At 61.1% G+C, this 55,557-nt stretch carries 57 protein-coding genes, 1 tRNA gene and 1 pseudogene (1 of these 59 cut by a window edge); 34 read left to right on the top strand and 25 right to left on the bottom strand.

Translation table 11 applies throughout. The features are described from left to right. The 5 genes in view from nudB to coaBC are tightly spaced (at most 39 nt apart) and all read right to left on the bottom strand, a layout consistent with a single transcriptional unit that may run on beyond the window. On the bottom strand, nt 1–412 hold the 5' portion of the coding sequence (gene nudB / locus VVD49_RS15795) for a dihydroneopterin triphosphate diphosphatase (RefSeq protein WP_327600169.1). The gene continues 68 nt to the left of window position 1, outside the view; 412 of the gene's 480 nt are visible here — the first part of the coding sequence; its start codon is at nt 410–412; its stop codon lies off the left edge, out of view. A gap of 1 nt (nt 413) precedes the next feature. Then, entirely contained in the window at nt 414–851 is a 438-nt protein-coding gene (locus VVD49_RS15790; RefSeq protein WP_327600168.1) for a barstar family protein, read from the bottom strand. Further along, nucleotides 848–1,207, bottom strand: a complete 360-nt coding sequence (locus VVD49_RS15785; protein WP_327600167.1) for a guanyl-specific ribonuclease — start codon at nt 1,205–1,207, stop codon at nt 848–850. The genes VVD49_RS15790 and VVD49_RS15785 overlap by 4 nt, the downstream gene beginning before the upstream one ends. A 14-nt stretch (nt 1,208–1,221) precedes the next feature. Continuing rightward, complete coding sequence (gene dut / locus VVD49_RS15780; RefSeq protein WP_327600166.1) at nt 1,222–1,671, bottom strand: dUTP diphosphatase; 450 nt, start codon at nt 1,669–1,671, stop codon at nt 1,222–1,224. 39 nt (nt 1,672–1,710) lie between these two features. Continuing rightward, nucleotides 1,711–2,895, bottom strand: a complete 1,185-nt coding sequence (gene coaBC, locus VVD49_RS15775) for a bifunctional phosphopantothenoylcysteine decarboxylase/phosphopantothenate--cysteine ligase CoaBC (protein ID WP_327600165.1) — start codon at nt 2,893–2,895, stop codon at nt 1,711–1,713. Between the two features lie 66 nt (nt 2,896–2,961). Here coaBC and radC point away from each other — a divergent pair, with 66 nt between their 5' ends. From radC to bamC, 8 genes are all read left to right on the top strand, one after another. Continuing rightward, a complete protein-coding gene (radC, locus tag VVD49_RS15770; protein ID WP_327600164.1) occupies nt 2,962–3,639 on the top strand; it encodes a RadC family protein in 678 nt (225 codons plus the stop codon). 249 nt (nt 3,640–3,888) lie between these two features. Beyond that, the gene (rpmB, locus tag VVD49_RS15765) at nt 3,889–4,125 is read left to right on the top strand and encodes a 50S ribosomal protein L28 (protein WP_327600163.1); all 237 of its coding nucleotides are present in this window, start codon (nt 3,889–3,891) and stop codon (nt 4,123–4,125) included. Nucleotides 4,126–4,154: 29 nt separating this feature from the next. Next, complete coding sequence (gene rpmG / locus VVD49_RS15760; protein WP_327600162.1) at nt 4,155–4,322, top strand: 50S ribosomal protein L33; 168 nt, start codon at nt 4,155–4,157, stop codon at nt 4,320–4,322. Between the two features lie 132 nt (nt 4,323–4,454). Beyond that, nucleotides 4,455–5,528 carry a 3-deoxy-7-phosphoheptulonate synthase gene (locus tag VVD49_RS15755; RefSeq protein ID WP_327600161.1) on the top strand — a complete coding sequence of 358 codons (1,074 nt, stop codon included), beginning with the start codon at nt 4,455–4,457 and terminating at the stop codon, nt 5,526–5,528. Between the two features lie 44 nt (nt 5,529–5,572). Next, nucleotides 5,573–6,811: a DUF1015 domain-containing protein gene (locus VVD49_RS15750; protein ID WP_327600160.1), complete on the top strand. Its 1,239-nt coding sequence runs from the start codon at nt 5,573–5,575 to the stop codon at nt 6,809–6,811. Between the two features lie 149 nt (nt 6,812–6,960). Further along, entirely contained in the window at nt 6,961–7,887 is a 927-nt protein-coding gene (locus VVD49_RS15745; protein WP_327600159.1) for a histone deacetylase family protein, read from the top strand. 72 nt (nt 7,888–7,959) lie between these two features. Continuing rightward, a complete protein-coding gene (gene dapA, locus VVD49_RS15740) occupies nt 7,960–8,838 on the top strand; it encodes a 4-hydroxy-tetrahydrodipicolinate synthase (RefSeq protein WP_327600158.1) in 879 nt (292 codons plus the stop codon). An 11-nt stretch (nt 8,839–8,849) separates the two neighbouring features. Next, nucleotides 8,850–9,998 carry an outer membrane protein assembly factor BamC gene (gene bamC / locus VVD49_RS15735; protein WP_327600157.1) on the top strand — a complete coding sequence of 383 codons (1,149 nt, stop codon included), beginning with the start codon at nt 8,850–8,852 and terminating at the stop codon, nt 9,996–9,998. Between the two features lie 48 nt (nt 9,999–10,046). On the opposite strand, the gene VVD49_RS15730 is transcribed toward bamC, so the two are convergent. The 6 genes from VVD49_RS15730 to queA all read right to left on the bottom strand — a co-directional run bounded on the left by VVD49_RS15730 (nt 10,047) and on the right by queA (nt 15,885). Further along, nucleotides 10,047–10,391, bottom strand: coding sequence for a hypothetical protein (locus VVD49_RS15730; protein ID WP_327600156.1), 345 nt, complete (start codon nt 10,389–10,391; stop codon nt 10,047–10,049). After that, on the bottom strand, nt 10,391–11,329 hold the full coding sequence (secF, locus tag VVD49_RS15725; RefSeq protein ID WP_327600155.1) for a protein translocase subunit SecF: 939 nt from the start codon (nt 11,327–11,329) through the stop codon (nt 10,391–10,393). Before secF ends, VVD49_RS15730 begins: the two co-directional genes overlap by 1 nt. A 26-nt stretch (nt 11,330–11,355) precedes the next feature. Continuing rightward, a complete protein-coding gene (secD, locus tag VVD49_RS15720) occupies nt 11,356–13,206 on the bottom strand; it encodes a protein translocase subunit SecD (protein WP_327600154.1) in 1,851 nt (616 codons plus the stop codon). A 75-nt stretch (nt 13,207–13,281) separates the two neighbouring features. Then, the gene (yajC, locus tag VVD49_RS15715) at nt 13,282–13,611 is read right to left on the bottom strand and encodes a preprotein translocase subunit YajC (RefSeq protein WP_327600153.1); all 330 of its coding nucleotides are present in this window, start codon (nt 13,609–13,611) and stop codon (nt 13,282–13,284) included. Between the two features lie 100 nt (nt 13,612–13,711). Next, complete coding sequence (tgt, locus tag VVD49_RS15710) at nt 13,712–14,824, bottom strand: tRNA guanosine(34) transglycosylase Tgt (RefSeq protein WP_327600152.1); 1,113 nt, start codon at nt 14,822–14,824, stop codon at nt 13,712–13,714. After that, nucleotides 14,821–15,885 (bottom strand): tRNA preQ1(34) S-adenosylmethionine ribosyltransferase-isomerase QueA, encoded by a 1,065-nt coding sequence (queA, locus tag VVD49_RS15705; protein ID WP_327600151.1) that lies wholly within the window; start codon nt 15,883–15,885, stop codon nt 14,821–14,823. Before queA ends, tgt begins: the two co-directional genes overlap by 4 nt. Before the next feature lie 124 nt (nt 15,886–16,009). On the opposite strand from queA, the gene VVD49_RS15700 reads away from it, so the two are divergent. The 18 genes from VVD49_RS15700 to VVD49_RS15615 all read left to right on the top strand — a co-directional run bounded on the left by VVD49_RS15700 (nt 16,010) and on the right by VVD49_RS15615 (nt 32,753). Then, nucleotides 16,010–16,094 (top strand) — tRNA-Leu (locus VVD49_RS15700). A 62-nt stretch (nt 16,095–16,156) separates the two neighbouring features. After that, entirely contained in the window at nt 16,157–17,032 is an 876-nt protein-coding gene (locus VVD49_RS15695) for a tyrosine-type recombinase/integrase (protein ID WP_327600150.1), read from the top strand. Between the two features lie 194 nt (nt 17,033–17,226). Then, nucleotides 17,227–17,730, top strand: a complete 504-nt coding sequence (locus VVD49_RS15690; protein WP_327600149.1) for a hypothetical protein — start codon at nt 17,227–17,229, stop codon at nt 17,728–17,730. A 127-nt stretch (nt 17,731–17,857) separates the two neighbouring features. Then, nucleotides 17,858–18,127: a hypothetical protein gene (locus VVD49_RS15685; protein WP_327600148.1), complete on the top strand. Its 270-nt coding sequence runs from the start codon at nt 17,858–17,860 to the stop codon at nt 18,125–18,127. 96 nt (nt 18,128–18,223) lie between these two features. Further along, complete coding sequence (locus tag VVD49_RS15680) at nt 18,224–18,496, top strand: hypothetical protein (RefSeq protein ID WP_327600147.1); 273 nt, start codon at nt 18,224–18,226, stop codon at nt 18,494–18,496. Further along, nucleotides 18,489–20,528 carry an AAA family ATPase gene (locus VVD49_RS15675; protein ID WP_327600146.1) on the top strand — a complete coding sequence of 680 codons (2,040 nt, stop codon included), beginning with the start codon at nt 18,489–18,491 and terminating at the stop codon, nt 20,526–20,528. The genes VVD49_RS15680 and VVD49_RS15675 overlap by 8 nt, the downstream gene beginning before the upstream one ends. A gap of 77 nt (nt 20,529–20,605) precedes the next feature. Continuing rightward, nucleotides 20,606–20,794 carry a hypothetical protein gene (locus tag VVD49_RS15670; RefSeq protein ID WP_327600145.1) on the top strand — a complete coding sequence of 63 codons (189 nt, stop codon included), beginning with the start codon at nt 20,606–20,608 and terminating at the stop codon, nt 20,792–20,794. A 76-nt stretch (nt 20,795–20,870) separates the two neighbouring features. Beyond that, the gene (locus tag VVD49_RS15665; RefSeq protein ID WP_327600144.1) at nt 20,871–22,178 is read left to right on the top strand and encodes a phage major capsid protein; all 1,308 of its coding nucleotides are present in this window, start codon (nt 20,871–20,873) and stop codon (nt 22,176–22,178) included. 3 nt (nt 22,179–22,181) lie between these two features. After that, a complete protein-coding gene (locus tag VVD49_RS15660) occupies nt 22,182–23,363 on the top strand; it encodes a phage portal protein (RefSeq protein ID WP_327600143.1) in 1,182 nt (393 codons plus the stop codon). Next, nucleotides 23,360–23,593 (top strand): hypothetical protein, encoded by a 234-nt coding sequence (locus VVD49_RS15655; protein WP_327600142.1) that lies wholly within the window; start codon nt 23,360–23,362, stop codon nt 23,591–23,593. The genes VVD49_RS15660 and VVD49_RS15655 overlap by 4 nt, the downstream gene beginning before the upstream one ends. An 810-nt stretch (nt 23,594–24,403) precedes the next feature. Continuing rightward, nucleotides 24,404–24,838, top strand: a complete 435-nt coding sequence (locus tag VVD49_RS15650; protein WP_327600141.1) for a hypothetical protein — start codon at nt 24,404–24,406, stop codon at nt 24,836–24,838. Nucleotides 24,839–24,937: 99 nt separating this feature from the next. Beyond that, nucleotides 24,938–25,702, top strand: a complete 765-nt coding sequence (locus VVD49_RS15645) for an Abi-alpha family protein (RefSeq protein ID WP_327600140.1) — start codon at nt 24,938–24,940, stop codon at nt 25,700–25,702. An 84-nt stretch (nt 25,703–25,786) separates the two neighbouring features. After that, entirely contained in the window at nt 25,787–26,611 is an 825-nt protein-coding gene (locus VVD49_RS15640) for a putative phage abortive infection protein (RefSeq protein WP_327600139.1), read from the top strand. A 671-nt stretch (nt 26,612–27,282) separates the two neighbouring features. Beyond that, the gene (locus VVD49_RS15635; RefSeq protein ID WP_327600138.1) at nt 27,283–27,615 is read left to right on the top strand and encodes a cupin domain-containing protein; all 333 of its coding nucleotides are present in this window, start codon (nt 27,283–27,285) and stop codon (nt 27,613–27,615) included. Between the two features lie 206 nt (nt 27,616–27,821). Beyond that, on the top strand, nt 27,822–29,456 hold the full coding sequence (locus tag VVD49_RS15630; RefSeq protein ID WP_327600137.1) for a pectate lyase: 1,635 nt from the start codon (nt 27,822–27,824) through the stop codon (nt 29,454–29,456). 5 nt (nt 29,457–29,461) lie between these two features. Continuing rightward, nucleotides 29,462–29,836, top strand: a complete 375-nt coding sequence (locus VVD49_RS15625) for a translation initiation factor Sui1 (RefSeq protein WP_327600136.1) — start codon at nt 29,462–29,464, stop codon at nt 29,834–29,836. A gap of 274 nt (nt 29,837–30,110) precedes the next feature. Further along, on the top strand, nt 30,111–31,574 hold the full coding sequence (locus tag VVD49_RS15620) for a reverse transcriptase family protein (RefSeq protein ID WP_327600135.1): 1,464 nt from the start codon (nt 30,111–30,113) through the stop codon (nt 31,572–31,574). Between the two features lie 63 nt (nt 31,575–31,637). Continuing rightward, nucleotides 31,638–32,753: an NADH:flavin oxidoreductase/NADH oxidase gene (locus VVD49_RS15615; RefSeq protein ID WP_327600134.1), complete on the top strand. Its 1,116-nt coding sequence runs from the start codon at nt 31,638–31,640 to the stop codon at nt 32,751–32,753. A gap of 9 nt (nt 32,754–32,762) precedes the next feature. On the opposite strand, the gene ygiD is transcribed toward VVD49_RS15615, so the two are convergent. Both ygiD and VVD49_RS15605 read right to left on the bottom strand, forming a co-directional pair. Then, nucleotides 32,763–33,668 carry a 4,5-DOPA-extradiol-dioxygenase gene (gene ygiD, locus VVD49_RS15610; protein WP_327600133.1) on the bottom strand — a complete coding sequence of 302 codons (906 nt, stop codon included), beginning with the start codon at nt 33,666–33,668 and terminating at the stop codon, nt 32,763–32,765. A gap of 72 nt (nt 33,669–33,740) precedes the next feature. Next, on the bottom strand, nt 33,741–34,079 hold the full coding sequence (locus VVD49_RS15605) for a zinc ribbon domain-containing protein YjdM (protein WP_327600132.1): 339 nt from the start codon (nt 34,077–34,079) through the stop codon (nt 33,741–33,743). 324 nt (nt 34,080–34,403) lie between these two features. On the opposite strand from VVD49_RS15605, the gene VVD49_RS15600 reads away from it, so the two are divergent. Together VVD49_RS15600 and VVD49_RS15595 are read left to right on the top strand one after the other, a co-directional pair. Next, on the top strand, nt 34,404–36,995 hold the full coding sequence (locus VVD49_RS15600) for a sodium-translocating pyrophosphatase (protein ID WP_327600131.1): 2,592 nt from the start codon (nt 34,404–34,406) through the stop codon (nt 36,993–36,995). Nucleotides 36,996–37,544: 549 nt separating this feature from the next. Continuing rightward, nucleotides 37,545–37,898, top strand: a complete 354-nt coding sequence (locus VVD49_RS15595; RefSeq protein WP_327600130.1) for a nuclear transport factor 2 family protein — start codon at nt 37,545–37,547, stop codon at nt 37,896–37,898. A gap of 102 nt (nt 37,899–38,000) precedes the next feature. On the opposite strand, the gene VVD49_RS21815 is transcribed toward VVD49_RS15595, so the two are convergent. Both VVD49_RS21815 and VVD49_RS21810 read right to left on the bottom strand, forming a co-directional pair. Further along, nucleotides 38,001–38,222, bottom strand: coding sequence for a class I SAM-dependent methyltransferase (locus VVD49_RS21815; RefSeq protein ID WP_416384908.1), 222 nt, complete (start codon nt 38,220–38,222; stop codon nt 38,001–38,003). Nucleotides 38,223–38,283: 61 nt separating this feature from the next. Beyond that, nucleotides 38,284–39,246 (bottom strand): annotated as a pseudogene (locus VVD49_RS21810) (class I SAM-dependent methyltransferase); the annotation flags it as partial. A gap of 162 nt (nt 39,247–39,408) precedes the next feature. Between VVD49_RS21810 and VVD49_RS15585 the strand changes: the two are divergent. Continuing rightward, nucleotides 39,409–39,825: a VOC family protein gene (locus VVD49_RS15585; RefSeq protein ID WP_327600128.1), complete on the top strand. Its 417-nt coding sequence runs from the start codon at nt 39,409–39,411 to the stop codon at nt 39,823–39,825. 122 nt (nt 39,826–39,947) lie between these two features. Here the strand turns inward: VVD49_RS15585 and VVD49_RS15580 are convergent, their stop codons facing one another. Beyond that, nucleotides 39,948–40,424 carry an FKBP-type peptidyl-prolyl cis-trans isomerase gene (locus VVD49_RS15580; RefSeq protein ID WP_327600127.1) on the bottom strand — a complete coding sequence of 159 codons (477 nt, stop codon included), beginning with the start codon at nt 40,422–40,424 and terminating at the stop codon, nt 39,948–39,950. Nucleotides 40,425–40,572: 148 nt separating this feature from the next. On the opposite strand from VVD49_RS15580, the gene VVD49_RS15575 reads away from it, so the two are divergent. Continuing rightward, nucleotides 40,573–41,820, top strand: coding sequence for a voltage-gated chloride channel family protein (locus VVD49_RS15575; protein WP_327600126.1), 1,248 nt, complete (start codon nt 40,573–40,575; stop codon nt 41,818–41,820). Here VVD49_RS15575 and VVD49_RS15570 read toward each other — a convergent pair whose 3' ends face one another. Then, on the bottom strand, nt 41,821–42,261 hold the full coding sequence (locus VVD49_RS15570; RefSeq protein WP_327600125.1) for a GNAT family N-acetyltransferase: 441 nt from the start codon (nt 42,259–42,261) through the stop codon (nt 41,821–41,823). A gap of 85 nt (nt 42,262–42,346) precedes the next feature. Next, nucleotides 42,347–43,357 carry a type I glyceraldehyde-3-phosphate dehydrogenase gene (gap, locus tag VVD49_RS15565; RefSeq protein WP_327600124.1) on the bottom strand — a complete coding sequence of 337 codons (1,011 nt, stop codon included), beginning with the start codon at nt 43,355–43,357 and terminating at the stop codon, nt 42,347–42,349. Between the two features lie 103 nt (nt 43,358–43,460). Between gap and VVD49_RS15560 the strand changes: the two genes are divergently transcribed. Continuing rightward, nucleotides 43,461–44,453: a GlxA family transcriptional regulator gene (locus VVD49_RS15560; RefSeq protein ID WP_327600123.1), complete on the top strand. Its 993-nt coding sequence runs from the start codon at nt 43,461–43,463 to the stop codon at nt 44,451–44,453. 39 nt (nt 44,454–44,492) lie between these two features. On the opposite strand, the gene VVD49_RS15555 is transcribed toward VVD49_RS15560, so the two are convergent. Then, nucleotides 44,493–45,365 carry an oxidoreductase gene (locus VVD49_RS15555; protein WP_327600122.1) on the bottom strand — a complete coding sequence of 291 codons (873 nt, stop codon included), beginning with the start codon at nt 45,363–45,365 and terminating at the stop codon, nt 44,493–44,495. Between the two features lie 179 nt (nt 45,366–45,544). Here VVD49_RS15555 and VVD49_RS15550 point away from each other — a divergent pair, with 179 nt between their 5' ends. Continuing rightward, the gene (locus VVD49_RS15550; RefSeq protein ID WP_327600121.1) at nt 45,545–46,462 is read left to right on the top strand and encodes a LysR family transcriptional regulator; all 918 of its coding nucleotides are present in this window, start codon (nt 45,545–45,547) and stop codon (nt 46,460–46,462) included. Here VVD49_RS15550 and VVD49_RS15545 read toward each other — a convergent pair whose 3' ends face one another. Then, entirely contained in the window at nt 46,463–47,089 is a 627-nt protein-coding gene (locus VVD49_RS15545) for a DUF2239 family protein (protein WP_327600120.1), read from the bottom strand. 274 nt (nt 47,090–47,363) lie between these two features. Here VVD49_RS15545 and yccS point away from each other — a divergent pair, with 274 nt between their 5' ends. Next, a complete protein-coding gene (gene yccS / locus VVD49_RS15540; RefSeq protein WP_327600119.1) occupies nt 47,364–49,538 on the top strand; it encodes a YccS family putative transporter in 2,175 nt (724 codons plus the stop codon). A gap of 6 nt (nt 49,539–49,544) precedes the next feature. Here the strand turns inward: yccS and VVD49_RS15535 are convergent, their stop codons facing one another. Then, nucleotides 49,545–49,973 (bottom strand): BLUF domain-containing protein, encoded by a 429-nt coding sequence (locus tag VVD49_RS15535; RefSeq protein WP_327600118.1) that lies wholly within the window; start codon nt 49,971–49,973, stop codon nt 49,545–49,547. A gap of 23 nt (nt 49,974–49,996) precedes the next feature. Next, the gene (folE, locus tag VVD49_RS15530; protein ID WP_327600117.1) at nt 49,997–50,713 is read right to left on the bottom strand and encodes a GTP cyclohydrolase I; all 717 of its coding nucleotides are present in this window, start codon (nt 50,711–50,713) and stop codon (nt 49,997–49,999) included. 90 nt (nt 50,714–50,803) lie between these two features. Here folE and VVD49_RS15525 point away from each other — a divergent pair, with 90 nt between their 5' ends. Next, nucleotides 50,804–51,835 carry an RNA methyltransferase gene (locus VVD49_RS15525; protein ID WP_327600116.1) on the top strand — a complete coding sequence of 344 codons (1,032 nt, stop codon included), beginning with the start codon at nt 50,804–50,806 and terminating at the stop codon, nt 51,833–51,835. A 7-nt stretch (nt 51,836–51,842) separates the two neighbouring features. On the opposite strand, the gene VVD49_RS15520 is transcribed toward VVD49_RS15525, so the two are convergent. The 3 genes from VVD49_RS15520 to VVD49_RS15510 all read right to left on the bottom strand — a co-directional run bounded on the left by VVD49_RS15520 (nt 51,843) and on the right by VVD49_RS15510 (nt 55,481). Beyond that, nucleotides 51,843–52,058 (bottom strand): DUF3820 family protein, encoded by a 216-nt coding sequence (locus VVD49_RS15520; RefSeq protein ID WP_327600115.1) that lies wholly within the window; start codon nt 52,056–52,058, stop codon nt 51,843–51,845. 411 nt (nt 52,059–52,469) lie between these two features. Next, the gene (locus VVD49_RS15515; protein ID WP_327600114.1) at nt 52,470–53,837 is read right to left on the bottom strand and encodes a chloride channel protein; all 1,368 of its coding nucleotides are present in this window, start codon (nt 53,835–53,837) and stop codon (nt 52,470–52,472) included. A 30-nt stretch (nt 53,838–53,867) separates the two neighbouring features. After that, on the bottom strand, nt 53,868–55,481 hold the full coding sequence (locus tag VVD49_RS15510; RefSeq protein WP_327600113.1) for a B12-binding domain-containing radical SAM protein: 1,614 nt from the start codon (nt 55,479–55,481) through the stop codon (nt 53,868–53,870). Nucleotides 55,482–55,557: the final 76 nt, after the last annotated feature.

Below are 55,557 nucleotides of genomic sequence, written 5' to 3'. Positions count from 1 at the left end.
GGTTCGACCACGAGAAACATCTGGCCGCGGCTTCGCGCCATGGCAACCAGGCGGCGTCGACATGCTCTCGTGGCGCCAGATGGACTTCGCACGGAGCAGGTAATTCCAGGCTGAATACATGCTCGACGTTATGGGTGACGCCGGGCGCGTAGCGATGCCGCCATTGTTGGAATATCTCGAAGCGGTTACTCAGGTGCCAGTCGTGCAGGTTACTTGCAGCAATGACGATACCGGTTTCCTCGGCGACTTCGCGAGCCGCAGTTTCACGCGGTGATTCGTCTGCTTCGAGACTGCCGGTGACTGATTGCCAGAAGCCGCGATGCAGGGCGCGTTCGATCAACAGCACTTCGAGTGCCGGGGTATGAATCAGGGCCAGCACCGATACGGGCGTCTTGAAAACCTCATTCGCCATGTCAGGCGCTTTGTGGGAAGGCGGGCAGTGTGTCTGTATTGCCCTCTACGAGTACCCAGAAAGCAATCTGGTTGTCGCGCCAGAAGTCGCTGACCTCGTTGAGCAAATCCACAAGCGTTTGCCACAGCTCGGGTTGCGCTGTGCGTAGCGCATCGCTACCGCGCACGGCAAGGACAAAGCCCTCTGCCTCGCTCCAGGACAGATCAGTCAGGCAATCGGCCAACGCATCCCAGTTCTCGCCGTACCACGCGGGGAAGCGGAGTGCCTGTCCGATGTGCCGCAACAGGGAGGGGGCGGTTTGTACGTTGCTGACGTCCAGTGACCAACTGTCGAAGCCGATGGCCATGGCCGCATGTTCGGCGGCTTGCAGCTGCGCGGCCGATGCGAGGTACACGCCAGCCCGGGCGGGGCGCGCAAGCATGTCGGTGGCAGGACTCATGGCGTTACCTTCGCGAAGCTTCGGTAGTGGTCGGCGGTGTAGTAGTACTCGTCGGGTTCGCCCGCAATGATGCGCCGCGCCCCACGGTCCCGGGCTCCGGGAGTGGGTACCGTGTACTCGCGGTAGTAACCGCGTGCCTGGCTCGGCAGTCGGCGTTCGCGATTCTGGAACTCGATGCCGTCGCGCCGGTACGGGAATGGCCCCCCCGCGCGAATCAGCTTCAGGGTTGTGCGCGCTTCTGCGGGCAGCGCACTGACTTCGATGCCTGGCCAGTCGTTACTGCGGTTGTCGCGTGCGTCTGCTGGGGCAAACAGCCCCAGACAGAGGCCGAACGCCAGCACGAGCCGGGCAAGCATGCGCACGACGCGGGTCAAACTTTGCCAGTACTGCCGAAGCCGCCCGCACCGCGATCGCTTGCAGCGAAGTCTTCGACGATATTGAAGCCCACTTGCAGCACCGGCACGATGACCAGTTGCGCGATGCGGTCCAGCGGCTGGATGGTGAAGCTGTCCTTGCCGCGATTCCAGGTCGAGACGAAGAGCTGGCCCTGGTAATCCGAATCGATCAGGCCGACGAGATTGCCGAGCACGATGCCGTGCTTATGACCGAGGCCCGATCGCGGCAGGATGATTGCGGCATAGCCCGGGTCGGCCAGGTGGATGGCCATGCCGGTCGGGATCAGATGTGTTTCGCCGGGGTTGAGCACCAGCGGTGCTTCGAGCGCAGCGCGCAGGTCGAGACCGGCGGCGCCGGGCGTGGCGTATTGGGGCAGGGCATCCTTGATGCGGGGGTCGAGAATCTTTACGTCAATCTGGCGCATGGTGGTCATCAAAGGTGGGGGCGGACGATTGTCCGCGGTTCAGGAGAGAAGCTTGGAGATGTGACTGACGATGCCGCGGGCGACCTCGTCCTTGCTCGCCAGTGGCAACGGGTGGCGGCCGGCCGCGTCGAACAGCACGACCTGATTGGTGTCGCCGCCCATGCCGTCCTGCACGAGATTGCCGACCACCAGTTTCAGTTTCTTGGCGCTGAGTTTGCCTTGCGCGTAGTTGTCCAGATCGCGGCTCTCGGCTGCGAAGCCGACGCTGAACGGTGCGGCGGGCAGGGCGGCAACCTCGGCAAGGATGTCGGGATTGCGCGTGAATTCGACTGTCAGTGTTTCGCCGGTTTTCTTGATCTTGTCGGCGGCAGTCTCAACAGGGCGATAGTCCGCTACGGCGGCCACGCCGATGAAAATGTCCGAGGTGCTCACGTGATTCAGGACGGCCTCGCGCATCTGTAGGGCCGATTTGACGTCTACGCGCGTCACGCCGGCTGGTGTCGGCTGGCTGACCGGGCCGCTGACCAGCGTCACTTCCGCGCCGGCTTCCGCGCAAGCGCGCGCAAGGGCGAAACCCATCTTGCCCGAACTCAGATTCGTCAGGCCGCGCACGGGATCGAGCGCTTCGAAGGTTGGGCCGGCGGTCATCAGCACGCGCTTGCCAGCAAGTAGCTTGGGCTGGAAGTGCGCGAGCACTGCGTCGCAGATTTCAGCTGCTTCCAGCATGCGCCCGTCACCGACTTCACCGCAGGCCTGATCGCCGTTGCCGGGTCCGAGAATGCCGACGCCGTCGGCGCGCAACTGCGCGACGTTGCGTTGAGTCGCCGCATTGCCCCACATCTCGCGGTTCATGGCGGGTGCAACGAGTAGCGGGCAATTGCGCGCCAGGCAGAGCGTGGACAGCAGATCGTCGGAAATGCCATTGGCCAGCTTGGCCATGAAGTTGGCCGTGGCCGGCGCAATCAGCGCCAGATCTGCCTGGCGCGTCAGGTTGATATGCGCCATGCCGTTGCTCATGCGCGCATCCCATTGATCGGTCCACACGGTGTTGCCCGTCAGCGCCTGGAAAGTGAGCGGCGTCACGAAGTGCGTAGCAGCCTCCGTCATCGCGACATGCACTGTCGCGCCGGCCTTGATCAGCAGACGTACCAGTTCGGCCGCCTTGTAGGCTGCGATGCCGCCTGTCACGCCCAGTACGATGGTCTTGCCCGTCAGTCCGCTCATGTTGTCCGTCGCCTGCCGCAGAATCGCGGCTCAATCCGTCCATTCTATCCTTTGGAGTCTCGCAAATTGGCAATCACCGACTGGCCCGAGCAGGAGCGTCCACGTGAGCGTTTGCTGGCGCAGGGCGCGGCAGCCTTGTCCGACGCGGAACTGCTGGCCATCTTCCTGCGGGTCGGTGTACGCGGCAAGAGCGCGGTGGATCTGGCGCGTGAGCTGGTGGCGCGCTTCGGCAGTCTGACGGGTCTCTTTGCTGCGAAGTCAGAAGAGCTGCAGGCAGTGCACGGCATGGGCGAGGCCAAATACGTTCAATTGCAGGCAGTGCTTGAAATGTCACGCCGCGCGCTGGGGGAGCAGATGCGCCGCCGTGATGTACTGAGCTCACCGCAGGCTGTGCGTGACTGGCTGCGCCTGCAGATCGCCAGCCTGCCGCACGAAGTTTTCATGGTGATATTGCTCGATGCGCAGAACTGCCTGATCGAAGCAGTCGAACTGTTCCGCGGAACGCTGACGCAAACGAGCGTGTACCCGCGTGAAGTCGTGAAGCTGGCGCTTGCCCATAATGCGGCGGCCATCATCCTGGCCCATAACCATCCCTCGGGCGTGGCCGAACCCAGCAGGGCGGACGAGATGCTGACGCGCAGTCTGAAACAGGCGCTGGCCATGGTCGATGTCAAAGTGCTCGACCATTTCGTCGTGGCAGGCAATTCGCAGCCTTTGTCCTTTGCCGAGCGCGGGCTGATGTAAGAGCCTGCCCACGGTCTTGCTGCGAGGTCGTGATCGGGGCTCATCCGCTGCTCGAAATCCTCATGTAGTTATCTACACTCCGGTTTCTGCGCAGCTCCGCGTATGCCAACTGAGCCCGCTGACGGCCTCGCGCTACAAGCCCTGAACAGGTTCTCGAGGAAACAAAGCAAACAAGTACTTGAAAAGCCGACAAGGTCCTATGTATAATCATGGGCTTTTCGGAATCGAACAAAGTCTGGAGTACGAGATATGTCTCGCGTTTGTATCGTTACGGGCAAGGGCCCGATGGTGGGTAACAATGTTTCCCACGCCAACAACAAGACGAAGCGCCGTTTTCTGCCGAACCTGCAGCAACGTCGTTTCTGGCTGGAAGATGAAAACCGTTGGGTAAGCCTGCGTGTTTCGACCGCCGGCCTGCGTACCATCGACAAGAAGGGTATTGAAGTCGTTCTGGCTGAGCTGCGCGAGCGCGGCGAACGCGTCTGATCTTCAACCCATAAAGCGGAGCATTTAAAATGGCTAAAGGCGGACGTGAAAAGATCAAGCTGGAGTCCTCTGCGGGCACCGGCCACTTCTACACCACCAACAAGAACAAGCGCACCACCCCGGAAAAGCTTGAGTTCCTGAAGTACGACCCGGTCGTGCGCAAGCACGTGCCGTACAAGGAAACAAAGCTCAAGTAAGCACGGCAAGGCTTTAGCCTTGCTGCGCCTGCCTCAGGCGAGGTTCCGGTTCCAGACTCAAACCCGCCCTGTGCGGGTTTTTGTTTTTACGCTTCTCGTTGTTCCAACGACTTCAATGGAGTTCTCTCTCCGATGAGCCACGCATCCACTGAAAACCTGAACGTCGCCGCCTTCGATCACATGCCTTCGCCGGCAGAGATCAAGCAGCGCGTCCCCCTGACTGACTCTGCTGCGCGCGTTGTCACGGAAGGGCGCCGCACCTTGTCGCGCCTGCTGGATCGTCAGGATCCGCGCTTTCTGGTGATCATCGGGCCATGCTCGATCCACGATCCGTCGGCCGGTCTGGAATACGCGCGCCGTCTGCGTCAGTTGAGCGAAGAGCTGTCGGATACCTTGTGCATCGTCATGCGCGTGTATTTCGAAAAGCCGCGTACCTCGACGGGCTGGAAGGGCTTCATCAACGACCCGCGCATGGATGACTCCTTCCATATCGAAGAAGGTATGGAGCGTGGTCGCCGCTTCCTGCATGACGTGGCTGAGTTTGGCCTGCCTGCAGCGACAGAGGCGCTGGACCCGATCGCGCCGCAGTACTACGGTGATCTGGTGAGCTGGACGGCGATCGGCGCGCGTACGGCGGAATCGCAGACTCACCGCGAAATGGCTTCCGGCCTGTCGACGCCGGTGGGTTTCAAGAACGGCACCGATGGTTCGCTGGATGCGGCCATCAATGGCGTGCTGTCCGCCGCGTCGCCACACAGTTTCCTCGGCCTCAATGAGCAAGGTGAGGTCGCGATCATCCGTACGCGTGGCAACAAGTACGGCCATCTCGTGCTGCGTGGCGGTGGCGGGCAACCGAATTACGATACGGTCGCCATCTCGCTTGCCGAGCAGGCACTGGCCAAGGCGAAACTCCCGGCCAATATCATTGTCGATTGCTCGCACGCCAATTCGATGAAGAAGCCCGAGTTGCAACCCCTGGTGATGCGCGATGTGGTGAACCAGGTGCGTAACGGCAATCGCTCCATCGTCGGCGTCATGATCGAAAGCTTCCTCGAAGCAGGCAATCAACCGATCCCGGCGAACCTGGCCGATTTGCGCTACGGCTGTTCGGTGACGGACGCCTGCATTGGCTGGGACACCACCGAGGCCTTGCTGCGCGAAACAGCCGAAACCCTGCGGGCGACTGTCGCGGCACGCTCGGAATGAACGTAATCCATCTGATCTGAAACCGAAGCACAGGACTCGAACTCATGCATCTGATTCAACCGTTTGCCGGCCTGCGCCCAGCAGCCGATTGCGCTCCCGAAATCGTGGCGCCTCCCTATGACGTGCTGTCCAGCGATGAAGCGCGCGCTCGCGCCGATGGCAAGCCGTGGAGCTTCCTGCATATCTCCAAACCGGAGATCGATCTACCGGAAGGTACCGATGTCTATTCCGCACCGGTATATGCCAAAGCGGCTGAAAACCTGCAGCGCATGGTCGATGCGGGCGTGCTGGTGCGTGACGATGCGCCGTGCTACTACGTGTATCGCATTGTCATGGGCAAGCACACGCAGACCGGCCTCGTTGCCGCGGCCTCGGTTGCAAACTATGACAAGAACCGTATCCGCCGCCACGAGCTGACGCGCCCGGACAAGGAAGATGACCGTGTACGCCAGATCGAGGCGTTGAACGCACAGACTGGTCCGGTGCTGTTGGCCTACCCGAAGGCGCCTGCGGTCGACGCCATCCTCAAGGCCGCTACGAGCGGCGCACCGATTGCCGATGCGACGGCGGACGACGGAATTCAGCACACCGTGTGGGCGATTCGTGATGCAGCGACGCTGGCCGAGCTGACGGCTGCATTCGATGCCATGCATGCGCTCTACATTGCTGACGGTCACCATCGTTCTGCAGCCGCGTCGCGCGTTTGTGCGGCACGCAAGGCAGCAAACCCGAATCACTCGGGCAACGAGTCGTACAACAATTTCCTGTCGGTGATTTTCCCCGATCACGAACTGGCGATCTTCGATTACAACCGCGTCGTGGTGGATCTGAATGGCTTGAGCCAGGCGCAGCTCATCGAGAAGATCGGTAGCGCTTTCACTGTTGAAGCGGTTGCGGGGCAGGTCAAGCCAGCGCGCCACGGTGAAGTGGGGATGTACCTGAAGGGACAGTGGTATCGCCTTGTCATCAAGCCCGAGTTGGTGCCGCAGGATCCGGTTGCGCGACTCGACGTGAGCCTGCTGTCTGACCACCTGCTGGGCCCGGTGCTCGGCATTGCCGATTTGCGCCGTGACAAGCGCATTGATTTTGTCGGCGGCATTCGTGGCCTGGCGGAACTTGAAAAGCGCGTTAACAGCGGCGAAATGGCCGTGGCATTCGCGATGTTCGCGACGACCATGGCCGATCTGATTGCGGTGGCCGATGCCGACCAGATCATGCCGCCGAAGTCGACCTGGTTCGAGCCAAAGCTGGCGGACGGTCTGCTGTCGCACGTGCTGGGCTAAGAGCCGGCAGCAAAAGGGCTGCGCACGCGACTGGCGTTGTTGGCTCGCTCGCCTGCATGAGCCTGCTCTGCGCGAGCCCCACGCGCTCGCTCCATGTGCTGCAGGTTCTAGGCTCGTTTTCTTGGCACCTTTACGGTGGAGGTTGTGAAATGACTGGCACAGCGTTCATTACCCATCCGGATTGCTGGCTCCACAGCATGGGAGCCGGACATCCGGAGTCGCCGGACAGGCTCTCCGCCATCCGTGATCGCATGATCGCTTCCGGGCTGGAGCAGTACGTCACCAGCCTGGAGGCGCCTCAAGCCAGCATCGAGCAGCTCCAGCTGGCGCATTCTCCCGACTACATCCGCGAGGTGCTCGAATGGGCGCCGGAGCGCGGCATCGTGCATCTTGATCCAGACACCGCCATGTGTCCGCACACGCTAAAGGCTGCGTTGCGTGCGGCAGGGGCGGGCATCTTGGCGACCGATCTGGTCATGCGGGGTGAGGCCGATTCGGCCTTCTGCGCAGTGCGCCCGCCGGGGCATCACGCTGAATATGCGCGCGCGATGGGCTTCTGCTTTTTCAACAATGTGGCGGTAGCGGCCCGGCATGCGCTTGAAGTTCATGGGCTGCAGCGCGTCGCCATCGTTGATTTCGATGTGCATCATGGCAACGGCACGGAAGACATTTTTTCCGCCGATGAGCGCGTGCTGATGGTGAGTTTTTTCCAGCATCCGTTCTATCCCTATAGCGGCACGCGCAACCCGAGTGCAAACATGCGTAACACGCCTTTGCCGGCGGCGACGCGCGGCGATGTGGTGCGCGAGCTCGTTGAGCAAAGCTGGTTGCCGGCGCTCGCCGCGCATCAGCCACAGATGCTGTTCATCTCGGCCGGTTTTGACGCGCATTACGAAGACGACATGGCCTCCATGGGGCTGATGGATGCGGACTATGCGTGGATATCCGAACAGCTGCGCAGTTTTGCCGACGCGCACTGCGAGGGGCGCATCGTGTCGATGCTGGAAGGGGGCTACGCGTTGTCAGCGCTGGGCCGCAGCGCGGTGCTGCATGTCAAGGCGCTGGCGGGGTTGTGAGTCCGCCACGACAGGATTGAAGGCACACCCTTCAGGTACAATGCCGCTTTTGCTTTTTACGCAGATATCGTCATGTTGACAGGTTCTCTTGTTGCGCTGGTGACGCCTTTCCTGGCGGATGGCCAGCTTGATCTGGTGCGTTTTCGCAGCCTCATCGATTTCCATGTGCGTGAAGGTTCGGATGGTCTGGTGATCGTCGGCACCACGGGCGAGTCGCCTACCGTGAATGTCGAAGAGCATTGCACCTTGATCCGCGTCGCAGTCGAGCATTCCGCGGGCCGTATTCCTGTTATCGCCGGGACGGGCGCGAACTCGACTTCTGAAGCCATCGAGCTGACACGTTTCGCCAAAGACGTGGGTGCCCAAGCCGGCTTGTCTGTCGTGCCGTACTACAACCGCCCGACGCAGGAAGGCATGTACCAGCACTTCAAGGCCATTGCTGAAGCGGTCGACCTGCCCTTGATCCTGTACAACGTGCCCGGCCGCACGGTGGCCGACATGAACAACGATACGGTGCTGCGTCTGGCCAAAGTGCCGGGCATCATCGGCATCAAGGACGCCACCGGCAATATCGAACGCATCACCGATCTGGCGATGCGTGCGCCGAAAGAGTTCGTGCTTTACAGCGGCGATGACATGACCGTGTTGCCGTTCATTGCGCTGGGCGGGCATGGCGTGATCTCGGTTGCAGCAAACGTCGCACCGCGCCTCATGCACGAGCTGTGCGTGGCGACGCTGGCGGGCGATGTGGCGTTGGCGCGCAAGCTCAACGCGAAACTTTTCCTCCTCAATCGCGATCTGTTCGTCGAAGCCAACCCCATTCCTGTGAAGTGGGCCTGCGAACAGATGGGCTTGATTGGCCCTGCCATCCGTTTGCCGCTGACGTCCCTGTCCGAGCAATTCCACGAGCGCGTTCGTGCTGCCATGCGTGCAGCCGAAGCCTTGAACTGAAAGGAAGTTTGATGAAGTTGTCGCGTAGAACGACGAAATCGGTGCAGGTCGCATGCGTGCTGAGCCTGGCTGGTTTCTCGCTGGTGCTGGGCGGCTGTGCCTCGAACAGCAAGGAATATCGCAGTGAAGTTACCGATGCATCACGCACCAAGTCGCTGGAAGTGCCGCCGGATCTGGTCGCGCCGACGCGTGATGATCGACTGCAGGTTCCGGTAGATGCGCGTCGCGCCACTACCACTGCCTCCAGTATCAACAACGCCCCCAAGCCAGAAGTGCAGGCAGCGCTCGCAGCCTCGCCAGACAGGATGGGCAAGGCGCGTATCGAACGTGCCGGTGGTGAACGCTGGCTGGTGATGCCCGGCACGCCACAAGTGGTCTGGCCACAGCTGCGCAAGTTCTGGGAAGACCTCGGTTTCACGATCAAGATGGATTCGCCCCAGCTTTACGTGATGGAAACTGACTGGGCGGAGAAGCGTGGCAAGGATGGCAGCACCTTCCTGGGCAATATGTCGCTGCTGCGTGTGTTCATCAGCGGCGCCGAGCGCGACAAGTTCCGTACGCGTCTTGAAACCTCGAACGAGCCTGGCCAGGTTGAAGTCTATGTAAGCCATCGCGCACTGGAAGAAGCGGATCTGCAATACGCCAACCAGCAGGTGGGTTGGGTGTCGAAGCCGGGCGATCCAGGACTGGAGCTCGAAATGCTCCGCCGCATGATGGTGATGTTCGGTTCGACGGAAGAGCAAGCCAAGCTGGCGGTCGCAGCGCCAGCTGCCACGCCGGACAAGGCGCGTCTGGCTACTGCGGTGGATGGCGCTCCGGTTCTGAACGTGGATGACGTCATCGACCGTACCTGGCGTCAGGTCGGCCTGGCTCTGGATCGCGTCGGCATGGTGGTTGAAGACCGCGATCGCGCCAAGAGCATCTATTTCGTTCGTTACATTACCGACGAAGACCTCGGCAAGAAGAAGGACAGCAGCTGGTTCTCGTGGATGGCGTTCTGGCGTAGCGACGACAAACTTTCGGATACTGACCAGTTCCGTATCGTCGTGCAGGCGGATGGACAGAAGACGACTGTGCGCGTGCAGAACAAGGCTGGAGCGCCGGCCTCGCCAGCATCCAGCAAGCAGATCCTGACCTTGCTGTACAACGAATTGAAATAAGCTTGCCAGGCAGGTGCTGTTTCGGAAAGGGGGCGCAAGCCCCCTTTTTTATTGTCTGACGCGAGCCATTCTTCGGGCGTTGTGCTTCAGGAAGGGCCGATCTCGGGGGCGCGGCAGCCCGGGCTTATCGGGGATCAGGTGCCGCGTCACCACATTGCCGGTGCGATACAGCGCCTCGTTTGAGGCCACGATTTCCTGGCAGGACTCGAATTCAGCTATCGCGTGTGCGTCACGCTGGTCATGCAGTGTCGAAGCAGGGGAGGCGCGCTCGAAGGGCTCCAGACCAAGAACGGTGCGGGGTGCGCTCAGCGCCTTGGTACCCGTGGAAAGGAAATCACAGGCAACAAAAAAGGGCCGTAAGGCCCTTTCTTGTTGCGTGAATTGCGGAAGCATCAGACGACTGCTTCTTCCTTCTTCACGACCGGCTTGACGAACTGCTCGCGCGACACACCGAGCCACATCACCAGCGGGCTGGCAACCAGCACCGAGGAGTAGATGCCGAAGCAGATGCCGATGGTCAGGGCCAATGCGAAGTAATGCAAAGTCGGGCCACCGAAGAACAGCATCGACAGCACCATGATCTGCGTGGAACCGTGCGTGATGATGGTCCGGGAAATGGTGCTCGTGATGGCGTGGTCGAGAATCTGCGGCACGCTGTAGTTACGCATGCGGCTGTTGCGGAAGCTTTCACGCACGCGGTCGAACACCACGACCGATTCGTTCACCGAGTAGCCCAGCACGGCGAGCACGGCGGCCAGCACGGGCAGGGAGAACTCCCATTGGAACGCGGCGAAGAACCCGAGAATGATGATCACGTCGTGCAGGTTGGCGATGATGGCCGACACGGCAAATCGCCATTCGAAGCGGATCGCCAGATAGATCACGATGCCGAGAATAACGACGAGGAGGGCCATGGCGCCGTCCTCGGCGAGCTCCTTGCCGACTTGCGGGCCGACGAACTCGACGCGGCGCAGCTCGGGCTTGGAGCCTGTCGCTTCGCTGATCGTGCTCATGACCTTCTCCGAAACCTTGCCTGAATTCTCGTTGGCACGATTCGGCACGCGGATCATCACGTCGAGCGAGGAGCCGAAGTTCTGCACCAGCGAGTCGGTGTAGCCAGCCTTGTCGAGGGCGTGACGGATCGTGTCGAGGTTCGGTGCCTGGCTGTAGTGCGTTTCCATCACGGTGCCGCCCGTGAATTCGACGGACAGGTGCAGGCCGCGCGCAAACAGGAAGAACACCGCCAGCAGGAACGTGACCAGCGAAATGACGTTGAACAGCAGGGCCCGTTTCATGAACGGGATGTCTTTGTGGATGCGGAAGAATTCCATTTTCTATCTCTCCTGGCGTTGGACGCTTAGGCTTGAACGCCGGGTTTCCAGACTTGACCGATGGCAAGCGAATCGAGCTTGCGGCGGCGGCCGTAGACAAAGTTGGTGATCATGCGCGAGACGAGGACGGCGCTGAACATCGAAGTCAGGATGCCCAGGCAGTGCACGATGGCGAAGCCACGTACCGGGCCCGAACCGAAGGCCAGCAACGCGCCGCCGGCAATCAGGGTCGTGACGTTCGAGTCGAGAATCGTGCCAAAGGCGCGCGAGTAACCTGCGTCGATTGCCGCTTGCGGCGAAAGGCCGCTGCGCAATTCTTCGCGGATGCGTTCGTTGATCAGCACGTTGGCATCAATCGCCATACCCAGTGTCAGCGCGATAGCGGCAATGCCCGGCAAGGTCAGTGTGGCCTGCAGCAGCGACAGAAGCGCGACGAGCAGCAAGAGGTTCGCCGCCAGCGCAAGCGTCGAGATCAGACCGAACAGGCGGTAGTACATGCACATGAACACGGCGATGGCGATGAAGCCCCACAGTGTCGAATGGAAGCCCTTTTCGATGTTGGCTGCGCCAAGGCTCGGGCCGATGGTGCGCTCTTCGATGATGTCCATCGGCGCGGCCAGCGCGCCGGAGCGGATCAGGATCGCCAGGCGATTGGTTTCTTCGGAGCTGAACTGGCCGGTGATCTCGAAGCGATCGCCGAATTCGCCCTGGATGGTCGCCACGGAGATGGCTTCACCCTTGCCTTTTTCGAACAGGATGATGGCCATGCGCTTCTTCAGGTTCTCGCGCGTGACCTGACGCATGACGCGGCCGCCCGCCGAGTCGAGCTTGATCGACACGGCAGGATTGTTGTTGCTATCGAAGCTCGAGGTTGCGCCGACGAAGCGATCACCGCTGATGACGGCTTGCTTCTTGACATAGACCGGGATCGACATGCCGTCGCGGATTTCGTTGAACACGTCGGCACCGGCCGGTGCCTGGCCGCTCAGTTCAGCACTTTCCTGAACGAGGCGCACTTCCAGCGTGGCGGTGCGGCCGATCAGGTCCTTGGCCTTGCCCACGTCCTGCACGCCTGGCAGTTGCACGACGATGCGGTCGGCGCCTTGTTGCTGGATGACAGGTTCGGCAACGCCCAGTTCGTTCACACGGTTATGCAGCGTCGTGATGTTCTGCTTGACCGCTTCATCCTGAATGTTCTTTTGCTCGGCCGGCGAGAGTGTGCCAACCAGCAGGAATTCGGAGCCCTCTGCGCGCTCTTCGAGCGTCAGGTCTGGATGGGTATCCTTGATCAGATAGCGCGCCTTGTCGCGCATCGCTGCGTCGCTGAAGCGTGCGGTCAGTGTCAGGTCGCTGCGCGTGACGCCGCTGTTGTAGATCTTCTTCTCGCGCAGGCTGGCGCTCAGATCGCTGCGGATCGAATCCAGCTTCTTGGTCAGTGCGCCCTTCATGTCGACCTGCAGCAGGAAGTGCACGCCACCACGCAGATCGAGACCGAGATACATCGGGTGCGCGTTCAACGAAGTCAGCCAGCTCGGGCTTGCGGACAGCAGGTTAAGCGCCACGACATAGGACGCGTCCTTGGGGTCGGGATTGAGCGTCTTCTCGATCAGGTCCTTGGCCTGCAATTGCGTCTTGTCGTCGGCGAAGCGGACACGCAGGCTGCTTTCGTCGCGCAGCGTGCCGGTGTACTGGATCTTCGCTGCGGTGAGGGCTTCAAGTACGCGCGTTTCGATGGCGCCATCAACCTTGAGGGTCGAACGGCTCGACGAAACTTGCACGGCAGGCACTTCGCCGAAGAAGTTCGGCAGGGTGTAGAGCAGACCGACGACCAGTACGAGCAGGATCGACAGGTTCTTCCAGAGTGGATAGCGATTCATTGCTGAGGGCTGCGGCTAAAGAGATGGGTGATGGAAAAAGGGCAGCCTTTCATGTTGGCTGCCCCGATCTATGCCTCAGGCAGTAAGACTGCCCTTTGGCAGCACTGCGCCAATCGATGAGCGCTGGATCAGCACTTCGACGTTCGGTGCTACGGCAACCTTGACGAAGGTGTCACGCAGTTCGATGACGGTGCCGGCCATGCCGCCTGCCGTGACGACTTCGTCGCCCTTGGCCAGAGCGTCGAGCAGGGCCTTGTGTTCCTTGGCGCGCTTCTGCTGTGGGCGGATCATGAGGAAGTACAGCACCACGAACATCAGCACCATCATGATGATGCTGCTGAAACCACCGGTAGGATCGGCTGCTGCGGTTGCTGTCTGGGCTTGTGCGTCGGAAATCAGGAACACGTTATTACTCCAAGGCTTCGATTCTCAGGGGCGCGAGTATAGCAGGGCACGGGGTCCGGCCCTATTGCGCTGCGGGGTACTCCGACGGCAGGTGTGGGCGCTATTTCACGCCCCGTGCACGTCGGGCGGCGAATTCGACAGCGAACTCTGCGAATCGGTTCGCTTCAATTGCCGCACGGATTTCCTGCATGAGTTGCTGGTAGTAGAACAGGTTGTGAATCGTCATCAGGCGCGGGCCGAGCATCTCTTGCGCGCGGTCAAGATGATGCAGGTAGGCGCGCGAGAAATTGCGGCAGGTGTAGCAGCCGCAGGCCTCGTCGAGCGGACGCGTATCGTCGCGATGCACGGCATTGCGGATCTTCAGGTTGCCCCATTGCGTGAACAGCCAGCCATTGCGCGCGTTACGCGTCGGCATCACGCAATCGAACATGTCGATGCCTTGTGACACGCCATAGACGAGGTCTTCCGGCGTGCCGACGCCCATCAGGTAGCGCGGCTTGTTGGTAGGCAGCTTCGGCGCGGTGTGGGCGAGGATGCGCTCCATGTCTTCCTTTGGTTCGCCGACCGATAGTCCGCCAATCGCGAAGCCATCAAAGCCGATGTCGTTGAGACCTGCCAGCGATTCGTCGCGCAGGTCTTCATGCATGCCCCCCTGCACGATGCCGAACAGCGCATTCGGATTCTCTTCGCGATCGAACTCGTCACGCGAGCGACGTGCCCAGCGCATCGACATGCGCATCGATTTCGCGGCCTCGTCATGCGAGGCGGGGTAGGGCGTGCATTCGTCGAAGATCATCACGATGTCGGAATTGAGCACGCGCTGGATGCGCATGGATTCTTCCGGTGTCAGGAACAGTTTGTCGCCATTGATGGGCGAGGCGAACTTCACACCTTCTTCCGTGATCTTGCGCAGCGCACCGAGCGAGAACACCTGGAAGCCGCCCGAGTCAGTGAGGATGGGCTTGTCCCAGTTCATGAACTTGTGCAGCCCGCCGAACTTGCGGATGACCTCCAGCCCGGGGCGCAGCCACAGGTGGAAGGTGTTGCCCAGACAGATGTGCGCGCCGATATCAGTGAGCTCTTCCGGGCTCATCGCCTTGACCGTGCCATAGGTGCCGACCGGCATGAAGGCGGGGGTTTCCACCGCACCGTGGGCAAGCTCCAGACGCCCGCGACGAGCCGCGCCGGAAGTGGTGATCAGATCGAATTTCATGCGGACTTCTCTTGTGGGGCTTTCTCGATGAACATGGCATCGCCATAACTGAAAAAGCGGTAGTGGTTCTTGACGGCATGCAGGTAGGCATTCCGTATCGTAGTCATCCCGGCCATGGCCGACACCAGCATGAGCAGGGTCGACCTGGGCAGGTGGAAATTGGTGACCAGTGCATCCGCCACGCGGAATTCGTAGCCCGGCGTGATGAAAATGCCGGTCTCCGCGCTGCCCGCGACCAGACCATTCTGAGCCGCCGACTCGACTGCGCGCAACGAGGTCGTGCCGACACAGATGACGCGGCCGCCGGCGGCGCGTGCGTGCGCGATGGCTGCCACGGTCTCCTGCGGAATGCTGTACAGCTCGCGGTGCATCTGGTGTTGCGACAGGTCGTGCTCGCGCACCGGCTGGAAGGTACCGGCGCCAACGTGCAGCGTGACGAAGGCGCGCTTGATGCCGCGCGTGTCGAGCTCGGCAAACAGCGCGTCGTCGAAATGCAGGCCCGCGGTGGGCGCCGCTACGCTACCGAGCTCGCGCGCATAGACGGTCTGGTAGCGCGTCTCGTCCGACTCGCCAGCAGCATGTTCGATATAGGGCGGCAGGGGCAGCTTGCCGTAGCGCTCTATGTAATTGACGGCCGTGTCGTCGGCGGGGAAACGCAGATGGAAGAATTCACCCGAGGCGCCCGCACGCCCCACCACTTCCACGTCGAAGGACTCGCACAGGCGGATGCGGCTGCCAGGCTTGGGCGACTTGCTGGCGCGGATCATGGCCAACGCCTCGTGATCGCCCAGCGGTCGTTCGATCATGACTTCTACCTGGCCACCCGTCTCCTTGGCGCCGTGCAGGCGGGCGTGCAGCACGCGACTGTCGTTGAAGATGAGCAGGTCGTTGGCGCGCAGCAAGCCTGGCAGCTCACGGAACGTGTGGTCTTCGAAGCGGGGCTCGGGGTGCGTTGCGGTATCCACGACCAGCAGGCGCGAGGCGGCGCGGTCGGGCAGGGCGGTCTGCGCGATGAGTTCGGGCGGCAGGTGATAGTCGAAATCGTCCAGCGTGAGAGCCATGAATTGTTCTGTGTTACTTCAGGATTCCGGGGAGCAGAAGAAGGTCGGCAATCCGATGCCAGACAATTTGCTGCAGCTTTGCTTGATACGGGGCCCCTCTTCGGGGATAATCCGCGCTCCCCGTGCCGGGGTGGCGGAATTGGTAGACGCAGCGGATTCAAAATCCGCCGCCGAAAGGTGTAAGGGTTCGAGTCCCTTCCCCGGCACCACAATACAAGGCTTGGCGGCCAATCGGGTGTTCCCTTGAATCCTATGCATCTAGGAGGCCGGAATGCCCTCAAAAACCCTCACAATCGCCCGTATCGCGGACATCTTCCTGCGCCTTAATCAAGGCCGTGACCGCATGCTCAAACCCCGCCTAATGTTCTGGGTGGATCGTGCGGGCGACACTATGCTCGAAGAGCTGACCCGTTCGCAAGTCCGCGATGCATTAATCGCCCTCAAAACAGAGCCTGCTGCCGACGGCCGCTTGCGCTCAGGCCCGACCATCAACCGATATCGGGCCGCGCTCGGCAGCATGATCGCCTTTGCCCGTGACAACGATCTGGTTTCACATGACTGGATCAGCCCTTTGTCCGGCATGAAGCAGGCGAAAGAAAACCCGGGTCTGGTTCGCTACCTCTCACACGAAGAGGAAGACCGTTTGATGGCTGCCGCCGAGCTGGTGCGCTGGCCGTTGCTGCCCCTGTTGGTGCGCACAGCTATCGTCACAGGTTTGCGGGCTGGCGCCTTGCAAGGGTTGCTATGGGCAAACGTCAAGATCAATGACGACAATCCGCGCATTGAAGTGGCGCGCACCAAGAACGGCGAGCCGCACGTTTCGCCCCTGACGCCTGATCTTGTCGTCATGTTCAGGAAAGCCCGCAGGTTGGGTGCGCTCGACACCGACTACGTCTTTAGCGGTGCTAATCCTCATCGTCCCCACAGCTGGCGCGAATGCTTCGCCAAAGCCATGCGGAAGGCACGCATTGAAGGCGCGACCTTCCACACGCTGCGCCATACCTCATGCAGTCGACTGGCTGAAGCAGGCGTGGACGCCATCGCGATTGCAGAGCACAGCGGACACAAAACGATGTCCATGGTGCGGCGCTACGCTCATTTGAACGTCAAGCGCCGCGCTAGCATCGTGCAGGATGTGTTTGGATAGATTAGAAGGAAGCGAAAACAACCCGGCCAATGTGCCGGGTTTTTTTATGCACTTGCGCTACTTTTCGCCATTTTTCGCAACCGGTGATGACACAAAGTAGCGAGTATTGGCGCGGCTTACGGACGAATGGGTAAGGCGGTTTAGCGCATCAGAAAACGATGCAGGATGCCCATTTTTTTTGTGGAGCTGTCCCGATGCCCCGCCGCAAGAAATCAAACCCTGCACTTTCACGAGCACGGGCAAACGTTGCCATCGCCAAGGCTGAACTGCTTACCTTGCCATCAACACCCCGGTCGGCTGGCGTCTGGATCGACCAAGCTGCGAGCGAGCACGAGCAGAGCAGGGCGCTGCAAGCAGAGCTGCACGCGCGATACGTCGGGTGGCTCATTGCGCGAGCGAACGCCGAGGCTCGCCTTAACCATGCGCGGGATGCGCTGGAAGCGCTGCTTCGTGCAATTGGCCCAGAACGCAGGAAGGCCAAGCGTGACCAGAATTTGCAAGATCGCGTCGACAGGGCGCGGCCCTTGTTGGACGCCGCCTATGCCACGCGCCGCACGCGACACATGGGCTGGGAACGATTACTAGATGCAGCTGCTGTGCTTCGCGCACGCGAGCCGCAGAAGTGGAGGAATTTTCGTAAGCCAAGTGCCGACGACGCTCGTGAGTACGTACGGCAAATCAAAGCGAAAAAGGCGTAACGAGATAACCACGGGTTAGAAGGGGATTTTTCCCCTTCCGAATACGTTCGCCCAGTTACTTAGAGTTCCCCTGACACCCGATTCGCCAAGCCGGGTTTTGAGCGTACTAACCAACAGGGGAATTCTCATGATCTTGAACGTTGCTACTCAGGCTAATTTGCCGCCACCCGATGAGGTGCCCATCACCCTTGCTCGTTTCTCCGAACAAGACCCGCTCGGCGTCGTTTTATTCGGCAATCCATCGAACGCCAGTTATCACTTGCTCAATGTCCAGTCTCGCTTGATTGAATTGGGCGCCCTTACAAAAGTTGGCCGGAAAATTTACGTTTTTCGCAGTAGGTTTGCTGAGGCTTGGCAGCAGGTGCAAGTCGAGATCGCACGCGAGCAGTTCCAATAAAAATGCCGTCACGGAGCATTGCCCGGACGGCACACAAGGGAAATATCACACCCCCAGTGTAGCTAGACCGGGCTCTCCCTGCCAACAGGAGACCCGATGAATTCCCCGAACAAAAAAACGCGTGCCTTGCCGCGCATGAGCAGTGATTTTCACCGCGTGGGCGGTGGGTTCTCTGCACAGTTTTCCATTACGTCCGCAGGCGCTTTTGACGTCACATGGTCGCCCCATGTGCCGAGCAAGCGCGATCTGCGGCGCAAGGTCGACATGGATAAATATCGGGCCGCCCGCAATGCGTTTCTTGCCCGCATGGCTGAAGCAATGGGTGAGGCTGTGCTGGTGGTAGAGACTACGGGGGGCGGCCATGAATAGTCCCGAGCGCATCCGCAGCACCACCATGTCATTGGCTGACGCTGCAGCGGTGTATGCCGCCTCAGGCTTGCCACCCATCATCATCAAGCCGAACGGCAAAATCCCGTTGGAAAAAAACTGGACGGACGGTCAAAAACTTACGCCGTCAGAGGCTTACGCAAAATTTGATGGTCTTGATTGCAACATCGGCATTGCGATTCCGATGGGGCTGGTGGTTATTGACTGCGACACCAAAACGCCCGGGGGTGGTCTGGAAGCGCTGGAAGAGTACGCAGCCACACGCGGCACGCTGACGGGCACATGGACGGCCAAAACGCAATCAGGCGGCCGCCATCTGGTCTACAAGCTTCCCGCAGGCCTGAGCTGCAATAACGGCGTCAATAAACTCCCGGGCGTCGACATCCGCACCCATGGCGGGCAGATCGTGGTCGAGCCATCACAGATCGATGGCCGCAAATATGAGTGGCTGGATTACGAGTTGAGCGCAGGGGAGGTGCCACAGCCCGCCCTGCTGCCTGAATGGCTTTATCCGCTGCTGGGTGTGCATGCCGAGGGCCAGCAAGCACCCGTCCAGCCCCAAGCACACAATGGGGACGGCATCCCTGAAGGCAAGCGCAATGACACCCTGTTTCGAATGGGCTGCGGCCTGCGTCGCAGGGGTGCAGATTATGACACCATTCTAGCCGCACTGACCGCCATCAACGCCACAGCCTGCCACCCGCCCTTACTCCCCGATGAGGTTAGCCAGATCACCGCCAGCGTCATGCACTACCCCCCGGAAGCCGATCACACCCCACCCCCACCCGACTGGATCACAGCAGCGCCCCCCATGTCCGTTTATGAGCTGGACCCGCCAAGCCTTGCCGAGATCGATTCCTACAACCCGCTCTCTACATATTTTGAGGCGACATTAATCTGCGCGGCCGAAATTCCCACAGAGCCTGTCGTCTGGCTTTGGTCTGGCTATGTCCCAGCGGGAAAGCTGGCGCTCATTGCAGGCGCGCCCGGTTGCGGCAAGACGACTGCGGCAATCGCAATTGCTGCAACGGTGTCCGCAGGCGGGATATTTCCTGACGGCGTGCGTTGTACGAATTTCGGCAACGTGCTGATCTGGTCAGGGGAAGACGACCCGGGGGATACGCTCAAACCTCGTCTGATGGCAGCAGGAGCGGATTTGTCCAGATGCCACTTCATCACTGGTATTCGTACGGGTGCAGAGTGCGTCCCTTTTGACCCTGCGCGGCACATGCACGCGCTTGACGTTGCGGCTACGCAGCTTGGCGATGTTCGGCTGCTCATCGTCGACCCCATCGTCTCTGCTGTCGAGGGCGATTCGCACAAGAACGCAGAGGTTAGGCGCGGGCTGCAAGCCATCGTCCACTTTGCACAACAACATCGTTGTGCCGTGCTTGGCATTACGCATTTCACCAAAGGCACGAGCGGGCGTGATCCCGTTGAGCGCATCACCGGTTCACTTGCCTTTGCGGCCCTTGCCCGGGTGGTACTCGTCGCTGCAAAAGAACGCAGCGGAGAGGATGAGCGGCGCGTGTTCGTACGCGCCAAGAGCAATATCGGCCCCGACGGTGGTGGCTTTGAATACACCCTGAACGTGGTGGAGGTTGAGCGCGGGGTGTATGTCTCCTGTGTCGATTGGGGCGACGTTATAGAGGGGGAGGCGCGCGAAATCTTGTCCGAAGTGGAAGCGCCCGAAACCGAAGAAAAAAGCGCGGTGGAAGTTGCAGTCAAGTTCCTGCGAGAAGTGCTGGCCCATGGCTCCGTGCCAAGCAGGGAGCTGATGAAAATGGCAAAGGCGAATAGCATTTCAAAGCGCACCCTTGGCAGGGCACGCAAGGAAATTGGCGCAATGGCAAAACGTCGCGAATTTGGTGGGGGGACCATCTGGTATTTGCCTGCGCCAGTTGTGCCAACAAAAGCCATTCATGCCGAACAATTTTGTTCGGCACAAATGAAGTTTGATGGCACGAATGGGGAAGCACGCGCTGACTCACACTTATCCGAAGGCGACTCGTGACACCAAACGGTCAGCCCCCCCGCCATCGCAACCGGGCACCTGCTGCAAGTAAGTGGCACGACTCGCCAAGGGAGGTCATGACCCGCGAAGAAGTTGCCCGGGAACTGGGGCTGACTGTCAATCAGGTGGATTACGCCGAGCGCTGTGCCACTGCCAAGGCGTTGCGTATCCTCGAACGCCGGGGCTTCACCGGCAAAGAACCGCTGCTTGGCAGTTTGTTGCGCTCGCTAATGTCCGAACAGATTGGTGAAGCGGAAATCGTGTAGCACTAGAAATATATTTTCCGACTTCCTGAAAACCGGGCTTATGGTCGTCCATGTCATCGACATAGGACAGCCCATCATGCCCGACCCGAACACCCCCGACATTGCTTCGCTCGAACAGCGTGCGCTGACCGTCGAGCTGGAAGCTGACGTCCACACGCTTGAAAGCGCAATCGAAGCTCTGGACGCCCATCCCGACGATGCCCAGATGATTGCCGATATCGAAGGCCTGACTGTCAGGCTTGAAGCCAAGACGGCCCGCTTGCAAGCGGTCAAGGCAATCGCCACCCACGCCGAACACACAGGAGCACCCGCCATGACTGGTCCCGTCATCATCACGCGCCAGCAGGCGCCGTTTTCCGTCAGCAAACTTTTACTGGGGCTGGTCGACCCGACCTTCAACGATTGGGGCTATGAACGCGAAATCTCGCAAGAGACCGCGCGCAAGTCTGGCCGCGACACATCAAAGCCGCATGTCCCATGGGGCGCGCTGGCGCCGATCCGCAAGGCACAAGATTCCATTACGCCGCCATCGGGTACGCCCCCTGTCGACGTCGGTCAGTCACTGGCCCGCCCGGCAAACGATGAAAGCCTGTTCAGCTTCACTGCCGCCGCAAGCTGGCTTCCGGCTATCGCGCCCTTGCTGGGCATCAATGTCCACCAAGCCGCTGCGGGTGCCTTCTTCGCGCCTCGCATGGTCGGCAACGTGCAATTGGGCTGGGTGCCCCGTGACACTGCAGTGAACAACACGACGGCCACGTTTGACAGCCTGCCCGCCGATCCACACACCACGGGTGCCGTTGCAGAAATCCGCCGGTCTGCGCTGATCGATTGCAGTCCATTGATGGACGCACTGATTACCGGGCAATTGCGGTTTGCTGCCGCTGCGGCGATGGACGATGCGGTTATCGGTCATCTGGTAGCGCTGGCAAATGCCCCTGAAGGCCTGCTGACCGTCGCAACGAATGGTGGCGCCTTTGCCACCTTCGCCGAGCTGCAAGCAGCATTACGTGTGGTCGAGATTGCCAACGGCACCACGTCCAAGGTTGCCATCGGCCCGGCTGTGCGCGATTGGCTTGGCGTCACGAGTGCAGGTGACGCGCTGCTGGGTGTCAATGCCATGTCGGCCATGGCGGCTCCGCCTGCAGTCTCTGTGAAGCTGGACAAGGCTGAGCCGAACAAATCCTTTGTGCTGGCGGGTGACTTCACGTCATGCCACCAAGTGGTCTTTGGTGCGGGCATCGAGGTTGCAACGAATCCGTACGCGTCGGGGATGTACGAAAAGGGCGCTGTCCTGCTGCGCGTGATGCTCGATTGCGAATTCCTGGCAACCGATCCGGCGCGCGTGATCTTCGCCTATCTGGACACCACGCCTGTCGGCCCGTAAGCCATGCAGATTGTCGCCTCCCTGTCTCGCTGGCTGGGCTGGCCCCGGCGTGAGTTGCCCGCCCGTTACTCGGACGGCTGGCAGGCGGGTACGTCACTGGACGATGCAAAAGGCCCCGGCCCCGTGGAAGGGTTCGCAGCGCTGCGCCGTGGCGTCGAGATTCTGACCGGGCAACTGACGTCGACGCCCCTGCTGGTCTATGGCACTGATGGCAAGGAAGCCCCCAGCAGTGGCGCAGCACGTTGCCTGCGTGCAATTGACCCGGCCCACCTTGAAGCAGGCGTCAGCGATTGCTTGTGGACCGGCAATGGCTGGCTGCACATCGTTCGCAATGCTGCTGGCGTGGCGTCAGTGCTGGAACACGTGCAGGCCTTCCGCATGTCCGCTGCTATCGAACAGGAAGGCGTGGTCTATCGCTGCGATGGTCAGCCCATTGACCCGCAGGACTACCTGCACCTCATGTGCCGTAACGCGTATAGCGCCTATGTGGGGGATGGCTTGACGGAGAGCTACGGCACGTCGGTCGGCGCACTGATGGCGACAGTATCGATCTACCGCCAATTGCAAACGAACGGCAGTCACGCGGAAGCCTTCCTGTCGACCGATGAAAAGCTGACGGTCGACCAGATGAAGCAATTGCGCGCGGCCTACATGGAACAGACCAGCAATCGGGGTGCAGCCGGTGGCGCGGTGATTCTCTCGTTTGGCCTGAAGCCGGAAACGCTGCGCCGTCTGCCGTCCGCACTGGACGCCGATATCGTCAAGACTCTGGACTTCAGCGTGGCTGAAGCAAGCCGCATGACGGGTGTTCCTCTAATGCTGCTAAGCGTCAAGGATGCAAGCGCCTATGCCAGTGCGACTGAATCACACCGCGCGTTTTACAGGACAACGATTCGCCCGCTGATGCATCGCGTCGAGCAGGAGCTATCACGCAAGCTGGGGCAGACGATCAAGTATGACGTGGGCGAAGTGGCGTTAGGCTCAGGCGTCGAGCGTGCCGACGTTCTGTCAAAGCTGTTGTATGCGGGAATCATCAATACAGACGAGGCACGCGCGGCTGTGGGCTACGGTCCTGTCGATGGTGGCACCGTTATCGGCAAGCCTGCCAACAGCCTGCCGCTGCCCGCATGGCTCGCTACGCAGGCCACGGCACAGCAACCCGCACCGCAGGAGCCACAGCCATGAGCCGTCCAGCCGTTGTGCGCAAATACTTCACCGACTTCCGCAAGCAGTTGGAAGCAATCCCGGAACTGCTGCCCTTTGTGGACGCGGTGGTGGCCTTCCACGCAATTCAGTTGCTGTGCCTGAGTGTCGACGAGGCAGCGGACTACATGAGCGCCACCGAACCTGTGCCCGTGTCAGGGCACAACGCGGAGAAAACAGACACTTCCGCAACCTTTGTGAAGCCAGACTAACCCAACCGTCCAAGAAAATGCGGTACGCGCCCACGTGTGACAATATGCTCTTGTCAACAATAATTCGCCGAGCCGGAATTTCTATCCGTACTACTATCTGAAGTTGATCTGACGCGCTAAGGAGATGCAAATGGGATGGGATTACGATACTGAATGTAAGAATTGTGGGGCCAAGGTGAGAGTCTCAGAGCGTGGCATGGGAGTTCCGGGCGGCAAAGAGAAAGAGCAAGCCTATTGTCCAAAATGTGGAGAGTTGGTTGCAGAACACATGACCGACGGATTCATAGATGCCCATTTAATCGCGGACCCATCAGAAGGAAAGTCCGGTCAATAGATACTTCATGCTCACCCATATCCGTATCAATGACAGGGCTCTGACTGCCTTGCTTGTCTCGCCCGTTTGATCGTGTCAGATCGTCGACGGGTGCGTCTGGACCGCTGGCCGAGAGGCTGGCGGTCTACCCCATAGGGGGTCGAAATGTTTTTCCAAATCGCTAAACACCGGCCGCCTACCTTTTCCTTTAGCGCGGGTCGGCTTTTTTTCCGCCTCCGCCCCTTGGGCAACCGCTGACCGTTACAGCGCTGTTCAGCATTGACGCGGTGATGAGCTACACAATGGCTGCATCCTGATCCCATGCCCTTAGCAGTGGCGACATCGCCCGAACAAATGACGTGTCAAGAGTTTTTGGCACGGTTTTCGCGGATGATTTGACTTGCCATATGCCCATGGCTTGATCAAGATCTCCGTCAGATGCGAACTAACGGGTCCGATATTTCTACTTTGAACACATCACCCCAAGGAGGGAAGGCATGCTCGTATGGAATCAGCTCTGTGCAAAAATTGAAAGCGCTGACACTCGTCACCACCAGCTAGCGGCGCAATTTGAAAAGTTTGCGAATTGCATTGCTCAACAGACAGCTTCAAAGGGCTTTCACTTCAAAGGTATTGCTTCATCGCTTTATCTTGAGCGAGGTTTTTTTACCACGACATTCGCATCACGAACGCTTCACTTTGTGTTCACGTCAGTTCAGAAAGTAGGCGGTGGGCTTGAAGGGAATGTGAAGTGCTACCTCAAAAGGGAGGTGCCTGAAACGGTCTACTTACCAATTGGGGAATTCGACTTCACGGGCAACGGCAGGACAAATCTAGTCAATCCCGAAGATGATGACCATGTGATCATGAATGACGATATTCCTGCGTTATATCTTGTTCTTCATTTCATTCACGAGAGTCTCTCTCAGTGAGGGGCCTAGAATCACGTTCAGGGGCTAAGGCGCCAATGTTTTGTATACGCGTATGTCATTCCCGAACCCGTGGTAACCGCTTTTTCAACTGAGAGTCCAATGCCTAACCCACTCGATTTGCTGAATCTCATTTCGCCCGATCTTGTCCGAGAAATCTATACCGACGGCGCAAAGAACACTCTTCAAGAAGCGAGCAAAATAGGTGTTGATGCAGTCAAGACAATCCGATTGGCGTTGTTTCCACTCCAATTTACTGCGGCATTTCAAGATCGTTTGGCGGCCTATATTGACAGAGCGATTCGCCAAGTCCCAGAAGAGAATAGAGTGGCCCCGCGAGAATCGCTGGTCCTTCCAATAGCTGAAAGGCTGAGGTTTCAGGAGGAAGACAGCGCGATTTCAAATCTGTACGTAAATTTGCTATCTCGCGGAATGGATCGGGAACGGCTTGGCGAAGCTCATCCAGCCTTTGTCAATATCGTCACTCAGTTGGCCCCAGATGAGGTTCTGCTGCTCGAACAGCTCAGCTCATTTGAGTATCTGATCTACTTCAGATTTCGCAACGAGCGGATTGCCGTTCTCAAGGCAGAGAGTGATTCCTTTGTCGGATTAATGCCGGTGGCCGACAGCACGAAAAAATTTCTCGTGGACAGATCAGTTGTTCCTGAAGCGCTTGCTCAGCCCACGTTATTTCTGACCTTTCTCGAACACTTGGTTTCCCTTGGTCTCGTTGAGTATGACAACGAGCCGCGCCGCGTTGGTGAACTTCAGTTTGTCCGATTGGCCTACCCAGAAGCGGCATATTTCTGCATCAAACTAAGCCAGTTTGGGAAACTGTTCCACAAGGCCTGCGTACAAGCCAACTAGCTCGGTAGCGCAGCCAAAACGCCAGCCCGCGTATGAAATCAGAGGCTTTTCACGAAGCCCAATAACAAGAAGAAGGAGGGGAAGATGGGCAGATGGAAATCAGTTAGCGCGCTAGTTAAGCTCTGGGTTGGCGTGGCCGTGGTCTGGGGCCTGTCAGGGTGCTTTACTTTCTACAGCATGAGCACTACCGAGCGTGGGACCTTCGGCGATATGTTTGGCGCCGTGAATGCGCTGTTCTCCGGGCTGGCGTTCGGCACTCTCATCTACACGGCATGGATGCAAAGTCAGGAGCTTTCACTTCAGAGGGAGGAACTTGAAGCTACTCGCGAAGAGCTGAAGGGGCAGCGCGAACAGATGGAGCTGCAAGCCAAAACACTCGCACTTCAGCAATTTGAAAGCACGTTCTTTTCGTTACTTCGAATGCAGGGCGAAATTGTTGGTGCGATGAAAATCTGGAGTAACGGAGAGAAAATAGAAGGCCGAGAATGCTTCGAAGAATATTATTCGCAGCTGCGTTCTCAATATGCAGTTTATCCACAGAATCCGGACGATCGTGAATCGGACCTTCTATCAAGAGTCCGTTCAGCATACAAAGATTTTTTTCTCTATCGTCAGTCTTTACTTGGCCACTACTTCCGCCACCTCTATCACATCATCAAGTTCGTAAAGACGGCGCCAGTTGAGAACAAGCGCCAGTACACCAGTCTGGTTCGAGCGCAGCTATCCAGTTATGAGCACATCCTGTTGTTCTATAACTGCCTAGGCGAAGATGGTTACGAGAAGTTCAAGCCGCTGGTTGAAGAGTTTGCACTGCTAGAAAACATGCCGATTGATCTACTGTTCAATCGGCAATCGCACCCACCTCTATATGCGGCGCAGGCATACGGACAGTCGCCGCCAGCTTTGTGATGCAAAACGTGAGGCAAAATCGTCCCGCCGAATAGTAGGGTGAGTACTGGTGCGGGTTCTCGGTCAGGACTTGACAGAGCAGTGCTCAGACTTCGTTCTTAAAGAGAGGCCCCTGAGCTGCAGTAGGCACGCAGGAGACAGCCGAAGGGCCAAAATAGTGCGCGGACGGGCTTGCATGGCGCCGATCTGCCATTGGTGAGACCGATGGAATCTTGTAAGATCAAGGCTCACCCGACGTCGCAAAGATGCTCGGAAGGATTCAAAATCCGCCGCCGAAAGGTGTAAGGGTTCGAGTCCCTTCCCCGGCACCAGCAGTACTTCTTCAGTTCAATCCCTGTTCGTTTCTTCCACGCCGACAGCGTTCGCGTAGTGCTTTGGCACGCCTGTCGTTCGGTCATTTCATGGCGAACGGGGAGGCGGAATTTACCATTTTTGCCCGCCCAAGCCCACCTCCATGGGCTATCGGAAAGGGGCCGATACTACGTGCTTCCGGTGCAATTGGCCTGTGCATGGCGGTTGTGGTGCCATGCGCGCTCATCCATCCCGCCTGTAAAGCCTTGTTTCGCCTTTTGCTCCGGGCATTTCCTCTGCGTTTTGCATGGCACTATCATGGGAGTGCGGCGCCACGGGCGCTCCTGCGTTGCAGGATTCGAGCGAAAGGAAGTTTCATCATGGCCAACACGCTGACAAAACCCGAGTGGGAAGACCTGGGCGGTGGTATCAAGCGGCGCATTACTGCGGACGGCGAGAAGCTGATGCAGGTGGAGGTGCACTTCCAGCCCGGCGCCGAGGGCTACGAGCACAGCCACCCTCATGAGCAGACTTCGTACGTCGTGACCGGTGGCGGCACTTACAAGATCCTCGATGTGGCTTACGAGATCCGCAAGGGCGACATGATCCTGGTGCCCGGCGGTTTGCGTCATGGCTTCCTCGCCATGCAGGGCGAAGAGACGCTGTTGCTGGACACCTTCAGCCCGCCGCGCGAAGACTTCCGCAAGACCTGATGCCCGCGTAGCAGGACGTGGCTTCCTGCAGTCCTGACTCTTCTTGATGGCTGCCGTGTGCGGCCGGATGCCTGGCGGACAAGAACCGCCTCGCAATGTGATTGGCGCGATCACTGTCAGGCGTGGTCAGACCAATTTGCGCCTGCCAGCACTGCGCATCACAATCCGCCGCGGTACCAATCGGGTGCCGTCGCCGGAGTTGTCGCATGCATCGATATGCCCGCATTGTTCTCGCAGCGATCCTGGCTGCGTGCTGTGCATCAAGTCTGCTGGGCCCCGCGGTGGCGCAAGCAGCCGAGGCGTCGCCAGCGCGTACCGCCGTCCTCGAGACCATGCAGCGCGCGACACGCTTCATGCTCGACAAGGTCGCCTACAAGGGCGGCTACGTCTGGTCTTATCTGCCCGACATGTCGCGTCGCTGGGGCGAGATGGAGGCGTATCCGACGATGATCTGGATCCAGCCACCGGGCACGGGCACGATGGGTCATCTCTACCTCGATGCGTATCATGCGACAGGCGATGAGCGTTACTACAAGGCGGCCGAGCAGGTGGCCGATGCGCTGATCCGCGCGCAACTGCCGAGTGGGGGCTGGGGCTATATGGCCGACTTTGCGGGCGAGGTATCGATCCGTCGCTGGTACGACACCATCGGCAAGAACGGCTGGCGGCTCGAAGAATTCCTGCACTACTACGGCAACTCCACCTTCGACGATGAAGGTACCTCGGAGGCCTCGCAATTCCTGTTTCGCATGTATCTCGAAAAGAAGGACGCCAAGTACAAGGCGCCGCTCGACCGTGCGATCAAGCTCGTGCTCGATTCGCAGTACGCCAACGGCGGTTGGCCGCAACGCTACCCGGCGCCAGCGCAGCCTTTTGCGTACAAGGGCAAGCCGGACTACACCGGCTACATCACGCTCAACGACAGCGTGGCGGACGAGAACATCAAGTTCCTCATCATGGTGTATCAGACGCTGGGTGATAAGCGGGCGTATGACGCGATCATCCGCGGCATGAACATCTTCCTCGTGCTGCAACAACCCAAGCCGCAAGCAGGCTGGGCCATGCAGTACACGCCTGATGCTTTGAAGCCTCTTGGCGCGCGCAGCTACGAACCGGATGCGCTGACCACGCACACCACCGCGCAGGTCATCGACAAGCTCATGGATTTCTACATGCTCACTGGCGATGCGAAATTCCTTGCGTGCATTCCGGAAGCGCTCGACTGGCTCGATTCGGTGAAACTGCCGCCCGAGCAGCAACGCCCGACACGCACGCATCCCACTTTCATCGAGCTCGGAACAAATCGACCGATGTTCGTGCACCGGCGTGGCTCGAACGTGGTGAACGGCGAGTACTACGCCGACTACAACCCGGACAAGACCATCGTGCACTACGGTGCTTTTCGCAAGCTTGACGTCGCGAAACTGCGCGAGCGTTACGCGCAACTCAAGGCGACGCCACCCGCTGAGGCGAGCAAGGATTCGCCACTGCTCGCCAAGGGCATCGAGCTGCCACGCTACTTCTCGCTCGCTGACTTGAATGTCTCCGACCTCACTGCGGGCCACATGGGCGTGGGCGACGTCACGCCGGAGCGTGTCGCCAAGCTGATCGAATCGCTCAATGCCGAGGGCTACTGGCCGACGCCGCTCAAAGCCACCAGCAATCCGTACAAGGGCGATGGCTCAGCGACGTCGGCTGCGGGTGACTACTCGACAACGCGCGTCGGCGACGACACCGATACCTCGCCGTACGTGACCACTAATCCGCCGATGGGTATCTCGACGGGTGCCTACATCAAGAACATGGGCGAGCTCATCCGATATCTCGGTCAGCTAAAATAGTCAGCATGAAAAACTCAAAAAGCGGCCTGGCCGGACTCGGCGGTCTCGTCTACTCCACCGAGGTCGGCAGGACTTGCCCGGACTGTCGTCAGCCCATCGCCCAGTGCAGCTGCAAGCAGAACACTGCTGTACCTGCCGGTGACGGCGTCGTGCGCGTGTCGCGCGACAGCAAGGGGCGCGGCGGCAAAACCGTCACTGTGATCAAGGGCGTGCCGCTTGCTGCGGCCGAGCTCGCAGCACTGGGCAAGACACTCAAGGCGGCGTGCGGCACGGGTGGCACCGTCAAGGATGGCGTGATCGAGATACAGGGCGATCACTGCGATCTCGTCGTCGAGAAGCTGAAGAAGCACGGCTGGGTGGTGAAGCGGGCCGGCGGCTGACCCGCGAGCAGGCCGGCTTGACCGCTTCTATGCAAGCGGCTTAGGCTCCACGTCGGCGCGCCTCTTCAGGCAAGTATCGGGCGATTCGTCGTCTGAGCACTCCGGGGTTACCCCGGGGATGAGTTCTACCAGGGCATTCCTTTGCATGAGCGACCGTGCGCCCTTGGCGCACCTCAGCTAATGCGTCACACGACAGGCTGGAGAGCGCGCCATTCTCCCTGTTCTTTCTGTTCCTGCCTTGCCTTCAATCGACCCGACACCGCCCAGATCACGCATGACTTATTACGGGAATGAGGACGAGGATGAGGACGACGACGATCTGTGGGAGCCGCACATCACGCCGCACATGTGTGATGTGGCGCGTGCTCTGGTCCGCGCCTTCCTGCATGGCGAAAGTACGGCTGCCGGTTTGCGCGAGCGAGGCGCGACGGCGCTGGGGCGCAAATGGCCCTGGCTGAAGGCGCTGGTGCGCGCGCTGCTCGAAGCGTTCGGGGCACCCTTGCATGCCGGGCAGCACGACAAGCTCGTGCAGTGGGCACTCGACTTCTCCGACTTCCAGGCTGCCTTCTATCCCGGCCAGCCAGCGCCACAGGTTCGCGTCTGGTTCATCTTTCATCCGGTGATGGCCTCGCCACCGACCGCGCTGATGCATGCGCTCGTGTCTTTTGGGGCGAAAGAGCTACCCCGATTGCATACGCTGGGCGATCTGGCCGCCTGGTTGCAGCTCACGCCGAGCGAGCTCGACTGGTTTGCCGACACGGCAGGCTGGGGCAGCAAAGTCAGTGCGCCGAAGCTGCTGCACTACGATAGCTTCTGGCGCGCCAAGGCGCGCGGTGGCTGGCGTCTGATCGAGGCGCCCAGGAGCCGCCTGCTGGCGATCCAGCGCAGGATTCTTCATGACCTGCTTGATCACATTCCTGTTCATGCTGCTGCGCATGGCTGTGTGCCGGGCCGCTCGGTGATCAGCAACGCGGCCCTGCACGTCGGTGCGCAAACCCTCGTGCGTCTCGATCTTCGCGATTTCTTCACGAGCATCCGTGCTTCGCGCGTGCATGCCCTGTTCCGCAGTCTCGGCTATACCCGCGAGGTGTCGCGCTACCTGACAGGCCTCACCACGCATTGCACCTCGCCGGCAGTCTTGCGTGGCATGTCCGTCGACGAATATGCCTCCGTCGAAAGCGTGCGAAAGGCGAGACTCGAGGCGCGCAAGTACCTGCAGCGGCATCTGCCACAAGGCGCGCCGACTTCGCCGGCACTCGCCAATCTCTGCGCTTACCGGCTCGACCTGCGACTGGCGGGCGCGGCCGAGGAATGCGGCGCGCGCTACTCGCGCTATGTCGACGACCTGGTCGTCTCGTGCCCGACGCCCTCGCGTGCGCATGCCGCGCGCATCGCGCTGATGGCGCAGACGATCATCCTCGAAGAGGGCTTCGTGCCGAATCCGCGCAAGACGCAGATCGCGTCGCGTGCGCAGGCGCAGCGCGTAACCGGGCTGGTGGTGAATGACAGGCTGAACGTGCCGCGCAAGGAGTTCGATCTGCTCAAGGCAACGCTCACCAACTGCTTGAGGCATGGTCCTGCCACGCAGAATCGCGAATCGCACGCCGACTTCCGGGCGCACCTGCTGGGGCGCGTGGCGCACGTCGTGCAGGTCAATCCGTTGCGCGGCCAGCGCTTGCGCGCGCTGTTCGAGCGTATTGAATGGAACAGTAGTCCGGCTGCTGATGCCGGAATATAGTGGCGTGCTGCCGCACGCCTTCCCCGTTTTTCCCGTTTGACGTCCGACCCACCGGAGCCGTTGATGACCCATCTCTTTTCGCCCATGACGCTGCGCGGCGTCACGTTTGCCAATCGCATTGCCGTCTCGCCGATGTGCATGTACTCATCGCAGGACGGGCTGATGACGGGCTGGCACAGGATTCACCTTGGCGCACGTGCCGTGGGGGGCGCGGGGCTGGTGATGACCGAGGCCTGCGCGGTGTCGCCGGAGGGGCGCATCAGTCCGCAGGACGCCGGCATATGGAATGACGAGCAGGTGCAGGCCATGCTGCCCATCACGCACTTCATTCACGAACAGGGTTCGGTTGCCGGGATCCAGCTGGCGCACGCCGGCCGCAAGGCGAGCACTTTTGCGCCGGGCGCGGGGCAGGGCGCGGTGCCGGTTGCTGAGGGGGGCTGGCAGGTGGTGGCGCCGTCGCCCGTGTCATTCAGCGAGACCTATCCGCAGCCCGTGGCGCTCGACCATGTCGGCATCCGCAAGGTGATCAGCGACTTCGTGGCGGCGACGGATCGCGCGCTGGTCGCCGGCTTCGATGTAGTGGAGGTACACGCGGCGCACGGCTATCTGCTGCACCAGTTCCTGTCGCCGATCTCGAACCAGCGTACTGACGAGTACGGCGGCAGCTTTGCGAATCGCGTGCGCCTGGTGCGTGAAGTGGTGCGTGCCGTGCGCGAGGTGTGGCCGGCGAACCTGCCGCTGTTCGTGCGCCTCTCCGCGACTGATTGGGCGGAGGGAGAACGGCGTAGCTGGGATATCGACGAGACCGTCGAACTGGCGCGCTTGTTGAAGGCCGACGGCGCCGATCTCATCGATACCTCCAGTGGCGGCATGCTGGCCCGTCCCAACATCCCGCTCGCGCCCGGCTATCAAGTGCCCTTCGCGCAACGTATCCGCCACGAAGCGGGCGTGGCGACAGGTGCCGTGGGCCTCATTACCGACGCTGCGCAGGCCGACGAAATCATCCGCAGCGGCCAGGCAGATCTCGTCTTGCTGGCGCGCGAACTGTTGCGTGATCCGTACTGGCCGCTGCATGCCGCGCGCGAGCTGGAGCAGACCGTCAGCTGGCCACTGCAGTACCTGCGTGCAGCGCCGGAAGGTTCGACGCGGCGCGAGGCGCAGCAGGGGCCGGCGAGCTGAGGGCGGCCCTCAACCGAACTGGAAGCAGCGCATGCTCAGTGTGCCGCTCTGGAAGCCCGCGAAGATGGTTTTCGCGGATTCGCCTGCCGTGGCTGCACCCAGCGCGTAGAGCATCGGGTAGTAGTGATCGGGTGTTGCGACGGCGGTAGCAGCGCCTTCCATGCGCGCATAGTCGATCAGGCGTTTGTCATCACGCTGGTCGAGGGCCCTGGCGAAGGCATCGTCGAATCCCTGTGCCCAGGCTTGTCCTGCCCGTTCGCTGTCGGGCGCGCCGCGCATCGTGGCACGCAGGTTGTGGACCACGTTGCCGCTGCCGATGATCATCACACCACGGTCGCGCAAGGCGGCCAGCTCACGGCCGATGGCGTAGTGGTAGGCCGCGGGCTTGTCGTAGTCGATGGACAGCTGGAATACCGGTATGTCTGCGGCCGGGTAGATGTGATGCAGCACCGTCCAAGTGCCGTGATCCAGGCCCCATTCTGTCGTGGGCAAGACGCGTGTGCTCTTCACGCTTGCAATGGCCTCACGCGCAAACGCCGGCGAACCGGGTGCGGGGTACTGCATGGCGTGCAGCATCGGCGGAAAGCCACCGAAGTCGTGAATGGTCTCAGGCCGTTCCTGCACGCCGACTGCGGTGGCTCCCGGCGTCAGCCAGTGAGCTGATACCACGAGCATTGCTTTGGGGCGTGGCAGGCTGGGCCCCCAGGCTTGCAGGCTGCGGGTAAAGCTGTTGTCGCGCAGCGCGTTCATGGGGCCGCCGTGGCCGATGAACAGCACGGGTGCGCGGGCCGCTTTGGCGGATGCCTTGCCTTGTTCCGCTGCGAGCGCGCTGAAGCTGCCCAGCGCACTGAGCGCGCCTGCTGCACTGCCTGCCAGAATGAAACCACGTCTTGTGGCCTGATGCGCCTTGCTCATGCTGTGTCATTCGCTCGATGAAAGAGTGCGTGTGACCCCGCCATCGCAGAAGAGGTTCAGCTCCGTGTGCAACTACGCTTTCTTGAGGAAGCAAGCCTTCAACATGAAGTTGCCAGCGTCCATCCTGCAATCCACTTCGTGATCGCCGCCGACGAGGCGGATGCTCTTCACCTTGGTGCCTTGCTTGAGTGTGATCGATGAGCCTTTCACCTTCAGGTCCTTGATCAGCACGACTGCGTCGCCATCCTGCAATACCGTTCCGTTCACGTCCTTGACCACGGCCTCGCCTTCTTCGGCGGCGGCCGTAGCCACCATTGGCCATTCGTGCCCGCAGTCGGCGCAGACAAAGTTCTCCGCATCGGGATAGGTGTTCTCCATGGAGCAGAGCGGGCAGACTGGAATGGCGGACATGAGGTGAGGCGCTGGTTGCAATAGGGCCGCAATTATAACCGCGGCAGTGATGCGGGCGGCGGGTGCGTGTCGATGTAATGCCATGTGAGTATCCACGCACCGCGCTGGATCAGGATCTGCGTCAAGCTCGGGCGCGGAGCAAGCTTGCGTCAGGTCAACCCGCATTACAGAGCCGCCCACAACAATGGCAAAAGGGCGAGAAGTTTTTCAGATTTCGTAATGCCGCGTCGACGCAAAGGCGTTGTTACAAGCTGCTTGATGCCGGTCATTCCGGATGACTCCTCGCCAGGCGATTTCATGCATGTCAGAGGAGGAGGAACACATATGTCATCCAGCATTTCCGCGCGACCCGGTTCGAGGTGGGGTCACTTTTTTGTCTATCTGGCCTTGCTGCTGGTCATGGGGCTGCTTGCAGTTTCAATTCCGGCACATGCGGCCGATGCCGTACCTGCGCTGGGGGCTCATGCCAGCGAAGCCAATCTTGTTTTGCCGCGTTTCGACGATCTTGCGACCGCCAGTTTCCTGTGGGGGGTGACCGGGGCTCAATTGCTGTCGGTGGGGCTGCTGGTGTGTGTCGGCGGGCTGATCTTCGGCGCGGTGTTCTACGAGCAGATCCGCCGTCTGCCAGCACACCGTTCGATGCTCGAAGTCAGTGAGCTGATCTACGAAGTGTGCAAGACCTACATGCTCACGCAGGGCAAGTTCCTGCTGATCCTCGAAGCCTTCGTGGCGACCATCATCGTGGCCTATTTCGGCTGGGTGCAGCACATGAGCGCCGGCGACGTGGGCATCATCGTCGCGTTCTCGCTGATCGGTATTGCCGGCTCGTTCGGCGTGGCGTGGTTCGGCATCCGCGTCAATACCTTCGCCAATAGCCGCACGGCGTTCGCCTCGCTCGAGGGTAAGGGCTTTCCGGTGTATGCGATTCCGCTCAAGTCGGGCATCTCGATCGGCATGCTGCTGATCTCGACCGAGCTGATCATCATGCTGGCCATCCTGTTGTTCGTGTCGCCTTCGCTGGCCGGCAAGTGTTTCATCGGTTTCGCCATCGGCGAGTCGCTCGGCGCCGCAGCTTTGCGCATTGCCGGCGGCATCTTCACGAAGATCGCCGACATCGGCGCGGACCTGATGAAGATCGTTTTCAGGATCGATGAGGACGACGCCCGCAATCCCGGCGTCATTGCCGACTGTGCCGGTGATAACGCCGGTGATTCGGTCGGCCCGACGGCCGATGGTTTCGAAACCTATGGTGTGACCGGCGTGGCCCTGATCAGCTTCATCATGCTGGCCGTGCCAACCGCAGCCGTGCAGGTGCAATTGCTGGTGTGGATCTTCGTGATGCGCGTGGTGATGATCATCGCCTCCGGCCTGTCCTACTACGTCAATGCCGTACGTGCCCGCGCCAAGTATGAACACAGCAAGGGCTTCGATTTCGAAGCACCGCTGACTTCCCTGGTGTGGATCACGTCTCTGGTCTCGCTGGCTTTCACTTTCGTAGTGTCGTACCTGCTGATCGGCAAGATCGCCATCAACGGCGTGGTGTATGCCGACCTGTGGTGGCAGTTATCCGCCATCATCACCTGTGGCACGCTGGCGGGCGCCATCATTCCCGAAGTGGTGAAGGTCTTCACGTCGACGGGTTCGCGTCATGTGCGTGAAGTGGTCAAGGCTTCGAATGAGGGCGGCGCAAGTCTCAACATCCTGTCGGGCCTTACTGCCGGCAACTTCTCCGCCTTCTGGCTCGGTCTCATCATCGTGGCCTTGATGGGCGGTGCTTACGTGATGTCGCAATTCGATCTCGTAGCCATCATCAACCCGGATCCGGCCAAGGCCGCCATCATGGCTGCCGTCTTCTCGTTTGGTCTCGTTGCCTTCGGTTTTCTCGGCATGGGGCCGGTGACGCTGGCGGTCGATAGCTATGGGCCGGTGACGGACAACGCGCAATCGGTGTATGAGTTGTCGACCATCGAGCAGTTGCCCGACATCGCAGCCGAGGTTGAACGCGACTTCGGCTTCAAGCCGGACTTCGAGCGCGCCAAGGATCTGCTCGAGGAGAACGACGGTGCCGGCAATACCTTCAAGGCGACTGCCAAGCCGGTGCTGATCGGCACAGCGGTGGTGGGGGCGACGACGATGGTGTTCTCCATCATCATGCTGCTCACCAACGGGCTGACGAGCAATCTCGACAAGCTGTCCATGCTGCATCCACCGCTCCTGCTTGGCCTCATCTCGGGTGGCGCGACCATCTTCTGGTTCTCCGGCGCCAGCATGCAGGCGGTGTCCACCGGTGCCTATCGCGCGGTGGAGTTCATCAAGCGCTCCATGAAGCTTGATGGTGTCAGCAAGGCCTCGTCCGAGGACAGCAAGAAGGTCGTCGAGATATGCACCCTGTATGCGCAGAAGGGCACCATCAACATCTTCCTCGCCGTGTTCTTCGGCACGCTGGCTGCAGCCTTCATCAACCCCTTCTTCTTCATCGGCTACCTCGTGTCGATCGCCATCATTGGCCTCTATCAAGCCGTCTTCATGGCCAATGCGGGTGGTGCCTGGGATAACGCCAAGAAGATCGTCGAGACCGAGTTGCGCGCCAAGGGCACGGCCCTGCATGCCGCGGCCGTGGTGGGCGATACGGTGGGGGATCCGTTCAAGGACACCTCGTCGGTGGCGATGAACCCGATCATCAAGTTCACGACGCTGTTCGGCCTGCTGGCCGTGGAGATGGGCGTGGGGCTTGTTGCACAGGGCCAGCAGGGCCTGGCGTGGTCGATGGCTACGCTTTTCCTGGTGCTCAATCTCGTATTCGTGTGGCGCAGTTTCTACGGCATGCGCATCGATGTGGGCGAGCTTGCCGTGGATGAGACAGGCAAGAAAGTTAATAACGCAGTCGAAATCTCCGGCGCACGTCAGGCGGGTTGAGTGCTCCGGAAGGGCCTTTGAGGGTGTCTCCGTAAGCTGGTCCGATGCAGGGCCCTTGTGGCCGGTGAGCTTGCTCGCCGGCCTTTTTCTTTGTGCCCGGACCTTTCGCACCGGGTGTGTCCTGCTGCGCAGTTTTGGTGCGAACACCCATAGCGATTGCGCCAGAATGACGTTGTGCTACGCAACACGGCGGACGCATGAACCCCATGGCAGGAGTCGTTGAGCCTGATCGATTCCGTCTGGCGATTCAAACAAACGTCTGAAGTGCTGCTGCGTGTCTGTGCCCGGCAACTGCTTCATATCCGGTGTCGTTTCGCATTTCCTCTGTGCTGACGGGGTTCGTATGGAACGTGACAGATTCGTTACGCAATGCGTCTGCGGTGAGCGGGCTTGCGTGCTTGCAAGCCTGTCGGTTTGTGATGGGTGCCCAATGGTACGGGTATGCCCTTGATTGCATGGCGTGGGCCCGAGTCTTGCTGTTTGATGCGTACAAAAACGCACTCCGTTGCGTCAAGACACAACCCACGACATTGATCGAGGAACGCACAAATGAATCAGCACGCTTCATCCGTTGACGTTGCACTGGCTTTTACCAAGGCCTGGACCAGCCGCGACATGGCTACTGCGGCGGGGCTCGTCGCTCCTGACGTTGTCTTTGAAGGGCCGAGCAGCGGAGCCAAGCGCTATCTCGAAAAACTCGACAGGCTTGCCGGCTCGATCACCGATCTCGAGATGATCGGTGCTTACGGCAAAGGGGATCGGGCTCTCATCATTTACGACCTGCATACCGGTGAGGAAGGCACGCTCACGTTCGTGAAATGCCTCACGGTGCAGGATGGCAAGATCGTGCGTGACGAACTGACCTCGGAAAGCTTCAAGATCCGCGACCTGCAAAGCGCGTGAAGGTTGCTTGCCCCTGCGGAGACTTTCCGATCATGCGGAAGGCATCTGCGGTCTGTGCCCGCCAGCGCTCGACACAGTGCCTCGGTCTATGTGTCGTACATGCTATGTGTCGTACATGTATTCACGCGTGAGTGGCAGTGCCTGCAGTTGCGACTGATCGGCCTTGACCGCTACGATCTGATGTAGCGCGATCCAGTTCTGACGGAAGCCGTAAGCGCAGCCCGCCAGATACGCGCGCCAGATGCGGTAACGCTTGTCGCCAACCATCTCGCGCAATTGCGCCCCTTTTTCCTCGAAGCGATTCGTCCAGTGATCCAGCGTCATCGCGTAATGCATGCGCAGGTTTTCCCACGTCCGTTGCTTCCAGTCCGCCGGCGGCCATCTCTTTCAGTGCGAGACCGATGTGGGGTAGCTCGCCGTTGGGGAAGACATAGCGGTCGATGAAGCGGCCGCCACCGAGCGGCGTCTCGGCTGAATCCGGATCGCTCGACGTTATGCCGTGGTTCATCACCACGCCGTCATCTGCGAGCAGGTCGTGAATCTTGCGGAAGTAGCTTTGTAGATTCTGCAGGCCGACGTGTTCGAACATGCCTACGCTGGTGATCTTGTCGAAGCGGCCATGCACGTCACGATAGTCCATGAGGAGCACCGTGCAGCGATCTTCGAGGCCGGCTTCGCGTATGCGTTGGGTGGCCAGATCGAACTGTCGTTGCGAGAGCGTGATGCCCGTGCACTGCGCACCATAATGCTTCGCCGCGCGCAGGATCAGTGCGCCCCAGCCGCAGCCTATGTCGAGCAAACGTTCGCCTGGCTGCAGGCGGATTTTCCGCAGGATGTGATCGATCTTCTGTTGCTGGGCTGTCTCCAGCGAGTCGGAGGCATCGCGGAAGTAAGCGCACGAATAAACCATCTCGGCGTCCAGCCACTCGCGGTAGAACGCGTTCGACACGTCGTAGTGATGGCGAATCGACGCCTCATCGACCTTGTGCGTATGGCTCGTCGGGCGGGTGCGCAAGCGGCGCGCAGCGTTCTTGCTGAAGCCATTGACGAGATCGGCGACGACCGTGCAGATGTCGCGGATGTGTCCGTCGATATCCAGCTCGCCTTCGGCGTAGGCCTGGCCCAGCGTGTCGAGATCCGTCCTGGCGAGCTTCATCAGGACCTTCGGCGACTTGATGCGCAGGGTCACCCGGGGTTGAGCCGCCGCATGCGAACACCATCGGTATTGCTTGCCGTTCCAGAGCTCCACCGCCCAGGGCAATCCTTCACTGCACTGCCAGGAGGAAATGAAGCGCTCGATGCGTTTTTCGAGAAAGCTGTCGGGCAGGGCTGCTGCGAGCTGGAACATGAAAAGCCTCCATCTGCGGGTGCTGCGGTATGCCCTGCAAACACTAGCAAACGACGCGCCATTGTCCCAATGGCTTCTTCATGGGGGCGTATCGGGCCGGGTACGGGCGCAGTTATTGCGCCCCCTCTCGTACAACCCGGCACAACCCGGCAGGAGACGAAGATGACTGAAGTGATCCATGCAATCCTGGGCACGAAGCCAGCGGTGGCGACGGTGGCCGTCAGCAACATCGAACGCGCGCGCCAGTTCTATCAGGACGTTCTTGGCCTGGCTCCCGTCAGCGCGAAGGAGTCTGGCGTGCTGTCGCTGGCCAGCGCCGACACCACGCTACTGGTCTATGAATCGCAATTTGCCGGCAGCAATCAGGCTACTGCGGTGACCTGGATTCTCGATGGCAGGGGCGAGGAACGCATCGAGGACGTCGTGCACGCGCTCCGCGACAAGGGCGTGCACTTCGAGCACTACGACTTTCCCGGCGGTACGCGGGAAGGGGATGTGCACATCTTCGGCAAGATCAGGAACGCCTGGTTCAAGGATCCGGACGGCAACATCCTGAGCATTGTCTGCGAGACGCAGTGAGAAAAAGTCTGCCGGCTTTGCCCGCGCGCTGACGGCTCAAAGCAGAACGGGGAAAAGGCCTGCGCCTTTCCCCCGTTTCCTTGCTGTCTGTCAGTTTCGCTCCGTGGGGCGAAGCGGCTCACTCAGTGGTGGTGGCCGTGCTCACCGTGCACATGCTTGTGCGCGATTTCTTCAGCAGAAGCCGCACGCACATCCACTACCTTCAGGCCGAAACGCAGCGCCTGGCCTGCCAGTGGGTGATTGCCATCGAGCATCACCACCGGGCCCTTGATCTTCACCACGTTGTAATGACGCGGCAGGCCATCCGGGCCGGAACGTTCGACGAAGCCGCCAACCTTCACGCCGGGTGGGAACTCGGCCTTCGGCATCGTCGTCACCAGCGTTTCGTCACGCTGGCCGAATGCGTCGTCGGCCGACAGAGCCAGCGTCACTTGATAGCCCGGCTCCTTGCCTTCCAGCGCCTCTTCGATCTTTGGCAGCGTGTTTTCATAGCCGCCGTGCAGGTAGACCGTAGGGTTCTTGCTCTCTTCGATCAGTCGGCCATTGGCGTCGAGCACCTTGAACATCAGCGTGACGGCGGTGTCTTTTTCAATCTTCATGGGTAGGACCTGTAGAAACGTTTTGCGAGGCGGCTATTCTGGCTGATCGTGGCCGCCGTGGCGCCCTGTTCTGGCTCTTTTTTGCGAAAGCGGTTGTTACAATCGTTGCAGGAGATGGAATTTTTTCCGCAATCGCACCCGGACATACGTGAAAACTTCCCTGCGTTCTGAACTGTCCGGCCTCGTGTTCTACATGGGCAAGTGGGTGCTGCTGGCACTGGCCGTCGCGGCGCTCGCCGGCTCGGCGTCGGCTTTTTTCCTGTTCTCGCTGGAGTGGGCGACGGCGACGCGCGGAGCGCATCGCTGGCTCATCCTGCTGTTGCCGCTGGCCGGCTTTGCCGTGGGCTGGCTGTATCTGCGCTTCGGCCGCGAGGTGGAGGCGGGTAACAATCTGCTGATCGACGAGATACACGACCCGAAGAAAGTCGTGCCCCTGCGCATGGTGCCGCTGGTGCTGGGCGGCACCATCGTGTCGCACCTGTTCGGCGCTTCGGTGGGGCGCGAGGGCACGGCCGTGCAGATGGGTGGGGCGCTGGCCGATCAACTCACACACGTGCTGAAACTCAAGCACGAAGACCGCCGCATCATTCTCATGGCAGGCATCAGTGCCGGTTTCGCCTCGGTGTTCGGTACACCGCTGGCCGGTGCCATCTTCGGGCTCGAGGTGCTGGCCATCGGCCGGCTGCGCTATGACGCGATCATGCCTTGCCTGATCGCCGCCATCGCGGCCGACCAGATCGGTCTGTGGTGGGGCGTGCATCACACCCACTACGTCATTGCCTCGGTGCCGGCGCTGAGCGTGTGGGGTATCGCAGGGATGGTGATCGCCGGCGCAGTGTTCGGCCTGACCGGCAGGGGCTTTGCGGCGGCAACGCATGCCCTTGGTGGCTGGATGAAACGGCGCATCATCTACGCGCCGCTGCGGCCCTTGCTGGGCGGTTGCGTGGTCGCGGCGGCTGCGTGGTGGCTGGTGGCGGATCGCTACATCGGCCTCGGCATTCCGGTCATTGTCGAGGCATTCCAGCAACCGCTGGCGCCGTACGATTTTGCCGCGAAGATGGCGTTTACCGTGGCGTCGCTGGGCAGCGGCTTCAAGGGTGGAGAGGTCACGCCCCTGTTCTACATCGGGGCGACTCTGGGCAATGCCCTCGCGCCACTGCTGCACATGCCGTTCTCGCTGCTGGCAGGCGTGGGTTTTGTTGCCGTTTTTGCAGGTGCGGCGAATACGCCGATCGCATCGACACTGATGGCGATGGAGCTGTTTGGTGCCGAGGCGGGCCTCTACGCCGCCATTGCCTGCGTGGTGAGCTATCTCTTCTCGGGCCACAACGGTATCTATCGCGCGCAGCGGACCAGCGCCGGCAAGCATCAGCCCGCGCCGTCGGGGACCGAGTAATCAGGTTCCGTCGTAGCGGATCTGGAAACCCAGCTTGTCGCCGATGAAGCCGCAGGACATGTAGAACAGGTGGTTCTCCTGACGCATGCAGCCGGTACTGAGCATCAGCTTGTAGCAATCGGCCGCGACAGCCGCTTCCTGCGCGTGTTTCATGAGCGCTTTGCCAATGCCCTGGTGGCGCGATGCTGCCGCGACGATGACGTTCTCGATCACGCCGAACGGGCGGCCGCCACGTGACAGATTGGGGCAGATGTACATCGAGTAGGAGCCTACGATCACGCCCTCGTCTTCGGCCACCGCGACATGGCCGAAGGCATTGATGGCGTTGAAGATCTCGCGTGCCCGCTCGGGTGAGGGCGGGATGTCGGGCGGGCGGTCGTATTCGCGATAAAGCTCGATGACGCGCGCGGCTTCATCGATCAGGGCAAGGCGGATGTGCATGAACCGTCTCCACGTTTTCAGACCAGTGTCCGAAGTCTAACGCGGCTGCGGCCCGGCGTTGCACGCCCGCCGGCCCTGAAACATCTCAACCAGCAAAGAGACCGGCAACATCCAGCAGACGGTTCGCGAAGCCCCACTCATTGTCGTACCAGGCGTAAACCTTCACGTGCGTGTCGCCGAGCACCTTGGTGAGCGTGGCGTCGAAAATGCCCGAGGCCGGGTTGTGCACGAAGTCGGCCGACACCAGCGGTTCCTCGTTGTACTGCACGATGCCTTTGAGGCGCCCGTGCTGGCTGGATGTGAGCATGATGCGGTTGATCTCTTCCACCGACGTGGGGCGCGCAGCGACGAAGCTGAGATCGAGCATGCACACGTCCATGGTCGGCACGCGGATCGAGAAGCCGTCGAGGCGGCCCGCAAGCTCCGGCATGACGAGACCGATGGCCGAGGCTGCACCGGTCTTCGTCGGGATCATCGATGCCACGGCCGAGCGCGCCCGGCGCGGGTCTTCGTGATAGACGTCGGTGAGCACCTGGTCGTTGGTGAAGGAGTGGATGGTGGTCATCAGGCCGGTGACGAGGCCGATCTCGTCATGCAGGGGCTTCACCAGCGTGGCAAGGCAGTTGGTGGTGCACGAGCCGATGGCGATGATCGTGTCGTCGGCCTTCAGCAACTCGTCATTCACGCCAAGCACGATGGTGGCATCCACTTCCTTGCCGCCGGGCGCGGAAATGATGACGCGGCGTGCGCCGGCCTGCAGGTGCGCGCTGGCCTTGTCGCGCGTGGCGAAGCGGCCCGTGCATTCGAGCACGAGATCGATCTTGAGCTGGTCCCACGGCAGCTTCGCCGGGTCGCGTTCGGCGAGCACGCTGATGCGGTCACCTGCCACGATGAGGTCATTGCCGTCGATGCGCACTTCACGGTTGAAGCGGCCATGCACGGTGTCGTGGCGCAGCAGGTGAGCGTTGATTTCTGGCGAGCCGAGATCGTTGATGGCAACGATCTGGAAGTTCTTGCGGGTTGCGCTTTCATAAAAAGCGCGCAGTGCGTTGCGACCGATGCGGCCGAAGCCGTTGATGGCGACACGGTAAGTCATGATCTTTTCCTTCTCGGGTTTTGCGAACTTGACAGCGCCAGTGTCTCGCGCGACGCTTGTGGCGTAAACGACTTATTTCCCTCAAATACAGACACACGCGCTCATGGCCCGCCACATCGCCTTTCTCGTCTTCCCCGGCTTCCAGCTGCTCGACCTTTCCGGGCCGCTCGCCGCATTCCAGGTCGCGACCCTGCGCACCAGCACGCCGGAAGCGCCGGCCTACACCTGGGAGGTGTTCGCGGAGCAGGGCGGTCTAGTGATGAGTTCGTGCGGCGTACCGATTTCCTGCGGCAGCATTCCGCCCGACATCCCGACGCATATCGACACGTTGATCGTGTCGGGCGGTACGGGTGCTTGGGAGGCGCGTAACTCGGCGGTGCTACGCGCCTTCATTGCCGCGGCTCCGCAGTTCGCGCGGCGTGTGGCGAGCGTGTGCAATGGCGCGTTGATGCTGGCCAATGCAGGGCTGCTCGATGGCCGTCGCGCGACGACGCACTGGCGCGTCGGCCCGCAATTGCAGCGCGAGCATCCGCGTGCACGCGTCGATAGCGACCGCATTTTCGTGCATGACGGCCAGATATGGACTTCGGCGGGCGTGACGACGGGCATCGATCTCGCGCTGGCGATGATCGAGGAAGACTACGGTGGAGAAGCGGCACGCACGACGGCGCGCGACATGGTGGTGTATCACCGCCGGCCCGGCGGGCAGTCGCAGTTCTCGACCCTGCTGGAGATGGAGCCGGCGTCGGACCGCATCCAGCTCGCCTTGCGTCACGCCCGCGAAAACCTGCGTGAGAACCTGTCGGTGGAGCGACTGGCCGAGGTGGCGTGCCTGAGCCCGCGCCAGTTCAGCCGCTCGTTCCTCGTCGAGACGGGCGCCACGCCCGCCAAGGCGGTCGAACGCCTGCGTGCGGAAGCGGCAAGGCCGCGTATCGAGGAAGGCGTCGAACCGATTGAAGCGATTGCGCGCGATGTCGGCTTCAGCGACCCGGAGCGCATGCGCCGGGCATTCGTACGCGTGTTCGGCCAGCCGCCGCAATCGCTGCGGCGTAGCAGCCGCGCGCCAGACAGCGGGTTGATCAGGAGGGTCAGGTAACCCGCACCGGCTTGCGCCAGTGCGGGTGCGTACCAGTTCTCAGGCTGCCTGCAATACGTCGTGGTCCGTCGAAGTCGCCACGCTCAGCCACTGCGCCAGTTCCGCTTCAACGAAGCGATGTTTCTCCTGCAGCCTGGCAACCGTGTCGCTGCCCAGCTGCAGGCGTTGCGGTGGCGTCGCCGTGTCGGCCAGTTGCAGGATGGCCTGCGAGAGCTTGAGTGGATCGCCGGGTTGTTTGTGATTGGCATCTGCCATCAGGCTGCGCATGGCACCGACCGTCTCCACGTACTCACCGATGCGCACGCCGGTCGATTTGAGCGATGAATCATCGAGGAAGTCGGTGCGGAAGAAGCCGGGCTCGACCACCGTGACCTTGACGCCCAGCGGCGCGAGCTCGTGATACAGCGCTTCGCTCAATCCCTCCACCGCAAACTTGGTCGAGCAATACACACCCCAGGCCGAGTAGGACGAGAAGCCGCCGACGGAAGAGATATTGATGACATGGCCACTGCGCGCGGCACGCATGGCAGGCAGCACGGCGCGTGTGACATGCAGCAGGCCGAACACGTTGGTGTCATACAGGGCGCGCACTTCTTCGGCGGAGGCTTCTTCGACGGCACCGATCAGGCCATAGCCAGCGTTGTTAACCAGCACGTCGATGCGGCCGAAACGTTTTATGGCTTCGCCAGCTGCGTCGGTGGCCTGTGCTTCGTTGGTCACGTCCAGCTTGAGCGCCAGCAGTTGCGGATGCTCGCCGAGTTGATCGATGACGGTTTGCGGATTGCGTGCCGTGGCGACCACGCTGTCGCCGCGCCGGAGCGCGTCGCGTGCGATGAGGGCGCCGAAACCGCGCGAAGCACCGGTGATGAACCAGACCTTGTTGGCGGAAGATGCTGTCGAAATTTGCGTCATGGTGATTCCCCTTTCGTTCGATGACTCCGCACGCGTTTCGATGTGATCGCTGGCTGCGAAGCTGGCGGAACGAATCCTGGGGTACGCCCGACTTTCAAACTAGACGCACCAGGATTGAATCATTAGCAACTCATGGTTGAGAATAGGCTCGATACTTCGCTTTCACTGAAGGGCATGAGATGGATAAATCGAGAGCGCTGGCCTTGTTCCTCGCCGTGGCACGCGCAGGCAGTTTCAGCCGCGCCGCGAGCGATGCCGGCATCACGCCGCAAGCCATGAGCAAGGCGGTCAAGCAACTGGAAGCGGAGCTGGGTGTGCGTCTGCTGCATCGGACCACGCGCAAGCTCAGCCTCACCGATGAAGGCGCGCGGCTGTTCGAGCTGGCCGATCCGGGCCTGCGCCTGCTCGACGATGCGCTGGGCCAGGTGCAGCAAAGTCGTCAGGCCGAGGCGGGGCTGGTGCGCATCACTGCGCCACCCTCCGTGGCGACGCACGTGCTGGTACCGCTGATTGCGGAGTTCCAGGCGGAGTATCCGCAGACGCATTTCGACCTGGTGCTGGAAGACCAATTCACTGATCTGATCGAGTCACGCATCGACGTGGGGTTTCGCAGCGGCAATGCACCGGAGCGCAACGTGGTGGCGCGCCATCTCGGTAATGTGCCGATGAGTATCTGCGCCGCGCCGGCCTACCTTGCACGGCATGGCACACCGGATTCGCTGGAGGCGCTGCTGCGCCAGCATCGCTGCACCGGTTTTCGTCATCCGAAGACAGGCCGCACGATGCCATGGGAGCTGATGGTCGATGGCGAGCTGGTGTTCCAGAACGTGACCAGCGTTTTCAGTTGCGACGACGTTGCGACCGAACATGCCGCGGTGCTGAGCGGTGTGGGCATCGGTCAGTTGCTGGACTTCACGATTGCCGCTGACCTGGCGGCCGGTCGGCTCGTGCGATTGCTGCCCGAGCTTGCGAGCGCGCGCCCGGGCCTCTACATGTACTACGCGCAGCGCACCCAGATCCCGCTGCGCGTGCGCCGCTTCATCGACTTCGTGATTGCTGCTGCAGACCCGAAGCGCGCAGCGGCCGGCACTGCGTGATCAGCCAGCCGGGGTGTCGGCAGGCGAGGCTGCCTGCATCAGTGCCAGCGCGTGCTCGCGCACATCGGCAGGCCAGTTCGCGATGCACTCGCGAAAGACTACCTCGTTGCCCGCGAACAGGGCGCGTGACGCTTCTTCAAAGCCCGCTGCATCGCCCGCCATGGCGCTGATGAAGCGATAGGCCGATTCGCGGGCGAGGCGGATACGATCCGTCTCCTTGCCAGCACGCATGGCGTGTTCGATCAGTTTGCGCAAAGACACCGAGGCTCCGCCCGGTTGCGAGGCGAGCCACTCCCAGTGGCGCGGCATCAAGGTGACCTCGCGCGCCGTCACGCCAAGCTTGGGGCGGCCCGCCGTGCGCGGGGCATCGGCTTGCGGTGCGTCTTCCGGTTGCACAGGCGCAACCGGTTTTGGCACGCCGCGCAGCACGAGAGGCAGCGGCGCGCAAAGATCGATGTCGATACGCTGACTGCTCACAGCGTCGAACATGAAGACGGTGGTTTGCGGTTGTGCATCGACGAACGACTTCGCTTGGGTGGCGACGTCGGTGGGTGCGCCAAAAGAGATACGTTTCGAATCGGCGAAGGCGATCCAGTTGAGCTCGGGGAGCGTTTCAGAGGTGTTCATGCTGGCGTACTCGTTCAAGTAAGGCCTCTAGTTTTACCCGGGTTAAAATAAAAGTCAATAATATCCGGGTAAAATAACCTCTTCGTTGAACGTCTCTGTGTCATGAGCAGCTTCGGGGCAGAGGGGTGCGCCGGGGCGTGCAGCCGGTGCTTGTCCCACGGGATGTTCATTGTTTGGCATGCCGCAACGGCCAGCTTGCCGGCCGGGGGATAATGCAGCCGGGCTGTCGCTGAGTCGCACCCATTGTTTCCCTCGTCTGGAGCCCGTATTTCCGATGTTGCGTAATTCCGGCCTGCTGCGTCGCGTCTGGGCGCATGACAAGACCATAGACAGTATCAAGGTTGCCCTGGCCCTGTTGGGGGTGATCGGCGTGAGCTTGTGGTTCGACCGCCAGCACTGGGTGATCAGCCTGATCCTCGGCGTGATCGCGTCGGCGCTGGCCGAGACGGAGGATCGTGTTTCGGGGCGGCTCAAGAGCCTGTTCTTGCTGCTCATCTGCTTCGCCGTTGCGTCGTTTTCGGTGAAGCTGTTGTTTCCCTACCCGTGGCTGTTCGTGATCGGGTTGATGACGTCGACCTTTGCCTTCGTCATGCTGGGCGCGGCGGGCGAGCGTTACGCCACCATTGCGCTAGGGTCGCTGATCCTGGCGGTCTACACCATGCTGGTGGCCGATCACGCGGCGGTGGAGGGCGAGGCGACGTGGTGGCAACCGGTGCTGCTGCTGAGTGGTGCCATCTGGTACGGCCTGCTGTCCTTGCTGGCGGCGGCGCTGTTCCGCACGCGCGCTTCGCGGCAGAGTCTGGCGCACGTGTTCAATGCGCTGTCGACTTATCTGGCGCTCAAGGCGGCCTTGCTGGAGCCGGTCAGCGGGCGTGACGAGAACGCGCAGCGCCTGGCGCTGGCGGACCAGAACGGTCGCCTCGTCGATGCGCTGAACAAGGCGCGCGAAGTGCTGATCCGCTGGGTGCAAGACAGCCGGCCATCACCTGATGGCACGCGCCACCTGAAATGGTATTTCCTCGCGCAGGACGTGCATGAGCGCGCCAGCTCGGCGCATTACCCGTATCGCGCGCTGACCGATGCTTTCGCGCGCAGCGACATCCTGTTCCGCGCGCAACGGCTCATGCGCGTACAGGCATCCGCTTGTGCGCGGCTGGCCGACGCGATCCTGCGCGGCATCCCGTTCGACTACGGCCGCGACGGTGTGCTGGCGCTCGATGAGCTCAGCGCGGCTTTGCAATACGTGCAGGATCATCCCGCGCCCGAGTGGTCGCGTCTCGTCGACTCCCTGGCGGATCTGTGCCGCAACATCACGACCATAGAGCGCTTGCTGGCCAATGCAGGCAATCCGGACAGTTTGCGGACAGAGGAAGACAGCAGCCTGCGCGACGGGAGTCCCCAAACGCTGGGCGAGATGTGGCGGCGCATCCGCGTAAACCTGACGCCCGAGTCGAGTCGCTTCCGGCACGGCCTGCGCTTGTCGCTGGCACTGGCGGCGGGCTATGGCTTGCTGCATCTGTTCAAACTGCCGCAGGGCTACTGGGTCATGCTGACCACGTTGTTCGTGTGCCAACCGAGTTACAGCGGGACCTGGCGGCGCATGGGCCAGCGTATTGGTGGCACCGTGCTCGGGCTGCTGGCTGCGTCGCTCTTCATCCTCACGTTTCCGCAGGTGCCGGCGCAATTGGCGCTCATCGTCGTGGCGGGCGTTGCGTTTTTTGCCCTGCGTGCGGATCGCTATCTGCTCGCCACGGCCTGCATCACGGTGCTGGTGTTGATCTGTTTCAACCAGGTCGGTAGCGGCTACGCGCTGATCTGGCCGCGCCTGCTCGACACGGTTATCGGCGCCTTGCTGGCAAGCGTGGTGGTCGCTTGCGTCTTGCCGGACTGGCAGGGGCGTCATCTGCATCAGGCGATGGCGAGCACCATCCAGAATTCCGGCAGCTACCTGGCGTCGATTCTTGGCCAGTACCGCCAAGGCAAGCACGACGACTTGCCTTATCGCGTTGCCCGACGCGATGCACATAACGCCGATGCCGAGTTGTCGCGCACCTTGTCCAGCATGCTGGGCGAGCCAGACAAGTACCAGTTGGCCCCCGATCTGGCATTCCGCTTCCTGTGTGTCAGCCACACCTTGCTGGGCTACATCTCCGCACTCGGTGCCCATCGCGAACAGGTCGCACAGTGGCAACACGGCACGCTGATCGAGAACGTGGCTGGCGTCATCGCAGACGCACTGAAAGGGATGGCGGAGAGCCTGGCTGCGCGGCAGCCACGCGCGACTTTTGCGCTCGACGCGAATCTCGCCCAGCAACTGGATGACGTGCCGACCGGCGCCAGTGCTGCCGAGCGCCGCGTGGTGCGGCAGCTGGCATTGATCTATCGCATGCTGCCCGAAGTGTCGGAGCTTTCCGCCGGCTTCGCGACGGCGGATATCAAGCAGGCCTGAGCGCGCTCAACTGCAGCGTGTCAACACCGAGGCCGTGGCGATCAGCTCGTCGAGCAGCGCCATCGAGGCCTTGCCCGAACAGTTGAAGGGGTTGAGGCTGGGCTTCTCGGCGTACTTGAGCAACAGCGAGGGATTGACCTTGGCGGTATTGACGTGGCCCATGGTCCAGCCGCCGAAGCGTCGTTCGCTGATCTCTTCGTAGCTGAGGATGCGCACGTGGTCGTGGCGGGTATCACGCACGATGGTGTTGTAGAGGTCATTGACCTCGTCGCGACCGCCTTCCAGCACCTGCATGAAGAGGTCATCGCTGTAACAGAGCATGCCGGTGATGCCCAGCGCCGCATTGTGCTCGCGGGACTTCTTGAGGATGCTGTCGACGATCTCCGCGGTGAGCGGTGCGGCGGCGTGGCTGGCGTAATGCAGGCGGACTAGCATGGCGACCTCATTTCCGGGATTGATCAGGGTTTGATGAGCGAAAGGAATTCGCGGCGCAGGCTGGCATCCTTGAGGAAGGAGCCGCGCATCACGCTATTGGTCATCTTTGTTTCGGAGTCCTTCACGCCGCGCCAGTGCATGCAAAAGTGATCGGCTTCCATGACGACGGCAAGCCCGTCCGGATTGACCTTGTTCATCAGCACCTCGGCCATCTGCGTGATGGCCTCTTCCTGGATCTGCGGCCGGCTCATGATCCACTCGGCGAGGCGCGAGTACTTGGACAAGCCGATCAGGTTGGAATGCTCATTGGGCATCAGGCCGATCCACAGCCGGCCCATGATGGGGCAGAAGTGGTGGCTGCAGGCGCTGCGCACAGTGATCGGGCCGACGATCATCAGCTCGTTGAGGCGTTCTGCGTTCGGGAATTCGGTCACCGGCGGCGCAGGCACATAGCGGCCACGGAAGACTTCGTTGAGGTACATCTTGGCGACACGACGTGCCGTGTCCTGCGTGTTGTGGTCGCTCTCGGTGTCGATGACGAGGCTTTCGAGTACGCCCTGCATCTTGCCGGCGACTTCCTCGAGCAGGCGTTCCATTTCGCCCGGCTCGATGAAGGCGGAGATATTGTCGTTGGCGTGAAAGCGCTTGCCGGCGCGCTGGATGCGCTCGCGGATCGTCGTCGATACGGCGTTCGCGGCGAGCGTGTATTGCTTGTCTTGCCCGGAGGGTTTTTCACTCATTGTCTGGCGTGGGGGCTTGTTGTCAGAGGAGTGCACTATGCGCCAAACGGGGGCCATCTGTTAACATCGGCGCCTCACTAGATTACCCCTATGCGCATCCAGGACATCCAGCAACGCTTGCGCGATCACGGCGCGAAAACCGGCCACGAACAGCGTGTGCTGCGCGCTTGGCTGCGCGCGCAGGCGCTTGATGCCGGGCCACAGAAGCGTCTGGTGCAGGACGTTCTGCCGAAGAGTGTGCGCGAAATCTTGCCTGCCCTGAGTACAGAGCTTGAGACGCTGGCCCGCGTGAAATCCGAACACCCGGCGCAGGATGGCTCGGCGCGCCTGCTGGTCGAGCTGGCCGATGGCCAGACCGTCGAAAGCGTGCTGCTGCCGCGCGACGGCGTGTGCGTATCCACCCAGGTGGGCTGCGCGGTCGGCTGCACTTTCTGCATGACTGGCCGCGAGGGCTTGCTGCGTCAGGTCGGTAGCGCCGAGATCGTGGCGCAGGTGATCCTCGCGCGTGCGCGGCGGCCGGTGAAGAAGGTGGTGTTCATGGGCATGGGCGAGCCTGCCCACAACCTCGACAACGTATTCGAAGCCATCGAGCTGCTCGGCACGCTGGGCCAGATCGGCCACAAGCAGATCGTGTTCTCGACTGTAGGCGATCGCCGCGCTTTCGAGCGCTTGCCACTCGGTGTGGTGAAACCCGCGCTGGCGCTATCACTGCACACGACGCGTGCCGATCTGCGCGAGCAACTGCTGCCACGCGCACCACGCATCGATCCGGCAGAGCTGGTCGAGCTCGGCGAGAAATACGCGCGCGATACGGGCTATCCGATCCAGTACCAATGGACCTTGCTGGAGGGCGTGAATGACAGTGACGAGGAAGTCGAGGGCATCATCAAGCTGCTTACCGGCAAATATGCGTTGATGAATTTCATCCCCTACAACACGATCGCCGATCTGCCCTACAAGCGGCCCAGCTGGCAGCGCGCGGCGACCATGGCCGGCATGCTGCATCAGCGCGGCATCCTGTCGCGGCTGCGCAATTCGGCAGGGCAGGACGTGGAGGGCGGCTGCGGTCAGCTGCGTGCGCGCACGGCGCGGGTGGAGTTCAAGCGCAAGCTCTCTACGTAGCCATCGGCTACGTTTTCTTGCGCAAGGGATCCAGCAACATCCTCAGGTTGTTGTGATCCAGCTCGTACATGATGGCCAACAACTGGCCGAGCTGTCCCTTGGGAAAACCTTCGCGCGCAAACCAGGCGAGATACGGGCCAGGCAGGTCGGCAAGCAGGCGATCCTGGTATTTGCCGTAAGGCATCATTTGAGTAACGAGAAGCTCGAGATCTCGAGGATGCATGGCGTCCGCAACGGATAGCAGTCGCGCTGCGGACTCAAGATGATGAGCTTGAACTGGCCTCGCTGGAGGCAGAGGAGCTGGCGCTTGATGTAGCAGAGGAGGCGGCGGACGAATCGCCACGGCCAGGAGCGATTGGGGGCGCATTGGGCGTGCGATCCTCACCGCTTGATCCACCGCAACTGCACAAGAAAATCCCGATCAGCCCCACCATGATCTGACGGCAGATTGCGAAGGGGACTGCAGGTAGATGGTTCATGAGCGGCCTCTATCAAAAAATGAGATTGGTCCAGCCGATAATGCCGGCTGGTTTGCACCCTGCTTATTATAAGCCGTTGTTTACGGCAGGTCTTGCAAATATGGATCGAGCATCTGAACGGCTGGCTGGAGGAGACAAAAGTCTTCAAGCCGCCCCTAGCGTTCGGACGGAGGCGTTGCGGCAAGCTGCGTGTGTTCGCTATCGCGCGCCTTTTCGTACTCGATCATGGCCAGCGTGTGATAAAGCGGCGGGCTCAGCAATCTGGATATGGCGGAGGCCAGCAGCGCGGTCGCCATCAGGCCGATGATGAGCGAGTAGCCGTCCACCATCTCCATCACGATGACGAAGGAGGTGATCGGCGCCTGGGTCACGGCGGCGAGGAAGCCTGTCATGCACAATGCGATCAGCATGCTCTGTGTGGCCGGGGTGCCCAGCATGTCGCTGAGCGTGTTGCCGATGCCGGCGCCAATGGAAAGCGATGGCGCGAAGATGCCGCCGGGCAAGCCGCTCAGGTACGCCGTCACGGTGGCAATGAATTTTGCTGGCGCAAAATACCAGGGCAACTCGCCATAGCCGTGCAGGACCTGCAGCGTCTGCTCGTAGCCACTGCCGAAGGTAAGGCCGCCCGAGACGATGCCGAGCAAGGCTACAAGCAGGCCACACAATGCCGCAAAGCGGATCGGGTGATGCCTGCGATAGTCCGCGACCCGGCCTGTCCAGCGCGTTGCGGCCAGGATCAGCATGCGTGCGAACACGCCACCTGCGAGGCCTGTGCTCAGCGTGGCGAGCGCCACGCAGGCCAGCAGCACGCTGTCATTGCTTTCGATCAGGACATGACCGAAGTAGTGGCCGCCGCCCATGAATACCTTGGACACGACGCCGGCCAGTACGATGGCCGTAATCACCAGGCCGCTCATGCGCGCTTCGACGCTGCGGCTCATTTCTTCGATGGCAAAGATGATGCCCGCCAGGGGCGTGTTGAAGGCCGCTGCAATTCCGGCGGAGCCGCCCGCGACGAGCAGGTGATGGCGCTGGATGCCGAGGGAGCGTGGCAGATGGCGGTGTACGGCTGCCATGATGGAGGCGCCGACCTGCACGGTGGGGCCTTCGCGGCCGAGGGAGAAGCCGGAACCGACCGCCATGACGCCGACGCCGATCTTGCCGGCCGCGATGCGTAGCGAGAGGAGCGGGCGGAGATCGTCGTCTTCCCGGCGCATCTCGGCCAGGGTCTGCGGAATGCCACTGCCGGCTGCGGCGGAAAAGAAGCGCCGTGTCAGGAACACGCACAAGGCGCCTGCCAGCGGCGTGACCAGCAAGGGCAGGAGGGGCATGTGTTCGTGTGCGTGCCTGAAAACACCACTCATCGCATCTGCTGATTTTGCGAACGCCACAGCGAGCAGGCCGACGATGATCGCGCCGCCCCAGAAAATTGCGCGCCCGAGCGCCATGCGAAGGTGGGCGATGTGGCGGGGACGCTCTTGCCGCAGGTATGTGGCAAGCCTGGAGAAGTAAAAACGGTTCATGTTGCGATCTCCCGTCCCTGCGGTGGTACGTCAGCGCTCTGCTTCGGCGACGAGGTCTTGATGCGGGCCAGCCGGGCCGACTGCCCGATTATCCGCGTGTTGTGTCTGGCGCTGCTGGAGTTTCGATGCAGCGCGCGAGACAGGTGCCGGGCGCTGGCCGAGCAGGCCTTGCAGACACTCGGGGTTGGCCCGCGCGCCGCTGGCGAGGTAGTCGGCCAGCAAGGTCTCGCGGACGATGTCGATGGGCTGCCCGCGTGGCCCCGTCAGGTAATCGAACACCGCGTCGAGCAGCATCTCGGGAGTCAGGCCGCTGGTTTTCTCCGTGGTGTGCCATAGCCAGTCGGAGAAATGCATGAATGCTTCGAAGGCTGAAGGCCCCTGCATCAGCAAGACCATGGCGCGCGTGAAGCGGCCCGAGTTGGCGACGAGATCCCAATAGCGTGCCAGTCGTTTGAAACGCTGCATCGTCGGTGCGTCGACCGAACTCGTCTGTTGCACGATGTAAGGCGGCTGTGCGTCGTACGCCATGTCGAACGTGATGCTGTGGCGCACGATGGGCGTACCTCGCAGGCGTTTGAGGATGCCGAGCTGTATTTCGTGTGGGCCGATGGCATGCAGACGATCGAAGCCTTCAGCAAAGGATGCCAGGGTTTCGCCGGGCAGGCCGAAGATCAGGTCGGTGTGCAGATGGGCGTGGCTCGCCGTCATCAACCAGCGCAAGTTCGCTTCGGTCTTCGCATTGTCCTGGCGGCGCGAGATGGTCTGTTGCACCTCGGGATTGAAGCTCTGGATGCCAATCTCGAACTGCAGCACGCCAGGCGGGAACTGGGCGATGACGTCTTTCAGGCGGTCGGGTAAATGATCCGGAATCACCTCGAAGTGCACAAACAGGTCGGGCGACAAGCGTTCCAGGAAGAACTGCAGGATGCGGATGGAGGCGTCGATCTTCAGGTTGAAGGTGCGATCCACGAACTTGAAATTCCGCGCACCACGTGTGTAGAGCTGATCCAATTCGGCGAGGAAAGCGTCGAGTGAAAAAGCCCACGCCGTCTTGTCGAGCGAGCTGAGACAGAACTCGCATTTGAACGGACAGCCACGCGAGGCTTCGACGTAAAGCAGGCGATGCGCCAGATCATCATCGCTGTATTCCGCGTACGGCATGACGACCTCATCCAGCGCGGGCTGCTCGCCGACGATGATTTTCATGAGCGGTTGCGGACCGTGCAGCAGGGCGTGGCAGAGCTTCGGGAAACTTACGTCGCCCCAGCCGGTGATGAGGTGATCGGCAAGGCGCACGATCTCCTGCTCCTGATATTCGTAGCTGACTTCGGGCCCGCCAAGCACCACCTTGATCGCCGGGCGGGCGATCTTCAGCAGGCGCACGACTTCAGTGGTTTGCGTCACATTCCAGATGTACACGCCGAAGCCGACAATCTGAACGCCCTCAGCTTCGCCGAGTTCGTCAAGCAATGCAGCGACGATATCCCGCGGCGCGCGCGCAATCGTGAACTCGCGCAGCGCGGTTTGTGCCCGCAGCTCTTCGCTGCCATGCCGCGCCATATTGGCGAGCAGGTAGCGCAGGCCGAGGGAGGCGTGGATATATTTCGCGTTGAGCGTGCTGAGGATGATGCGTGGGCGTGACATGCCGGCAATTATCCCGGAACCCCCTGCCATCGCCCAGTCTGCCGGGCGTGGAAAAGAAGAAAGCCGGACGAGTCCG

Source organism: Uliginosibacterium silvisoli (assembly GCF_036017035.1).
GTDB lineage: Bacteria > Pseudomonadota > Gammaproteobacteria > Burkholderiales > Rhodocyclaceae > Viridibacterium > Viridibacterium silvisoli.
Note: the sequence above shows the minus strand (reverse complement) of the source record. Positions and strands in the feature narration are given on the sequence as shown.

Coding starts and splice junctions, on each gene's coding strand:
- VVD49_RS15790 (WP_327600168.1), bottom strand. CDS start 851: ATGAGTCCTGCCACCGACATGCTTGCGCGCCCCGCCCGGGCTGGCGTG.
- VVD49_RS15785 (WP_327600167.1), bottom strand. CDS start 1,207: ATGCTTGCCCGGCTCGTGCTGGCGTTCGGCCTCTGTCTGGGGCTGTTT.
- dut (WP_327600166.1), bottom strand. CDS start 1,671: ATGCGCCAGATTGACGTAAAGATTCTCGACCCCCGCATCAAGGATGCC.
- coaBC (WP_327600165.1), bottom strand. CDS start 2,895: ATGAGCGGACTGACGGGCAAGACCATCGTACTGGGCGTGACAGGCGGC.
- rpmB (WP_327600163.1), top strand. CDS start 3,889: ATGTCTCGCGTTTGTATCGTTACGGGCAAGGGCCCGATGGTGGGTAAC.
- rpmG (WP_327600162.1), top strand. CDS start 4,155: ATGGCTAAAGGCGGACGTGAAAAGATCAAGCTGGAGTCCTCTGCGGGC.
- VVD49_RS15755 (WP_327600161.1), top strand. CDS start 4,455: ATGAGCCACGCATCCACTGAAAACCTGAACGTCGCCGCCTTCGATCAC.
- VVD49_RS15750 (WP_327600160.1), top strand. CDS start 5,573: ATGCATCTGATTCAACCGTTTGCCGGCCTGCGCCCAGCAGCCGATTGC.
- VVD49_RS15745 (WP_327600159.1), top strand. CDS start 6,961: ATGACTGGCACAGCGTTCATTACCCATCCGGATTGCTGGCTCCACAGC.
- dapA (WP_327600158.1), top strand. CDS start 7,960: ATGTTGACAGGTTCTCTTGTTGCGCTGGTGACGCCTTTCCTGGCGGAT.
- bamC (WP_327600157.1), top strand. CDS start 8,850: ATGAAGTTGTCGCGTAGAACGACGAAATCGGTGCAGGTCGCATGCGTG.
- VVD49_RS15730 (WP_327600156.1), bottom strand. CDS start 10,391: ATGCTTCCGCAATTCACGCAACAAGAAAGGGCCTTACGGCCCTTTTTT.
- secF (WP_327600155.1), bottom strand. CDS start 11,329: ATGGAATTCTTCCGCATCCACAAAGACATCCCGTTCATGAAACGGGCC.
- secD (WP_327600154.1), bottom strand. CDS start 13,206: ATGAATCGCTATCCACTCTGGAAGAACCTGTCGATCCTGCTCGTACTG.
- tgt (WP_327600152.1), bottom strand. CDS start 14,824: ATGAAATTCGATCTGATCACCACTTCCGGCGCGGCTCGTCGCGGGCGT.
- queA (WP_327600151.1), bottom strand. CDS start 15,885: ATGGCTCTCACGCTGGACGATTTCGACTATCACCTGCCGCCCGAACTC.
- VVD49_RS15695 (WP_327600150.1), top strand. CDS start 16,157: ATGCCCTCAAAAACCCTCACAATCGCCCGTATCGCGGACATCTTCCTG.
- VVD49_RS15690 (WP_327600149.1), top strand. CDS start 17,227: ATGCCCCGCCGCAAGAAATCAAACCCTGCACTTTCACGAGCACGGGCA.
- VVD49_RS15685 (WP_327600148.1), top strand. CDS start 17,858: ATGATCTTGAACGTTGCTACTCAGGCTAATTTGCCGCCACCCGATGAG.
- VVD49_RS15680 (WP_327600147.1), top strand. CDS start 18,224: ATGAATTCCCCGAACAAAAAAACGCGTGCCTTGCCGCGCATGAGCAGT.
- VVD49_RS15675 (WP_327600146.1), top strand. CDS start 18,489: ATGAATAGTCCCGAGCGCATCCGCAGCACCACCATGTCATTGGCTGAC.
- VVD49_RS15670 (WP_327600145.1), top strand. CDS start 20,606: ATGACCCGCGAAGAAGTTGCCCGGGAACTGGGGCTGACTGTCAATCAG.
- VVD49_RS15665 (WP_327600144.1), top strand. CDS start 20,871: ATGCCCGACCCGAACACCCCCGACATTGCTTCGCTCGAACAGCGTGCG.
- VVD49_RS15660 (WP_327600143.1), top strand. CDS start 22,182: ATGCAGATTGTCGCCTCCCTGTCTCGCTGGCTGGGCTGGCCCCGGCGT.
- VVD49_RS15655 (WP_327600142.1), top strand. CDS start 23,360: ATGAGCCGTCCAGCCGTTGTGCGCAAATACTTCACCGACTTCCGCAAG.
- VVD49_RS15650 (WP_327600141.1), top strand. CDS start 24,404: ATGCTCGTATGGAATCAGCTCTGTGCAAAAATTGAAAGCGCTGACACT.
- VVD49_RS15645 (WP_327600140.1), top strand. CDS start 24,938: ATGCCTAACCCACTCGATTTGCTGAATCTCATTTCGCCCGATCTTGTC.
- VVD49_RS15640 (WP_327600139.1), top strand. CDS start 25,787: ATGGGCAGATGGAAATCAGTTAGCGCGCTAGTTAAGCTCTGGGTTGGC.
- VVD49_RS15635 (WP_327600138.1), top strand. CDS start 27,283: ATGGCCAACACGCTGACAAAACCCGAGTGGGAAGACCTGGGCGGTGGT.
- VVD49_RS15630 (WP_327600137.1), top strand. CDS start 27,822: ATGCATCGATATGCCCGCATTGTTCTCGCAGCGATCCTGGCTGCGTGC.
- VVD49_RS15625 (WP_327600136.1), top strand. CDS start 29,462: ATGAAAAACTCAAAAAGCGGCCTGGCCGGACTCGGCGGTCTCGTCTAC.
- VVD49_RS15620 (WP_327600135.1), top strand. CDS start 30,111: ATGACTTATTACGGGAATGAGGACGAGGATGAGGACGACGACGATCTG.
- VVD49_RS15615 (WP_327600134.1), top strand. CDS start 31,638: ATGACCCATCTCTTTTCGCCCATGACGCTGCGCGGCGTCACGTTTGCC.
- ygiD (WP_327600133.1), bottom strand. CDS start 33,668: ATGAGCAAGGCGCATCAGGCCACAAGACGTGGTTTCATTCTGGCAGGC.
- VVD49_RS15605 (WP_327600132.1), bottom strand. CDS start 34,079: ATGTCCGCCATTCCAGTCTGCCCGCTCTGCTCCATGGAGAACACCTAT.
- VVD49_RS15600 (WP_327600131.1), top strand. CDS start 34,404: ATGTCATCCAGCATTTCCGCGCGACCCGGTTCGAGGTGGGGTCACTTT.
- VVD49_RS15595 (WP_327600130.1), top strand. CDS start 37,545: ATGAATCAGCACGCTTCATCCGTTGACGTTGCACTGGCTTTTACCAAG.
- VVD49_RS21815 (WP_416384908.1), bottom strand. CDS start 38,222: ATGACGCTGGATCACTGGACGAATCGCTTCGAGGAAAAAGGGGCGCAA.
- VVD49_RS15585 (WP_327600128.1), top strand. CDS start 39,409: ATGACTGAAGTGATCCATGCAATCCTGGGCACGAAGCCAGCGGTGGCG.
- VVD49_RS15580 (WP_327600127.1), bottom strand. CDS start 40,424: ATGAAGATTGAAAAAGACACCGCCGTCACGCTGATGTTCAAGGTGCTC.
- VVD49_RS15570 (WP_327600125.1), bottom strand. CDS start 42,261: ATGCACATCCGCCTTGCCCTGATCGATGAAGCCGCGCGCGTCATCGAG.
- gap (WP_327600124.1), bottom strand. CDS start 43,357: ATGACTTACCGTGTCGCCATCAACGGCTTCGGCCGCATCGGTCGCAAC.
- VVD49_RS15560 (WP_327600123.1), top strand. CDS start 43,461: ATGGCCCGCCACATCGCCTTTCTCGTCTTCCCCGGCTTCCAGCTGCTC.
- VVD49_RS15555 (WP_327600122.1), bottom strand. CDS start 45,365: ATGACGCAAATTTCGACAGCATCTTCCGCCAACAAGGTCTGGTTCATC.
- VVD49_RS15550 (WP_327600121.1), top strand. CDS start 45,545: ATGGATAAATCGAGAGCGCTGGCCTTGTTCCTCGCCGTGGCACGCGCA.
- VVD49_RS15545 (WP_327600120.1), bottom strand. CDS start 47,089: ATGAACACCTCTGAAACGCTCCCCGAGCTCAACTGGATCGCCTTCGCC.
- yccS (WP_327600119.1), top strand. CDS start 47,364: ATGTTGCGTAATTCCGGCCTGCTGCGTCGCGTCTGGGCGCATGACAAG.
- VVD49_RS15535 (WP_327600118.1), bottom strand. CDS start 49,973: ATGCTAGTCCGCCTGCATTACGCCAGCCACGCCGCCGCACCGCTCACC.
- folE (WP_327600117.1), bottom strand. CDS start 50,713: ATGAGTGAAAAACCCTCCGGGCAAGACAAGCAATACACGCTCGCCGCG.
- VVD49_RS15525 (WP_327600116.1), top strand. CDS start 50,804: ATGCGCATCCAGGACATCCAGCAACGCTTGCGCGATCACGGCGCGAAA.
- VVD49_RS15520 (WP_327600115.1), bottom strand. CDS start 52,058: ATGCATCCTCGAGATCTCGAGCTTCTCGTTACTCAAATGATGCCTTAC.
- VVD49_RS15515 (WP_327600114.1), bottom strand. CDS start 53,837: ATGAACCGTTTTTACTTCTCCAGGCTTGCCACATACCTGCGGCAAGAG.
- VVD49_RS15510 (WP_327600113.1), bottom strand. CDS start 55,481: ATGTCACGCCCACGCATCATCCTCAGCACGCTCAACGCGAAATATATC.